The 57,671-nt window shown below is 68.3% G+C and carries 31 protein-coding genes and 5 pseudogenes (1 of these 36 running past the window's edge); 20 read left to right on the forward strand and 16 right to left on the reverse strand.

The genetic code is table 11. The annotated features are described in order from the left end of the window. Positions 1 to 839 (forward strand): CU044_5270 family protein (locus AB0L21_RS30810; protein ID WP_365787733.1); only part of this gene is annotated, 839 nt, incomplete at its 5' end. 423 nt (positions 840 to 1,262) lie between these two features. Next, positions 1,263 to 3,968 (forward strand): hypothetical protein, encoded by a 2,706-nt coding sequence (locus AB0L21_RS30815; RefSeq protein ID WP_365787735.1) that lies wholly within the window; start codon positions 1,263 to 1,265, stop codon positions 3,966 to 3,968. Positions 3,969 to 4,301: 333 nt separating this feature from the next. Here the strand turns inward: AB0L21_RS30815 and AB0L21_RS30820 are convergent, their stop codons facing one another. Beyond that, entirely contained in the window at positions 4,302 to 4,625 is a 324-nt protein-coding gene (locus AB0L21_RS30820; protein ID WP_365707586.1) for a hypothetical protein, read from the reverse strand. A gap of 234 nt (positions 4,626 to 4,859) precedes the next feature. On the opposite strand from AB0L21_RS30820, the pseudogene AB0L21_RS30825 reads away from it, so the two are divergent. After that, a pseudogene (locus AB0L21_RS30825) lies at positions 4,860 to 5,006 on the forward strand (IS3 family transposase); the annotation flags it as partial. 224 nt (positions 5,007 to 5,230) lie between these two features. Here AB0L21_RS30825 and AB0L21_RS30830 read toward each other — a convergent pair. Together AB0L21_RS30830 and AB0L21_RS30835 are read right to left on the reverse strand one after the other, a co-directional pair. Then, positions 5,231 to 5,659, reverse strand: coding sequence for a peptidase inhibitor family I36 protein (locus AB0L21_RS30830; RefSeq protein ID WP_365707584.1), 429 nt, complete (start codon positions 5,657 to 5,659; stop codon positions 5,231 to 5,233). A gap of 353 nt (positions 5,660 to 6,012) precedes the next feature. Further along, positions 6,013 to 6,787: pseudogene (locus AB0L21_RS30835) on the reverse strand (transposase family protein). On the opposite strand from AB0L21_RS30835, the pseudogene AB0L21_RS30840 reads away from it, so the two are divergent. Then, positions 6,778 to 7,588, forward strand: a pseudogene (locus AB0L21_RS30840) (IS5 family transposase). The pseudogenes AB0L21_RS30835 and AB0L21_RS30840 overlap by 10 nt on opposite strands. 6 nt (positions 7,589 to 7,594) lie before the next feature. Here the strand turns inward: AB0L21_RS30840 and AB0L21_RS30845 are convergent. Beyond that, positions 7,595 to 9,409, reverse strand: a complete 1,815-nt coding sequence (locus AB0L21_RS30845) for a BTAD domain-containing putative transcriptional regulator (RefSeq protein WP_365787737.1) — start codon at positions 9,407 to 9,409, stop codon at positions 7,595 to 7,597. Between the two features lie 387 nt (positions 9,410 to 9,796). Here AB0L21_RS30845 and AB0L21_RS30850 point away from each other — a divergent pair, with 387 nt between their 5' ends. Next, a complete protein-coding gene (locus AB0L21_RS30850; RefSeq protein WP_365707578.1) occupies positions 9,797 to 10,417 on the forward strand; it encodes a sigma-70 family RNA polymerase sigma factor in 621 nt (206 codons plus the stop codon). 246 nt (positions 10,418 to 10,663) lie between these two features. Here AB0L21_RS30850 and AB0L21_RS30855 read toward each other — a convergent pair whose 3' ends face one another. Continuing rightward, positions 10,664 to 10,942 (reverse strand): zf-HC2 domain-containing protein, encoded by a 279-nt coding sequence (locus tag AB0L21_RS30855; protein ID WP_365787739.1) that lies wholly within the window; start codon positions 10,940 to 10,942, stop codon positions 10,664 to 10,666. A 128-nt stretch (positions 10,943 to 11,070) separates the two neighbouring features. Further along, positions 11,071 to 11,535, reverse strand: a complete 465-nt coding sequence (locus tag AB0L21_RS30860; protein WP_365707574.1) for an acyl-CoA thioesterase — start codon at positions 11,533 to 11,535, stop codon at positions 11,071 to 11,073. Between the two features lie 50 nt (positions 11,536 to 11,585). Here AB0L21_RS30860 and AB0L21_RS30865 point away from each other — a divergent pair, with 50 nt between their 5' ends. From AB0L21_RS30865 to AB0L21_RS30875, 3 genes are all read left to right on the forward strand, one after another. Then, complete coding sequence (locus tag AB0L21_RS30865) at positions 11,586 to 12,194, forward strand: hypothetical protein (protein WP_365787741.1); 609 nt, start codon at positions 11,586 to 11,588, stop codon at positions 12,192 to 12,194. Between the two features lie 62 nt (positions 12,195 to 12,256). After that, a complete protein-coding gene (locus AB0L21_RS30870) occupies positions 12,257 to 13,252 on the forward strand; it encodes a YdcF family protein (RefSeq protein WP_365787743.1) in 996 nt (331 codons plus the stop codon). A gap of 405 nt (positions 13,253 to 13,657) precedes the next feature. Then, positions 13,658 to 14,242: a sigma-70 family RNA polymerase sigma factor gene (locus AB0L21_RS30875; RefSeq protein ID WP_365787745.1), complete on the forward strand. Its 585-nt coding sequence runs from the start codon at positions 13,658 to 13,660 to the stop codon at positions 14,240 to 14,242. Between the two features lie 77 nt (positions 14,243 to 14,319). Here AB0L21_RS30875 and AB0L21_RS30880 read toward each other — a convergent pair whose 3' ends face one another. Together AB0L21_RS30880 and AB0L21_RS30885 are read right to left on the reverse strand one after the other, a co-directional pair. Then, the gene (locus AB0L21_RS30880) at positions 14,320 to 15,375 is read right to left on the reverse strand and encodes a medium chain dehydrogenase/reductase family protein (protein ID WP_365707566.1); all 1,056 of its coding nucleotides are present in this window, start codon (positions 15,373 to 15,375) and stop codon (positions 14,320 to 14,322) included. A gap of 202 nt (positions 15,376 to 15,577) precedes the next feature. Further along, positions 15,578 to 16,141, reverse strand: coding sequence for a TetR/AcrR family transcriptional regulator (locus AB0L21_RS30885; RefSeq protein ID WP_365707564.1), 564 nt, complete (start codon positions 16,139 to 16,141; stop codon positions 15,578 to 15,580). Between the two features lie 1,008 nt (positions 16,142 to 17,149). Here AB0L21_RS30885 and AB0L21_RS30890 point away from each other — a divergent pair. The 6 genes from AB0L21_RS30890 (at position 17,150) to AB0L21_RS30915 (ending at position 23,138) form a co-directional block, all read left to right on the forward strand. Next, positions 17,150 to 17,707, forward strand: coding sequence for an ester cyclase (locus AB0L21_RS30890; protein ID WP_365787747.1), 558 nt, complete (start codon positions 17,150 to 17,152; stop codon positions 17,705 to 17,707). Between the two features lie 234 nt (positions 17,708 to 17,941). Further along, on the forward strand, positions 17,942 to 18,409 hold the full coding sequence (locus AB0L21_RS30895) for a ricin-type beta-trefoil lectin domain protein (RefSeq protein ID WP_365707560.1): 468 nt from the start codon (positions 17,942 to 17,944) through the stop codon (positions 18,407 to 18,409). A 1,124-nt stretch (positions 18,410 to 19,533) separates the two neighbouring features. Beyond that, a complete protein-coding gene (locus tag AB0L21_RS30900; RefSeq protein ID WP_365787749.1) occupies positions 19,534 to 20,256 on the forward strand; it encodes a hypothetical protein in 723 nt (240 codons plus the stop codon). A 387-nt stretch (positions 20,257 to 20,643) separates the two neighbouring features. Beyond that, positions 20,644 to 21,144, forward strand: a complete 501-nt coding sequence (locus AB0L21_RS30905) for a C40 family peptidase (protein WP_365787751.1) — start codon at positions 20,644 to 20,646, stop codon at positions 21,142 to 21,144. Positions 21,145 to 21,186: 42 nt separating this feature from the next. After that, positions 21,187 to 21,696 (forward strand): N-acetyltransferase family protein, encoded by a 510-nt coding sequence (locus AB0L21_RS30910; RefSeq protein ID WP_365787753.1) that lies wholly within the window; start codon positions 21,187 to 21,189, stop codon positions 21,694 to 21,696. Positions 21,697 to 21,896: 200 nt separating this feature from the next. After that, positions 21,897 to 23,138, forward strand: coding sequence for an alanine racemase (locus AB0L21_RS30915; RefSeq protein ID WP_365787755.1), 1,242 nt, complete (start codon positions 21,897 to 21,899; stop codon positions 23,136 to 23,138). Here the strand turns inward: AB0L21_RS30915 and AB0L21_RS30920 are convergent. Continuing rightward, entirely contained in the window at positions 23,080 to 24,555 is a 1,476-nt protein-coding gene (locus tag AB0L21_RS30920; RefSeq protein WP_365787757.1) for an amino acid permease, read from the reverse strand. The genes AB0L21_RS30915 and AB0L21_RS30920 overlap by 59 nt on opposite strands. A 506-nt stretch (positions 24,556 to 25,061) precedes the next feature. Here AB0L21_RS30920 and AB0L21_RS30925 point away from each other — a divergent pair. Further along, the gene (locus AB0L21_RS30925) at positions 25,062 to 26,753 is read left to right on the forward strand and encodes a prenyltransferase/squalene oxidase repeat-containing protein (RefSeq protein ID WP_365787759.1); all 1,692 of its coding nucleotides are present in this window, start codon (positions 25,062 to 25,064) and stop codon (positions 26,751 to 26,753) included. A 196-nt stretch (positions 26,754 to 26,949) separates the two neighbouring features. Here the strand turns inward: AB0L21_RS30925 and AB0L21_RS30930 are convergent, their stop codons facing one another. Further along, positions 26,950 to 27,855, reverse strand: a complete 906-nt coding sequence (locus AB0L21_RS30930) for a hypothetical protein (protein WP_365787761.1) — start codon at positions 27,853 to 27,855, stop codon at positions 26,950 to 26,952. Between the two features lie 429 nt (positions 27,856 to 28,284). Between AB0L21_RS30930 and AB0L21_RS30935 the strand changes: the two genes are divergently transcribed. From AB0L21_RS30935 to AB0L21_RS30945, 3 genes are all read left to right on the forward strand, one after another. Next, positions 28,285 to 28,524, forward strand: coding sequence for a hypothetical protein (locus AB0L21_RS30935; RefSeq protein WP_365787763.1), 240 nt, complete (start codon positions 28,285 to 28,287; stop codon positions 28,522 to 28,524). Positions 28,525 to 30,373: 1,849 nt separating this feature from the next. Next, complete coding sequence (locus AB0L21_RS30940; RefSeq protein ID WP_365787765.1) at positions 30,374 to 31,384, forward strand: hypothetical protein; 1,011 nt, start codon at positions 30,374 to 30,376, stop codon at positions 31,382 to 31,384. A 163-nt stretch (positions 31,385 to 31,547) separates the two neighbouring features. Further along, positions 31,548 to 31,880 carry a WhiB family transcriptional regulator gene (locus AB0L21_RS30945; RefSeq protein WP_365787767.1) on the forward strand — a complete coding sequence of 111 codons (333 nt, stop codon included), beginning with the start codon at positions 31,548 to 31,550 and terminating at the stop codon, positions 31,878 to 31,880. 101 nt (positions 31,881 to 31,981) lie between these two features. Here the strand turns inward: AB0L21_RS30945 and AB0L21_RS30950 are convergent, their stop codons facing one another. The 4 genes from AB0L21_RS30950 to AB0L21_RS30965 form a co-directional block, all read right to left on the reverse strand. Next, on the reverse strand, positions 31,982 to 34,072 hold the full coding sequence (locus AB0L21_RS30950; RefSeq protein ID WP_365787769.1) for an AAA family ATPase: 2,091 nt from the start codon (positions 34,070 to 34,072) through the stop codon (positions 31,982 to 31,984). Between the two features lie 229 nt (positions 34,073 to 34,301). Further along, positions 34,302 to 34,736, reverse strand: coding sequence for an SRPBCC family protein (locus AB0L21_RS30955; protein ID WP_365707536.1), 435 nt, complete (start codon positions 34,734 to 34,736; stop codon positions 34,302 to 34,304). Positions 34,737 to 34,802: 66 nt separating this feature from the next. Continuing rightward, positions 34,803 to 36,263: an MFS transporter gene (locus AB0L21_RS30960; RefSeq protein WP_365787771.1), complete on the reverse strand. Its 1,461-nt coding sequence runs from the start codon at positions 36,261 to 36,263 to the stop codon at positions 34,803 to 34,805. Positions 36,264 to 36,437: 174 nt separating this feature from the next. Then, positions 36,438 to 37,781 carry a carotenoid oxygenase family protein gene (locus tag AB0L21_RS30965; RefSeq protein ID WP_365787773.1) on the reverse strand — a complete coding sequence of 448 codons (1,344 nt, stop codon included), beginning with the start codon at positions 37,779 to 37,781 and terminating at the stop codon, positions 36,438 to 36,440. 485 nt (positions 37,782 to 38,266) lie between these two features. On the opposite strand from AB0L21_RS30965, the pseudogene AB0L21_RS30970 reads away from it, so the two are divergent. Further along, a pseudogene (locus tag AB0L21_RS30970) lies at positions 38,267 to 38,459 on the forward strand (hypothetical protein); the annotation flags it as partial. 1,030 nt (positions 38,460 to 39,489) lie between these two features. Continuing rightward, positions 39,490 to 39,927 (forward strand): annotated as a pseudogene (locus AB0L21_RS30975) (transposase family protein); the annotation flags it as partial. Between the two features lie 298 nt (positions 39,928 to 40,225). Here the strand turns inward: AB0L21_RS30975 and AB0L21_RS30980 are convergent. Then, on the reverse strand, positions 40,226 to 41,272 hold the full coding sequence (locus AB0L21_RS30980) for a type VII secretion system-associated protein (protein ID WP_365787775.1): 1,047 nt from the start codon (positions 41,270 to 41,272) through the stop codon (positions 40,226 to 40,228). Between the two features lie 757 nt (positions 41,273 to 42,029). After that, positions 42,030 to 57,671: the 3' portion of a hypothetical protein gene (locus tag AB0L21_RS30985; RefSeq protein WP_365787777.1), read on the reverse strand. It continues 7,872 nt past the right edge of the window; 15,642 of the gene's 23,514 nt are visible here — the last part of the coding sequence; the start codon falls outside the window, past its right edge — the gene reads right to left on this strand; its stop codon occupies positions 42,030 to 42,032.

Raw genomic sequence — 57,671 nt, forward strand, 5'->3', positions numbered from 1 at the left:
TGACCGGCACAGACGGAAACGGCAACCGACCCGCCCAGCTCGCCACCGGACCCGCCCTCACCACCCAGATCGGCACCACCAGCCCCCACGGAGTCACCCGACTGCTCGACCAGGCCTCCCTGACCACCGCACACGAGACCCACCCCGACCTCAAGCCCGGCCAGTACGTCTACATCGAGTCCAAGACCGCCGACACCTTCGTCAAGACCGTCAACGACAAGAGCACCCTCGCCAGCCACGCCCTCCACCAGCGCCAGGTCTGGTACTCCCCCGACGGAACCAAGGGCTGGCTCATCGACCCCGCCGTCAACGACGACCCCGAAGGAGAAACCCTCACCCTCCCCGACGAACAGGGCAACACCCCCGTCGCCGGCCTGAACCACCCCTCCTACGACTACCTCACCAAACTGCCCACCGACCCCGACACCCTCCTCGCCAAGATCTACAAGGAGACCAGGGGACACGGAAACTCACCCGACCAGGAAGCCTTCACCACCATCGGCGACCTCCTCGGCGAGAGCTACCCCCCGGCCACCCTCACCAAGGCCCTGTTCAAAGCCGCCGCGAAGATCCCCGGCGTCGTCACCGTCAACGACGCCGTCGACGCCACCGGCCGCCACGGCACCGCAATCGCCCGGCTCGACGAGAAGAGCGGCCAGCGCGAGGAATGGATCTTCGACAAGAACACCCACGTCTTCCTCGGCCAGCGAACCGTCCAGGTCAGCAAGACCACCGGCCCCGAACACCTCATCAAGCCCGGCACCGTCCTGTTCACCAGCGCCATCACCCAACGAGCCATCGTCAACGACATCAAGCAGACCCCCACACAAAACAGCTGACACACCAGCGGACCGCAGAACCGGCCGTGGCGGATGTGCTGTCCCGTGGGTGCCGCATACCCGGGTGCCCCGACCGCGCTGGGCAGCAGTTCGCCGTATGCGGTCGTGAGGGCATGGTCAGTCGGGCCGTTTCGGGGTCCCGCCCGAGTGTGACCACGACGCCCATCGGGGGCTACGAAGCTACGGCCTCGCGACCTCGTCATCGACACGTGCCGCAGACGATGTCCCGCTGTCCCGAAACACGGCACCAGTACCGAAACGGATACGTCGTCCACCCGAGGCCAAAACTGTGCGTCTTCCGAGACGTGAGGGCCCCCGGTACCGACGGGATGCTCGCGCACGCTGCGCAAGGAGAGACCATTGTCACCTGTCCGACTGCCTTTGGCCGGCCACCTGGGCATAGCCGCGACTGCGGTTCTCGCGATGACGGCGGCACCGTCACTGACCGCCCATGCCGCCCCACCCACACCACAGACGCACGAGACAACCCTTCCGCCCGGCTGGCGGATCACCTACGAGGGCACCGTCCGCCACCTCGTGTGGCGTTCCGCGTCCGCGATACCCATGGCCGACGCGCGCGTGGAATTCCACGCGGGAGGCCGGACGCTCGGTATACCCGAGCCCGGGCGCGACGGCCGCACCTTCCGGCTGAGACTGGACGCGACCGACGCCGCCCCTTTGACAAACCTTCAAGCGTGGGCCGCCGGTCGTCGACTGAACGCCTCCTCCGAAGACACCCGGCATCAACGCCGCGGCTCGCTCACCACCGCACGACCGCCGGCCCCGCTCCCCCCGGGTGCCGTCGATCCCGGTACGCCGGGCTCCTACCGCACCACCACCGGCGAGTACGACCTGCCGCCGGTGCGGCTGCCCGGCTTCAAGGTGCCGGTCGAGATGCGCGCCGTGGTCGTGGCACCCAAGACTGCCCGCGGTCCGCGTCCGCTGGCCCTGTTCCTGCACGGACGTCACGCCACCTGCTACAAGGACGAGGAGGCGACCGGTGCCTGGCCGTGCCCGGCCGACACCAAACCCATACCAAGCTATCGTGGCTATCTGCGCGACCAGCAACTGCTGGCCTCGCAGGGCTATGTGACGGTGTCGATCTCCGCGAACGGCATCAACAGTCAGGATTGGGCGGCAGAGGACGGTGGCGCTCAGGCCCGCTCCTCGTTGGTGCGGCAGCACCTCGCCCGCTGGGCCGGCTGGGCCGCCGACCCGGCCTCGGCCCCGGTGGCGGTCCGCAAGGCCCCGAAGGCCGACCTGTCGAGGGTTCTGCTCGTTGGGCACTCCCGTGGCGGTGAGGGCGTCAACCGTGCCGCGATGGACAGCCTCTACCCACCGCCGTCCACGCAGGACGGCTACCGAGGCCCGGTCCGCTGGCACGTGCGGGGCACGGTCCTGATTGGCCCGACAATCTTCGGCCAAAACCCGGTGCCTGATGTGCCCTCGGTCACGATCCTGCCGGGTTGCGACGGTGACGTCTCAGACCTTCAGGGCGAGATGTACGTCGACGGCACCCGCGGAGTCAGCCGCGGCAGTGCACTGCACAGCGCTGTCTACGTGGCGGGCGCCAATCACAACTTCTTCAATACCGAGTGGACACCGGGGAGGGCTCAAGCGCCTGCCGCAGACGACTTCCTGGACGATCCGGAACAGAAGGACCCAGTGTGCTCACCGGGCAGCCCCACTCGGCTGACGGCCGACCAGCAGCACCGGGCCGGCTCAACGTACGTCGCGGCCGCGGCGCGGCTGTTCGTCGCCGGGGACGACCGAGTGCGTGAGCTCCTTGACGGCACCGGCCGACGAGCGCCGTCCGCCGACCCCGCGCGGGTCCTGACCCATGCAGTGGGCGGACGGCGCGGCGCCGGATTCCTGCCCGACGGCAAGGTGTCTGTGACGGGAGCCCGGCTCTGCGCGGCGGTCGACCCGAGCCCCGCAGCGGCCTGCATGGGCGAGGACGCCCATGGTGTCTCACCCCACTTCGCCAAGTGGGAAACCGGCCGGGAGACCGGGCGCCGCGCGGTCGAGCTGCGCTGGTCGGCGCCTGGTAGCCCGGCCCGGATCCAAACTGCCAAGCCGCTGTCTCTCTCCGGTGCCTCATCGCTGGCGCTGCGCGTCATCGTGCCGCCGAACAGCAGGGGCACCCAGTTCGACGTCGCCGTCACCGACACCCGCGGTCGACGGGCCACCCTCGGCCGGGTCACCGCTGACGGACTGCCCGGCAGCGACCGCACCGCCTCCTACTGGGCGCGCGAACTGCGCGTCCCGATCACTGCCGCGCCCCGCGCCGGAGTCGACCTCCGGCAGGTCGAGTCCCTCGAGGTGACGCCGCGGTCGCGGGCCGGACAAGCCTGGCTGATGGACGCCTGGGCTTGGCGCCCGGGCACGCCCGTCCCGCAGGAGGCTCCGCTCGCCCGCGTGGACCTCGGGCGACTGTCGGTGAAGGAGGGCGACTCGGGCGTGCGCACCTACCGGGTGCCGGTAAGGGTGTCCGGGCACGGAAGCGGCCAGGTGCGGGTGTACGTCATGGATCCGGTCACCGGCGAGGCCAAGGACCGGCTGGTGACGGTACGCCCCGGTCGTGACGACATCGCCGTGAGCGCCCAAGTCAAGGGCAACAAGCGCTTCGGGTACGACGTAACGCACGACGTCCTGGTCAAGGCGGTCCACGGCACGGTCGTTGGATCGCACCGCGGCGGGGTCACCGCACGGAACGACGACCCGCTGCCGAAAATGTCGGTGACCCCGCTCGCGGATCGGGTGACCGAGGGACAGACGCTGCGTTGGAAAGTGAGCCTGTCCCAACCCGCGGACGCCGACATCGGCGCCCTGTTCGCGGTGGTGCCGGTGCCGGACGGCCCGGAACTGTCCACACAGGACGTCGCTCAGTCATGGCTGCTGGAATCAGGTGCCGAGCCCGCCCCGGAGCGGCCACTGTCCCAGGTCGAACGGCTCGGCGTATGGCCGTATGTGCCGGCGGGTGCGACGAGCACGGAGGTGTCCCTGCCCACCGTCAAGGACACGGTGGCCGAGCCCGCCGAGTCCGTGCGCCTGGCGCTCACGGACGACTCGGGTGCGCCGCTGCCCGGCGGCCCCATGATGAACGGGACGGTCTTGGACGCGTCGTAGCTGACAACAGATCCCCTGGCCGGCTGCGCCCGGCCAGGGGACTCGCAGTGCTGTGCCGAGGCGCGCACAGAGGATGGCAGGCCAGGCAGGCCGTCGAACGGGTTGGTCGAGCGGATGGTGCCGGACGGGCTGTCGGAGCTGCTTCAGCGGGTGGTGCCGCCGGCCCCGGTGAGACCGCGGGCTGGGAACTCTCCCGGCCCGCACGACGCTCGGCGCCGACCGTCGCAGGACACAGGCCCGGGCGGCGCTGAACACCACTGAACAGGTGCCCTGCCCGACCCAGGGCGGAACGACCAACGGGCTGGCGTTCCGCGCCACTTCACGGCCTCGGCGTCAGGCGAGGGCGTTGCGAAGGTAGGCGGGCAGTGCCTGACAGACGGCCGGGTCCGCTTCCCAGCCGGGGTCGGTGAGTTGGTCGGCCGTGATGACGACGTGGTGGCCGTGGTCGGTGCGGACGAGAACGCGGAACGTTTCGCCCCGGCTGTCCCGGCCCGCGAGGTAGGCGGCCAGGACGGCCCGGCCCAGCTCAGCGGGATCCGCCCCGGTCGTCGCTCGGCCGAGGTCTTTGCAGATCCACACATCGCTGAACCGCTCGTGCATCAGGATCTCCCACCGCACGCAAGCGGGCATGTCGTCGCGTAACACAACAGCGATCATGCCCCCACCAGCCGGCCTCCCGTACCGCTACCTGCGAGTACTGGCCAGAAAGCACGCCTCTCCCACCGGGGCGACGGCTGGCACCGGCCAATCTCGCCCCTCACCGGCACGGCCCGACCGAGGGCGTCAAATGCCTCACGACTGCTCGTGCTGCTCCAGACCCCGCCTTTGACCCCTGCCCCCGTCAGCCGGAGGTTGGAAAACGCTCACTGTCGACGACGCCTAGCGCAACGGGCTGTCGAACTTGCCACCGCGGAACAGGTCGACTGGTTCAACAACCAACGCCGCCACACAGCGATCGGTGGCATCCCGCCCCACGAGCGCGAGACCAGCTACTACGCTCCTTACCGGCCCCCACCGGCGGCTGAAGTCAACGCATAGGGCCTCCGCCGATCCCTGAGCGGTTCACCGGGCATGTCGTCGATTGCATCAAGGGCGATGAGAAAGAAACTCCGGAGTGCACCGAAGGGAGCGAGACGCGCGAGCAGCCGCTGGCCGCCTGGTGAAAGCCGGCGACCACCCGGTGCCCCGGTCGCCTCAGCCCTGCCCATAATCAGCCATGCAATGCGAAACGGTCCGCCGGGTTCTACATCGGCGGACCGAGTCTAGAAGATTTTCACTCCACCGTCGCTGCAGTGGGCGTTCACCCTGAAGGATGAAATAGCGTCGTTCATGTAGTTGTAACCTTGCGTTCCAATGTTATAAACGCCCGTCCCGGGCCTGACTTCGGCGCACCAGTGATAGTTGGCAAGGCCGGTCATCCCTTCCTGGTAGCTCGAATCCCGATAGATGGCGACGGTGTAGTCGGTGCGGTTCCAGAACGACGTCGTTCTGTCGTTCATGTTGCCGAGGTAGGACTGGTCATAACCGGAGTAACCGATCATGCCATCGTAATTCTGATTCTGCCAGACGCAGAACTTCTTGTCGGGACACTCGCTGTAGTGCGCGCTGGCAGGAGGACCACTGGCGACCATCAGCCCGAGGGCGCCGAACAGGGCGGCGGACACGGTGCCAATCTTATATCTGACGTTCATTCTCACTCCTTCGAGGGAACTACACATTAGGGATGAAACGTCGAGACGCGGGTTTGCTGAAATCCGACGCATGCATCGTCATGGCATACCTAGAGATTTCCTGAGAAACCTAAGGGCATGCCAAACCGTGCACTGTGCAGGAACGGACCGCGCGCAGCCAGCGCGCATCATGGGGCTTGAGCCGTGTCATGCCGTTCCTTTTAGCGAGAGGCACGCCCTCGGAGACGCTGCCCGCTCCCCACTCGCCTTTCACTGGACGTTCTCGACTCACTCAACGTGTGCTGGCTCGTTTCGGTTCACCACTTCTTGATCGCCTCTCACCGTCGTCGTCACAGACGGGCAGTGAGCCGTTCTCATCCTGAATATGAGCAGGTCAGCAGGGTGTGGACAGCTTGGACTGCCGTGCCGATGCGGCGGGTGGAACAGCGGGTTCGTCGCAGTAGCCGCCACGTCTTGAGTTGAGCGAAGGCACGTTCACCGGGGGCTCGGAGTCGTCCGTGGTCGCGGTTTAACTGCTGGTACTGCTCGGGTTGTTCGCTGTAGTGGTAGTACGGGGTGCGGAAGGTGGCGCCGGCACCCTGGTAGCCACGGTCCGCGAGCACGAGGATTTGCCGGGTGAGGCAGGCTTGGACGATACCGTGAGCGCGGGCCGCGGTCAGGTCCGTGCGTGCGGCCCGGCGTCGCGCGCGAGAACCACAGAAGGGTGCCGTCCGCACGCGCGACGACCTGGACGCTCATGCCGTGCTTCCGGTGTTTCTGGGAGTAGTACGGCTCGTCCGCGGCGATGCGGTCGATGGGGACGAGCGTGCCGTCGACGATGACGAAGTCTCCTTCACCCAAGCCGACGAGGGCCTCCTGCAGGCCGGGTGCCCAGGAGGCCAAGACATCGAGGGCCTCGTCCACGTACCGCCAGGCGGTAGCGGTGGAGATCCCGAACCCCGCCGCAAGCTGGGGCAGTGTCTCGTTCTTGCGTAGGTGCACCAACGCCAGCAGAGCCTGGTGGAAACAGCCCAGCTTGCGCCACCGCGTGCCGCGTTCACACCTTCGGGCATAGATCAGCCATGAGAGGGTGGTGCCGCCGGCCGTGTCCGTGCGGTGGGTTGGGCCGTTGCGGGTGCATGGGGGCATCACCGTGGGTCGTGTCGGATGAGCTGTGGGAGCGGATCGAGCCGCTGCTGGCGAGGCGGGAGCGCAGGTTCCGGTATCCGGGCCGGAAGCCGTTGCCGGACCGGCAGGTGTTGTGCGGGATCCTCTATGTGCTGCACACGGACATCCAGTGGGAGTACCTACCCGAGGAGCTGGGGTTCGGTTCGGGCATGACGTGCTGGCGGCGGCTGCGGGACTGGAACGAGGCCGGGGTCTGGCAGCGACTGCACGAGGTGCTGCTGGCCGAGCTGAACGCGGCCAGGATGCTCGACTGGTCTCGCTGCGTGGTCGACTCCTCGCACGTCAGAGCGTTGAAAGGGGGCTCGCGACGGGCCCGTCGCCGGTGGACCAGGGCCGGGCCGGTTCCAGACACCACCTGATCACCGACGGACACGGCACCCCGCTCGCCGTCATCCTGACCGGCGGTAACCGCAATGACGTCACCCAGCTCCTGCCCCTGCTGGACGCCGTCCCGCCCGTCCGCGGCCGGGTCGGCCGACCGCGTCGCAAAGCAGTGACGCTCTACGCCGACCGCGGCTACGACCACGACTGCTACCGCAAGCAGGTCCGTGCCCGCGGCATCATGCCCGCCATCGCGCGGCGCGGCACCGAGCACGGCTCCAGCCTCGGCATCCACCGTGGGTAGTCGAGCGGACCTTCGCCTGGCTCCACGGCTTCCGCCGACTGCGCGTGCGCTGGGAACGCCGAGCAGACATCCACGAAGCATTCCTCAGACTCGCCTGCTGCCTGATCACCCACCGACAACTCAAGTCATTCTGTTAGCCGCTGTTAGGCTGTGACGGCGTCGGCGTCAGCGTGCAGGGTCCGGCGGCGTGCCGGGCTCAGTTCACCGAGCACCGCACGCCGGAGCACGCCGGCCGGGAAGTGGTAGCCCTGGCCGTCGTACGGGGGCGACACCTCGGACCAGGCCAGCAGCCGTACCGCGACTGCCTGGTCCGCCAGTCTCAGCACCTCGTCCAGCGGCATCCGAGCCAGCCGGGCCACGAGGCGCATGTCAGGCCGGTCACCGATCACAGCCGCGCGATCGACGACCTGCCGCGCGGCAGGCGGCAGTTCGGCGAGTCGGGCCCTGACGACGCTGCGGACGGCCGGCGGCACGCGTGACCAGGACGAGTCGGAGTGCAGGGCTGCCCCGAGGTATCGGGAATGCGTGAGCACCTGGTGCAGCAGGAAGGGGTTCCCGCCGCTCAGTGCGTGCAGTCTGCGCGCTGTGTCCTCGGACACGGGGCCGTCCGTGGCCGCGGACACGACACGCCGCACCGCGTCCTCCGTCAGGGGAGCGAGTGGTATCACGTCAGCACCGCGTCCGGCCAGCTCGGCCAGGAACCGCTCGGTGGCGGGTCCCGATTCGTCCGCCACGGTGCACACCACCGCGAGCGGCGCCTCGCGCAGCGTCCGTGCGCACGTGACCAGCAGTCCCCGTACGTCATCCGAAGCCAGGTGGATGTCCTCGACGACACACAGCGTGGGCCCCGTGACGCAGGGGTTCTCGGCCAGCTTCCGCAACTGACCGTCGAGCCGGCGCAATTGTGGGTCGGGGACCCGGGCGCCTGGGTAGCTCTCCTCGGCGCACCAGATCCGCAACACCTGCCAGCCGGTACCGGACGCTTGCCGCGCCACCTCCTCGGCGATCCGGGTCTTACCCACGCCCGGCTCCCCGGACACCACGGCCCATCCCGCGCGGCCGGTCGCGGCTTGCCGCAACAGCTCGCACAGCCTTCCGAGTTCCCATTCCCGGCCCGGCAGATCCGGTCGGGCGCCGACCGGGCGCTCCGGGGGCACGCTGCGTGCGGCGACCTGACCGCGATGACGCGGCGGGCGCAGTGACACGGTGTCGTGACGCAGAACGGCCATGTGTGTCTCACGCAACTTGGGCCCGGGTTCGAGGCCGAGGTCACGGGCCAGAAGGACGCGTACCTCCTCGTAGCGGCGGAGCGCCTCCGCGGGTCGGCCCGCGAAATACAGGGCTCGCATGAGCACGACCCAGGACGCCTCGCGCAGGGGATCGCGTTCGACGAGCCGTTCGGCGCTGGTGATCGCCTCGATGATCCGGCTCTCCTGCAGCAGCAAGGCAGTACGCAGTTCCTCGGCCGACAGTTTCAAGTCCTGGAGCCGTCCGCTCTCGCCCTCCACGAAGTGGTGGTCGCGGGCGTCGACGAGCGGAGTGCCCCGCCACATGGCCAACGCGCGCTCGATCTCCTGAAGGGCTTCGCCCACGCGGCCGGCGTCGGCCAGCGTTTGCGCCTGTCGCACGGACCTTTCGAAGCGCACCGAGTCCAGCAGTTCGGGCGGGAAAGACAGGGCGTACCCGGTGGGGGTGCTGCGGAGCACTCGGGGCGGCTTCTGCCGCCCACGGCCGGGCTCCAAGGTGGCGCGCAGTCTGCTGATGTGCGCGTGGACCGAGGACACGGCGCTGGGAGGAGGACGGCCGTTCCACAGGTCGTCACAGAGCCGTTCGACTCCGACGGTGTGACCGTTCTCCAGAAGCAGACGCAGGAGCAGGGCGCGCCGCATGGGCGGCCCCAGGCCCAGTACCTCGCTGTCCCGCCGCACTTCGAGCGGGCCCAGCAAACGAAACTCCACGGTGGCACCTCTCTCGCATCGATGCCACCCTCACCCACTCATGTGCTCACTCGGCAGTCCGAAAGTTGCTCATTACCGGCCCGGAACTGCTCAGTGTCTCGTCACTTCCGCTCATCCCGGCGGCCGGCACCCCACCGGCTCTCCGGCCGGCATGCAGCGCGTGCACCTTCTCCACGAGAAGTCGCCGTCGTCGGTTCACCCGGCAGTAACCGAACCGGATGTCCCAGCCCCTCGTTGCGGCAGAACGAGGGACCCGCGGCCGTACGCAGGGCGGTTTCATGCGCCATGACACCCCGGCAAGAGCGCGACAAGAAGCCGCCAAGTCGGCCTCCCCACGCTGACGATGCCACCGACGACAGATCCGGTGGAAGTCAGTTGGGACAGGACATGGGGGCCACCAGCATCATGAGGCAAGTCGAGAAGACCCGGCAGGGCGCTTCCGTCTCAGGGACGAGCGAACCGCCGCACGAGCGACGGTGGACGCGTTCCGACGACGACACGGACTGCGAGCGCTTCGTCCGCCTGATCTACGACAAGCACGGCAGCGCGCTCATACGCTTCGCGGCGCGCCTGCTGGGCGGGGACTGGGTCCGGGCCGAGGACATACTCCAAGAGGCCGCGATCCGCGCCTGGCGGCACATCGGGCTGCTGGGGCAGCAAGGGGAGGACGGTGTTCGACCGTGGCTCTTCACCGTCGTGCGCAACCTGGTGATCGACGACCATCGGGCGCGGCTCATCCGTCCCGTCAGCACCTGCCCGGTCGACGACCTCGTCATTCCCGTCGATGATGACATCGAACGGACTCTCACGCGTCAGGTCGTTCACGATGCCTTGGACGATCTGACACCTCAGCAGCGGCAGATCCTGCACCACACGTATTTCCAGGGCCACAGCGTTGCCGAGACGGCGGAGGCGCTCGGAATCGTCCAGGGGACCGTCAAATCGCGTACGTACTACGCGGTGCAGGCACTCAAGCTGGCCCTGCACAACCGCGGTATCCGGTCGTGAAACGCCTGGGCGTTCCCTCGGAATAGCTGCACGCCAGGGGCGAGGGACCCCGTACGGCGACGAGGCCGGGCGTGCACTCCCTCGCCACCGCACCGACCGCCTGGACCGCGGGTGGATCAGCTCGCTCGCCCGTGGCGGCGAGCGATGGATGACGGGCTTTGCTGGTACCCGCGCCGGCCGGGTTGTCCAGCAGACCGGCCCCTGCTCGCGGTCGAGTCCCCGGCGTCCCACCGCTCATCCGTGAAATCAATCGGCCACGTGTGCCGTTCGGAGCCGTGCTGCCTCGGCGCGCACCGCTTCGACGGCGTGCTGTGGGTCCGGCACCGGCGGATACGGCAGGGGCGCTGCCGTCAGTTCCGAGGGCTGCACCAGCTCAAGCAACGGCAGCAACTCAGCGAGTTCCTCGTGCTCCGCACGGCAGGCCCGGCACCGCTCCAGGTGCTCTGCCAACGCCGACCGATCCGCGTCGTCCAGAGCGCCGAACAGCCCCGGCGCAATATCTTGACGAGCATCCACGCAGTCCACCCAGGACCTCCCGGAAACGGTGTGTCGACGCGCCGTCGCGCGACAGGACTACGGCGGCATCCTCATTGTGCCCCGAACGGCCGCCGCTCCCAAGGTGCCGTCGGACAGGGAGGGCGGCCGCGGGTGGCTCAGTCCTTCTGCGGCGCCATGATCGTGCGCGCGACGTCGCGGGCGCGGTCGGACCACGGCGTGGGCAGGAAGGTGGCCGGGTCGAGCCGGATGGCGGTGCGGGTGCCGTGCGCGTACGTCGTCCCGCCATCGGAGGAGCACACCCGGTAACCGGCCGTGGCCGAGGTGGTACCGAGACGGTCGATCCACAGGTTGACCGCGTAAGTTCCGGGCGCGGACACGGGGGCTTCGTAGGTGATGGTGAAGGCCTTGACGACGTTGAAGGCGTCGTTCTCCAGTCCGTTCGAGCCGCCGAATCCCTGTGCGTACCAGAACGCGGTCCAGGCACGTTCGACCAGCACCTGGTAGCGGCTGTTGTGCAGCAGTCCCATGGCGTCCAGCTCGTCGAAGTGCACCTCGGCCGGGACGAGCACTCCTACGGCGGCGGTCGACAAGGAGGCGGACGTGGCGGCAGTACTCATCATGGTTCTCCAGTTGTGTGCATGAGGCGGTGCCTGTGTCATCCGGGACAACGGTGACCGAGGACATGTCGTTCACCGAAGCGATGGCCAAGACGGAAGGCACTCGCCGGGTGAACCACCCAGGCCGGCCCACCGTTGAAGGCGGTGAAGAACCCCGAGACAGAGAGTTGGTTACCGTGCAGAAGAGGCTCAACACCCTGATGGGAACCGCTCTGGCCGGCGCCGCCTTCACCACTGTGCTGGCGGCGACGCCTGCGCACGCGGAGCAGCAGTACACCGTGCAGAGCGTAGCCACCGGCCGGTGCCTGTCCGGACATGCCGACCGCACCGTCCGCCAGGGCCCGTGCGACGCCAACGCCAAGTGGATGGAGGTCTACCGCCGCAGCAGCACAAACCCCGACGTAGCGGGCCAGATGCTGGTGCACGTGGCCACAGGCATGTGCCTCGACCACAACTATGACAAGACGGGCATCGAGCCCTACCTGTCCCCATGCAGCGTCGAAGACTACGGCCAGCTCATCGGCATGATCTCCAAGGGCGGCAACCGCATCAAGATCGGCGCCGCGGACGGGGAATGGAGGCTCACTGCCTGGAACACCGGGTCTGTCAGTTTCGAGTTGTACCAGAACTCCGGCGACAAGCAGCTCTGGGCGACCATCTGACAGCCCCGTCTCCCACCCCGCCGGGGGCTGGTAAGGCCTCCGGCCCACCGAGGAAGTCCACGGTGCTGATCGACATATTTGCGGCCATCAGTCTGCTGCTGTTCATCATCAGTGTCATCGCCGACGCCAGACGCTTCGCGAACGCCGTACTGCTCGGCATCTTCCTCACCCTGATGACGGTGGCCCACGGCCGGGAACTCCTGGTCATTCACCACGCTCTGGACGACACCTGGCTGGCCAGCCCTGTCCTGGAAGGGCTGGCCGTGCTGCTGGTCTGCGGCCTCCTGCTCGGCAACGGGGTGCGGATGGTACGCAAGGAGGGCAGCCGTCCGGGCAACCTTCTGACGCTTGTCGCGGGCCTTGGGCTCCTGTCCCTCCTGTTGCTGACAGTGGTGGCGTACGTGGCCGAGTTGCGTTCCCTGGCCGCAGCCGTCGTCATCGCGGCGCTCATCACGTACTACTTCGTCTCCCTCTTCGTCTGTTTCAGCCTGTACGGCTACACCTACAGCCGCCTGGCCGGACCGTCCGGCCTCGACTACATCGTCGTCCTCGGGTCCGGTCTGATCGGCGGTGACCGGGTGCCACCGTTGCTCGCCGGCAGACTGGACCGTGCGTATGCACTCTTCGAGGCCGAGGTGGCCCGGGGCAGTAAGCCCGTCCTGATCACGTCCGGCGGGCAAGGGCCGGACGAAGCCGTCCCTGAGGCGCATGCGATGGCGGACTATCTGGCCGCCCGCGGGGTACCGGCCGAGAACCTGCTGCGTGAGGCGCGGTCCGCCACCACCGAGGAGAACCTCCGCAACAGCAAGGCACTCATGGACGAGCGCGGCAGCGGCTACCGCTGCGCGGTCGTGACCAACGACTTCCATGCCTTCCGGACCGCGATCATCGCCCGGAGCATGGGCATCGACGCCCATGTCCTGGGCTCCCCCACGGCCTCTTACTTCCGGCCGAGCGCGACCATGCGGGAGTTCGCCGCCGTCGTTCTGCACCACCGGTGGATCCACCTCACGGTCTGTCTGTTCCTGGCCCTCACCTGCTGGCTGATCTTCTTGTAACGCCACTCCCCCCGATGCCGGCGCCCCACGGGCGGCTGCGGTGCCCCGCCACAACGCAGCCGCCCGTCGTCATGTCCTGCGCCATCGCTGCCCGCGCATCAGGCCCACCGGAACCGAACAGCCGGTTCCTCATCCCATGTCGGCGTCCCACGCCATTCGTGTTCCCGCAGGTGAGAGGCCGTTCCGGCGTTCCAGCCATCCCAGATGCGCGGTGAACGTCACAGGTGGGACAAGAGATGCCTCACGCTGATCACATCGCAGCCGCGGCGCCGCCGACTTCACGTTCACGGCGGACGGCCCCCGGCATCCACTTCCGACTCAGCCGGCGACGACTGCCACGAGCGTCCGCCGACGGGCGTCGTACGGCGCCGGCGAGCGGACGCCCACCCACCACGGGGAGAGATCATGAGCACCCAGCAGACGACTGTCCTGACCGCCGAGCGCACCGGCTCCACGCCCTCGCCGGCCACGCAGTACGCGGCCGCGGACCCCGAGCGATTCGTCCGCGAACTGTACGCCGAACACGGAACGGCCCTGCTAACCTACGCGGCCCGCCGTCTGGACAACGACTGGCACCGCGCCCAGGACCTGGTACAGGAAACCGCCGTCAGGGCCTGGCACCACGGTCCAGCGCTCACCCTTTCCGCGGACGGGATCCGGCCGTGGCTGTTCCGAGTCCTTCAGAACCTGGTGATCGACGACCACCGGGCGCGCTCCGTGCGCCCCAAGGCCCTCCATCAGTTGGACGACGTGGTCATCCCGGTCGCCGATGGCACGGACCGCGTTCTGGCCGTCCAGTTGGTGCGGGAGGCACTGGCGGACCTGACCGCACAGCAACGCGAGGTCCTGCACATCGTGTACTTCCGCGGTCTCAGCGTGAACCACGCGTCGGACCTCCTCGGCATCCCGCCGGGCACGGTGAAGTCGCGCACCTACTACGCGCTGCGTGCGCTCAAGCGCGCCCTGGTCGCACGCGGCGTCCTCGGCTGAACGACCCGTGCCCCCTTCCCCACGGGTGTCGTGGAGTCGGGGGCGGTGGGCTCGGGGCTCGTGTGTCCACGGTGGGTCTACGGCACCAGGACGACCTTGCCGACCACGGTGCCGGATTCGGCCAGCCGCACCGCCTCCCCGACCTCGGCGAGCGGGACGCGCGCGGCGACCTGGGGGACCAGTCGACCGTCGGCGAGGAGGGCGAAGACCTGGGCCAGATCGGCGTGCAGCTTGGCACGGAAGGTGTCGATCCGGCGCCGCCCGGCCCAGATGTTGTAGAAGTGGGCGCCCTTGCCGTTGGGCAGCGCGTTCCAGAGCATCAGGCGGGTGAAGAGCTTGAGGACCGGCGCCTTCGAGGAGCCCTGGACGTCACGGGTCGAGGCGGTGCCGTAGGAGACGAGGGTGCCCTTGGCGGCGAGCAGGCGGTAGGAGACGACGATTCCCTCACCGCCGACGTGGTCGAACACGGCGTCGTAGCCCTGCGGAGCGTGTCCGCGCAGCCGGCTCTCCAGGTCGGGGTCACGGTAGTCGACGGGGACCGCTCCCAGCGCCCGGACTGCGTCGTGGTGCTTGGCCGAGGCGGTGCCGACGACCCGGGCCCCGGCGATGCGGGCGAGCTGGACGAGCGTGGAGCCGACGCCGCCGTTCGCGCCGTGCACGAGGACCGTCTGTCCGGGTCGGACCTTCGCGAGGCGATGGAGCATCTGCCACGCGGTGATGCCGTTGACCACGAACGTCTCCGCCTCGGCGGAGTCGACGGACTCGGGTACCGCGCTCAGGTCGCCCGCGTCGACGGTGACATGGCTGGCCCACGCCCCGGTCTTGGTCAGGACGGCGAAGCGCCGGCCCAGCAGCTCACCGGGGACGCCCTCGCCCACGTCGACGGCCCGTCCGACGAGGTCGTAGCCGGGAACGAAGGGGAACGGCGGCTGGTCGTAGTACTTGCCGCGGCGCATCTGCTGCTCGGCGAAGGAGATACCGGCGGCTTCCATCGCCAGCACGACCTGTCCGGGGCCGGCCGGGCGGGCGGGCCGGGTGCGGACCTGGATGCCGTCCGGGTCGACGATGCCGGGCAGCACCGCTTCAGTGACCGTGGCAGTGCCGGCGGGGGTGCTGGTGCGGGGGTCGATCATGGAAGTACTCCTTGTCAGGTGCGAGTCCGTGCCGTTTGAGTCGATCCAGGGAGCCGTGCATCACTGCGAGGGCCGACGAAGAGGCCGATGGTGGGCGCCGAAACTCATACCGAAGTGGAATGAGTGATTGAACACTCACTCGATAGGGCGGAAAAAGGCGACCGCCGGGGGCATCCACTCGCGGACCGCCCGTCGGCGGGGGTCAGTAATGCGTGATTCCGGCGGTCAGGGTACGGGTCCAGGGTGCCGAGATCGCCTCGGCGTCGATGGAGACCAACAGGTGACAGAGCATCCCGACGGCGAAGAACTGCTGGACCTGCTCGTCGCTGCCGCCGGAGGCGCTTCGAACGTACTCGACGGTGCGGGCGTACCCCGTCCGCACCGCCTCCCTGATAGCGGGCTCCGAGACGGCGGCCGCCTGGGCGTGCAACTGGACCAACATCAGGTCGTTGTCGCTGATCAAGCGGGCATACGCGTCCCCCATCGAAGCGAGCACCGCCTCCGGGGTCACACTCCGGGCGCTCGACGCGCCGCCTTCAAGGGCGGCGCGGACGCGGACGAAGCAATGGTCGACGACGGCGGTGAACAGCGCCTCCTTGTTCGGGAAGAGGCGGTAGACGTACGCCTGCGAGATGCCCGCGGCCTTGGCTACGTCCGTAGTCGTGGTCCCGAAGTACCCTCGGGCCGCGAACGCCCCGATGGCCGTACGCAGCACCGTCTCCCTGCGCTCTTCTGCTGTTGACAGCTGGCGACGTTCCGTCTTCATGTGAGTACTCAACCACTCACTAAAGAAGGCGTCAAGCCGGGGAAGGCAGACAGAGGCTCAGGCTGCAGCCAACGGCCCAGTGTCAGGGGTGGTTGGCTACTCACACACCGGCAGACGGCCAGTGACGCGCTCCGCAGCTTGTTCCGGCACAGGAATGTCCATCCAACCCGCTCGCACCCACCCGGCAGGCGGCCGCCGCACGGCTGGGCCTGCCCTTCAGCACCTACCGCAGACACCTCACCGCAGACATCACCCGGCTGAGCGACGCGCGCGGCACGTTCACTGAACTGAGCAGCCCGTGGCCGCCAGTTACCCCGCGCTTCCCTACCCGGGTCCGGAAGACGGGGGGAAGATGCGCGAATCGCTCGCGCGCCTTCTCGGCATTGCCGTCGAGGGCCAGGTGCCAGGTGTGTGGTAACCGCAATGGACGGTCAGTCCGTCCGCCCCAGTCTCGGCCAGCCCCCCGCCCTTCGACAGCGGCACGGCGGAATTGCGGTGTGCGCCGGAATCACCCTGGACAGCTGTTCGCTCAGGGGGCGCATCATGGGGGACCGCGACTCCGCTTCCCTCCCCCCGCAAGACCGCGGCGACGCAGCACAGCGGGCCTGCTCCCCCTACAGCGCCTGCAACAGCGCGTCGAAGCTCTGCAAGTTCACGTAGAACGCCCCCGGCTGAAGTCGGCTTTGCGCAGATCCCGGACCTGATGCGCGTCCACTGGTGCCGGCCCCGATGCGAGCGGCCGGCCGTGATCCTGGCGGCGGCAACGCAGGGCGGTCGGCGCTCTGGTCAGGGGCGGACAGGCCGACGGGATCTCCTGGCGTCAGTCACGGCCGCACCTCCGGGCTGCGATGGAGCAGCCGTTCAGCACCCGCCTTAGTTAGAAGCTATTACGAACGCTCTTGACCATCACTCCGCGCATCAGTTATAACTTCTAACGAACACGCCAGCCACTAACAGGCGGAGGGCGGCACCACGCTCCTTCGCCAGACCGACTTGAGAGGCACCCTCATGAGCACCCACCGCATGCGTCTGCTCGTCCCCGCGGCCCTGGCCGCCCTGGCCGTCAGCGCCACGACCGCCGCAGCGTCCACCCCGTCCGCCGCACCCACCGCTCACTCGGTCACGGCACAGGAGCACCGGGCGGCGGCGAAGAACCCCAAGGCGATGCTCGATGCGTGGCTGCGCCTGTGGAACGGCGACTACACCCAGGCCCCGGGCATCATCTCGCCGGACTTCACCGTCCACGCCGCCCTCCTCGACGGAGGCGACGGCAGCAGCATCCGAGGCGCGGACGGCCTGGTCGCCTGGATCTCCCAGACCCGCGCCGCCTTCCCCGACCTGCGCTTCTCCCTGCAGATCGACCCCCTGGTCGCCAAAGACCACGCCTCCGTACGCTGGACCGCCACCGGCACCTACGCCGGCGGCTTCCCCGGAGCCAAGGCCCAGCCCGGCACAACCGTCACCTTCACCGGCACCGACACCCTGCGCATCAAGAACGGCAAGTTCGTCGAGTACTGGCTCAACTCCGACACCCTCCAACTCCTCACCCAGCTCCACGCCCTGTAAACACCCACCCCCTGCCACCCCGCCACCCCCACCAACGGTGAGGGCGGCGGACCGCACCCTGTGCCGCGTGCTCCAAGACGCCGACGTGCAGCCCGGAGCAATGTCCTTGGGGGCGCCGACAGCGCAGTACACGCCTCTTTCACAACACGCACTGAACCACGTCGGGTTGGCCGTCGTAGCAAGGATCAAACAGCCGCTGCCACCGACGCGATGCTGTTCCCTGAGGAGGATGTTGTGAACCACAAGCTGAAGACACTGGCTACGGCGGCCGTCGGCGCTCTTGCCCTCGTAGTCATGTCTGTCACTCCCAGTCAGGCTGCGACTGCCCATATCTACAAGAACCGCCACACAGGTCTGTGCCTGGCCGGAAAGGACCGCACAGTGAGTCAGTACGACTGCTCACTCGCCGGCACGTCAACGCCTCGGACCGGATGGACTACGTCAGTCGTGGACCCGAGGTACGGCTTCGCCCTGATCAGGCACGAGGCAACTGGTCTGTGTTTGGACACCAACGGAAGCAGTGTCTACCTGTCCGGTTGCTCCGCCCAGGACCTCGGCCAGGTCTGGATGTTCGGTAGCGATGGTGCGATTTCGCCTGTCGCCTTCGGCACGCAACTGACGGGGTGGAATGACGGTGGGGTGTCCATGAGGGCGGCCGGAGACGTGGACGTCATCAACAAGCAGAAGTGGGATGCGATCTGAGCCTTCTTCTCCTGCAGTTCGCGGGTGACGGTTCGGCTCCGTGACGCCGGGTCGCTGTGCTGGTGCCCTCACTCACCAACGTCTCAGGCCCTGCCTCCCAGGGCATGACGCCGTGGCGCTCCTCGGTCCGTACGCGTACGTGAGGAGACGGCGTAGACGTAAATCCGCACGCGGGCTGCATCCGTACCGGGCCGAGGGAGAGGGCCGGCTCAAGGCCCTCGTGAGGCGGCGCCGCAGGTCCAACTCGATCACGCGACCACCGCGTTCAACGCAGCGGAAGGGCTGCGGGTTCGACGGCGCCTTCGTCGCCGCCTTGGGGCCTGCCCGAGTCGGCCGCCGTAGCTGTTCTCACTCGTGGCCTTGGGCCACGGCATCGATATCCAGTGGTTCGAGCGCTATCGCGACAGCCACCTTCCGCGGCTGCGCGCTCCCCGGCCTATGCGCGCCGATCACCGGGTGCGCGTGGTACCCGCGGGAGCATTCCCGACGCTGCTTCACATCCAGCCGGCCGTGCGGCTTGCCCGCCGGACTTGTGACCGCCTGGACAGCACATGCCGTGACTCCGTGTTGTCCTGAGACGCCGTGCGCAAGTGGTGAACCGCCCCGTACGAACGGAGGCGATCGCTTGCCGTGACCTTGGTCGAAGCCAAGCGGCACTGCCACCAACAAGGACCGGATCATCCAAGGCTGCACACACACGTTGCTTCCGACCTGACCGAGTGCCGCAAGGACCTGAAGCGCCCCCACTCAATGACCTGTGAACCGACCCCTGCCCGTGCTCGTTGATCGAAGACGTTGAGCCCTCGCCGAACCCTTGTTGAAGGGACGAGCTGAATGATCAAAGCTTCCCGTCAAAAGCTGCTCAGGCACCAAGTGGGCGCCTCTCATGGGTTCCCCGCCTAACGAGGCAGCACCAAGCGAGCGGTTGATCGTCAGCTGGAGTCATACGGTCGATCCCATGGCTACCGTTTAGCTATTCAAGGAGATCATCAGTGAAGCCGCTACCCACAGGCGCGAGCGCTCTTCTTATCCGTACCCATTTCGCCTCGTCCCAGGTGTGGGAAGAGTTGCGTACCCTGATCCACCTGTACGCGACAGAAGGACTACTCCGTGATCTACGACTCGTGGACGATCCCGCGTTCGCCGACATGACGGCAGAACAGCTGCTCGACCTGGTCCCGGAGGACAGCGGCTGTGTCTACCTCGCCGTTATGGATGTGCAGACGGCGACGACAGGCTCCCGGGTTCAGGACCGGACGCTCCTGATGGTCAGCGCGGACCCGGCAGAGGAGGACCGAGGTCGCACCTTCAGAGCTCGGGTCTCCGACTTCGCCTCCATCGACGCCAACCTCTCCGTGGGTAATGCTACGTTTGGCGAGTATGTGGAAGTCGGTTTTGCAGCCAACGCCTACCCCCCTCCACACGGCGATGGCTCTCAGCGTCACTCTTTGAGACACAGGCTGCACGGCAAGCCGACGCTGACCGAGATGCTGCCTGGTACGTCTCTTAAATTGGGGTCAATGTCCTCTGGATGCGGAAAATATCTTCTCGTAAATCAAGACGACGGGGATGTAGTCATCTACCACACCCCGGACGGCACCCCTGTGTGGAGAACCGGAACGCAACTGGATGACGAGCTCCGCGGCCTGGCCAACCGCCTCGTCCTGCGAAGCAGCGGTGATCTGGTGGTGTTCGCGCCCACTGGCGTACAGCTGTGGAGCAGTGGCACGCAGGGACAGGACGTTCGACGCGCTGTGCTTGGGAACGACGGCAGACTCAGGCTGATCGGTGCCGACGGTGCCGCTATATGGTCGTCAGAGCCCGTGAACTACCCGCCGATCGACTGAGCGCTACCAGAGTGCGTACAAGGGATGGCGCGAGTACCCACAATGCAGCAGGCTGCCGATTCGTCGAGGGAGGCGTGGGAAGTCTCACCTACGAACCGATGAACAAAACGGTGCCGATAGACACCAACGCTCCACCGCCATCAAACCTGCACCCGGACCCGGTACCCCGCACTCCGCAGCCTGCGCTGCGCTTCGGCTGCCGTTGACGTCGCATGCCGGCGGTGGATACCAGAGCCGTAAGTCCGGCTACTGACGCGGGCCGGACCGGCCTCCCCCTGGTGCCTGACCGCCACGGTATCCGCTTGGCGGGGCAGTGAGCTCGGATCACCAACGTCGCCGACAGAGCCCGCGATCTTCACCGTGTAGATCCGAACCGACCGTCGCGAAATGCGTTGGCAGACCCCATTGCCTCGGCCTCACCATCTCCGCATCGATCCAGGCGCGTGCCGTGCGCTCCGGGTCCGTGTCACCTGGGGCGGAGGCACCCCCGAAGGGCCGAGCACCGGTTCCTGCGACGGAACGAACGGCTACGGTCCCGACGGGAAGTGCGCGGCGGCCGTCACCGCCGGTTTCGACTGCTCAAGCCTCGTGCAGTACGCCTACTGGCCGCTGATGCAGCTCCCGCGGGTCTCCGCGGACCAGCATGCCGCGACCGCGCAGCATCCCGTGGAACGCCATGCGCTGCGCCCGGGAGACCTCGTCTTCTGGCACAACGGGGAGCGCATCTACCACGTGGGTCTCTACGCCGGCGACAGTGAGGTGATCCACGCCCCTCGCACCGGCAAGGTCATCGCCCGGGTCCCGCTGGACGAGGCCATGCCCAAGGAGCACTACTACGGGGCCACCCGCCCCCTGGACGCGCGGCGGGAACCTACGGACGCCCTGTAGCACACCTCACCCCACCCCACCAGCACGGGAGGACGCAGCGCAGTGCCGCAGGAGATCGATGTCCGGCCGGCCGAGCGACGGGACCTGCCCGGAGTCCAAGCAATTCATCAGCACTATGTCAGCCTGGGTTCGGCGACCTTGGAAGAGGAGCCCCGGGCGGCACAGGCGTGGCAGGCTCTCCTCGATCGGCTGGCCGAGGGCAGCCTGCCCTTTCTGGTGACCGCGGCAGATGACACGGTCACCGGATTCATCTATGCCGCCCCGATGCACCCGGGACCCGCCCATCGCCACGTGGCTCAAGTCTCCGTCTACCTGGCCCCCGACGCGGTCGGAAGGGGCGTCGGCTCCCGGTTGATGAGCAGGTTCCTCCAAGAAGCGCGTGCCGCTGGACTCCGGGAGATCATCGCGCTGGTCAACGACATGGGCAGTGAGTCCACCGTGCGCTTTCTCAAGAGGCATGGATATACAGAGGCAGGGAGGCTGCGGGGAATGGGGATGAAGGACGGACAGGCCATCGACACCCTTCTCCTGCAACGCTCGCTCGGCCACTGATGCCGCCGGTCGAGGCCGGTGCGCTGCACCGGTGACCGTCACGGCAGTGCCCAAGACGCAGTCGCGGTCTGCCCCGGAGCCCGGGACGACGGACCACCTCGGCCATGGCATGCACGATCAGTCCGACCGGAGCGGTTGTCCCGACAGCGTGGGGTGGCTGCTTCGCCGTGCGGGAAACAGATGTACACGGAGGACGCCCTGTGCCGCTCACGCTCACCATCGACACCGTGCGGTGGCAGCGACACCAGCAGCGGGTCGCGGCGGAGTTCCCGGGGCTGGTCCCCGTCTGCAAGGGCGACGGGTACGGCTTCGGCCAGGACCTGCTCGTGCGCCGGGCGGCCGGACTGAATGTGCCGCTGCTGGCCGTCGGCACCGTCAAGGAGGCAGAGCAGGCCCTGCGTCTGTTCCGAGGTGATCTGATGGTGCTCATGCCTCACCAGGTCGGGGAGAGGTTCGGTCCCACCTCCGACCGGGTCATCCGGGTCGTGGCCTCACCTTTTGGGCACAGTGGGCTACGGGGCCGTCGAGTGATCGTGGAGCTGGCCTCGTCGATGCGCCGGCACGGTGTCACCCCGGACGAACTGCCGGCCGTACGGGCCGCCATGGGCGCCTGGGAGTTCGAAGGCTTCTCCCTGCACCTGCCGCTGCGACGTCACCCGGCTGCCAACGGGATCGAAGAGGTCAGCGCGTGGATGCGCCGTCTGGCCCGGGCCAGGGTGCCGGTCCGCACCATGTTCGTCAGCCACCTGTCGTCCCAGGAGATGGCCGCGCTGCACACGGCGTTCCCCGGGACCGCCTTCCGGCTGCGTGTGGGAACACGGCTGTGGCTGGGCGACCCGGAGGCAACTCGGTACAGCAGCGACGTCCTCGCTGTCACGCCCCTGGACGATCGCCGGCGGTCAGGCTGGTTCGGACGCCGGAGGACCACACGGCGGTTCCAGGTCACCGCGGCCGGCGGGATCTCGCACGGGGTGGGGCTCAAGGCACCCAGAACGCTGCAGGGCACACGAGAACGCCTCCGGCATGTCGCGGGCATCGGGTACGCGTCCTTGAACCTGCACCTGTCGCCCTTCCTGTGGGACGGACAGCGCTGCCGCTTCGCCGAACCTCCTCACCTCATGGAGTCCGTCCTGCTCCTGCACACCGAGGCGCCCCCGCAGATCGGCGACGAGATGCGGCTCAGTCTCCACCCGCCTGATGCCGTGAGGGAGTGTCCACCGAAGGATGCGGTGCCCTGGGATGCTGCCGGGCAGGAACGTGGTGTCCCCGCTCACCGCTCCGCCCACGGAAGCCGCCCTCATGGCACTCCTCATCGAGAAGTAGCCGAGAGCGAGGCGCCCCGGCCGGTCAGCCGGGACGCCGCACCTCATCGGTTACCCGTGCTCACACACGCTCACGATCCGCGTGGGCGGGCGACCGCACGACTCCCTCGCCCGCGGTGAGGGCGATCTGCGGGACTCGGGACTTCAGCACCGCCCAGCCGACCGTCAGACACACGGCCCAGCCCGCACCGACGTACAGGGAGATCCGGCCGTCCGGGTCCAGGGCGATGAAGACGGTCACCATCACAAGGAAGGCAAGGGCAATCCAACTGCACGCCGCGCCACCCGGCGCCGGGAAGGACGACGCGGACAATCGTCCCGCGCCCACTTGTCGGCGGTACAGGATTTGGCTGACGAGAATCATCACCCAGGTCCAGATGCCGGCTGCCGTCGCCACGGAGGTGACGTAACCGAACGCCTTCTCGGGAACGACGTAGTTGAGGACGACTCCGATGCCCATGAGGGCCACGGACAACGTGATGCCCACCGCCGGCGTCTTGCTGGCGCTCAGTTTTCCGAGGAACTGCGGGGCTTCCCCGTTGGAGGCCAGGTCTCGCAGCATGCGTCCGGTGGAGTACATGCCTGAGTTGCACGAAGACAGCGCCGCTGTGAGTACCACGAAGTTGACGATCCCCGCTCCAGCCGGGATGCCGATCTTCGCAAAAGCCGCAACGAACGGGCTGACGCCCGCCTGGAACTCGGTCCACTTGACGACCATCAGGATCACACTGAGCGCGCCGACGTAAAAGATGATGATCCGGACAGGCAGCGTGTTTATGGCCTTGGGAAGTGTCTTCTCAGGGTCTTCCGACTCTCCTGCGGTGACACCGACCAGCTCGACGGCAAGGTAGGCGAACATGACACCCTGCAGCGTCATCAGCGACGATCCCACGCCCTTCGGGAAAAAGCCGTCGTGAGCCCACAGATTTGACGCGCTCGCAGTGTCCCCGGCAGCGCTGAAACCGAAGGTGACGACTCCGAGGCCAATCACGATCATTCCGATGAGGGCCGTGACCTTCACCATCGAGAACCAGAACTCGATCTCGCCGAACAGCTTGACCGAGATCAGATTGGCGACGTAGAGGAGGACGAGGAAAGCGAACGCCGTGACCCACTGGGGTATGTCTGGAATCCAGTAGTTGACGTAGATCGCGGCTGCAGTGAGTTCTGCCATCCCGGTGACGACCCACAGCAACCAGTACGTCCATCCGGTGACGAAGCCCCAGAAGGGGCCGAGAAATTCACGCGCGTACTCTGCGAAGGATCCGGAAACCGGACGGTAAAGAAGTAGTTCGCCCAATGCGCGCATGATGAAGAAGACAACGACGCCGGCGAGTGCGTACATCAGGACGAGGCTGGGTCCGGCCTTCTCGATGTTGGCGCCTGCTCCGAGGAACAGGCCGACGCCGATCGCACCGCCAATGGCGATCATCTGCACCTGGCGGCTGCCCAGCCCTCGCTCGTAACCCTCCTCGGGCGTGGCTTCAGCGGCTGCACTGTGCGCGCTCTTCCTGTCATCGCCTCGTGTGGAGGCCATTGCACTATCCCTTTCTGCTCCACTCCGAGCCGCGCCGCGTCGGCGCTGGATCGGAGTTCGAATCTCCCCGGATGCCGATGGAGTGCGCGCCGACGGTCGGTCGGCGAGGGATCCCGGACAGGACAGGGATGGTGTCCGCCCAGGCGACGGAAGGTCTATCACGATCGGCACCATGGCCGAAATGGGGTGAAGCACGAGTTCCGCACCCTCTGAAGCGGGCAATCACGCCCTTAAGTGCATCGATCGATCCGACGCCCTGTTGTAATCGTTATGCGGATCTGAGCAACCGTTGAGCAATCTGGCGTTCCGCTTCAAGCTGTCCCGTGTTCAACAGTCAGTTGCAGTGGCCCCAACCCATGTCGGCGAGGTACCGCACGAGCAATCCCGTTCAAGCATCGAACCAAATGCGCCGACGCGACGTTGCTGCACAGCAGAGGACCTGCAACCAGTTCTGACGCATGCCGGCAGGTGCCGCAGAAACCGGTCGGGCACTTCGTGACGGTGAAGTGTCGACGCGCAAGGAGGCAGAGAGCACGTTGAACGCCATGTCCGTGTCCGCAGTGCACGATGTCTCCGGACTCGAAGCGTCTATCTCGGCCGCCGTCGAGGGGCTATTCGCACATCAAGGGGAGACGGGCGCCTTCGGCCCTGCCCACACCCGATACTCCCCCGCTCACAGCGCGCTCGCTCTCATCGCACTGCACTTGGCGGCGCCGACGGACACGGACGGCCTCATCTCTCGCGGTATCACCCAGCTGTGCCGCACCCAGCGTTTCGATGGAGGCTGGTCCTCACACCCCTACGGGTCCGAGCCTTTGGCCACTGCTTTGGCGTTCGATGCCCTGCGGCTGATCGCGCCCGAGCGAGCAGCACGGAACATCGCAGCCGCCGGCACCCTCGTGAACCGGATCGGCCACTCACAGGGAGCCACCACCGAGGCGTCGGCCGGTAGTCACGAACGCTTCCTCTTCGCTCCGACGGTCGCGCTCCAGCGGGAGGCGCCCCGGCTGCCCCTGAGCTGGGGCGCAGCACGAAAGCGGCTGAGCCTGCAATTGCCGGCTGTAGCGAGCCTCAACCTACGGGGCAGTCCGCGGGATCCCGGTCATCCGCTGAGCCGAGTGCTCACAGCTCGAACGCGTGCGTCTGCTCTGGCTCTGATCCGGCAGCTCCACGACCACGAGGGCGCCACCGGGGGGTTCGCGGCAGATCCCATGCTGACCAGTCACATCTGCATCGGGCTCATCCACTCGGGGCTCGGGGCGGACATCGTCCGTGCGTCCATCGAGTGGCTCAGGGCGGCCGGCAGTGGGACCGGGGAATGGTCCCAGGCCCCGTTGCATGTCAGATGGACGAGCCTCGCGTGTTCCGCGCTCGCGGAGGCCGGCCAGTCGTCCGATGTCAGGCTCACGGCCGCCGCAGCCGTGTTGAGACGGACGCAGCAGCAAGCGGCCTTCCCCACCCTCGGCTCCCCCGCCGGAGGCTGGAGCGCCTCGGGTGGCTCGGGCTGGCCGACTGCCCTGGACACGGCAGAGGCTGTTTCCGCCCTGTCAAAACTGGCTCTCGCCGATTGCTCTCCACAGATCCGGGACGGCGCCGACTGGTTGGTGGCCCAGCAGGACTCGGCAGGCTCGTGGAGTTACGCCGTGCGCAACACCGTGCCGGGAGCCTACGGACCATGTGCTCACCTGACGGCCAAGGCCGTATGCGCATTGATCGACGCGGGAGCTGCCGCCGATGACAGGTACGTCAAGAAGGCCCTGGCCTGGCTCGCCCGGCAGCAGGAACCGTCCGGACACTTCACGGCTATGTGGTATCGGGGCTACACCATCCCCACCGCCGCGGTCGTCGAAGCGTACTGCGGGACCGTCGGACGACGGCATCAGGTGACCAGACGCGCTTGTGAGTGGCTTCTTGGCACCCAGCGGGAGGACGGCTCCTGGAGCGCCGGACAGAGCGTCGGCGTCAGCACGGTCGAGGAGACCGCTTCCGCTCTGCGCGCGCTTCGGATGGCCGGCATGTCCTCCTACGCGCCACCGATCGTTCAGGGTGTGAAGTGGCTCATGTCCCGGCAGCGAACCAACGGCACGTGGCCCGCAGAGCCCGTGAACGAACACCTGCGGTTTCAACACCGATACGCGGACGACCTGGTGGCCACCTCCTTTGCTTTGCAGGCCCTCGCCACGATGCGCGGAAGCTGACGGCCGGGGTCGGCGGGCGCCGGAGAGGCACGCCAGAATGAGACAGCGGTGTATTCGTCCCGTGACGGCATCGGGTCCCTGCCGCCCAGGCCGGCACCACCAGGTCAGGCACCTCGCATCTTCCGGGCCGACGGCGTACTCCGGACGGTTCCGCGCCTGCTACTGCGGCCCATTGCGGTGTGTCTCCCCCACGTCGTCACCCCAAGGGTCCTGCACACCGCTCAGGCCAGCCACGGGCGGGATCCTCTCGGAATCCGTGTGTGTCGAGGGCTTGTTCCAGCCGCTCCAGCGCGGATCTGTCCTCCTCGCTGAGACCTCCCGTGGAGGACTCGCTGTCCGCCCCCGGGGCGATTTCGCGCAACAGGAGGATGCATCCGGCGGCGTTTTCACGTGCGGCGAGCATCCGCAGATGGGTACCGGGAGCGAAGACCAGTTCGCTCCGCTCGCCGGAGTTCTGTCCGAGGAGGGCACCGACACGGCGTGCGGTGGTGGACCAGATCGCGTACCGAATGCCGCGTGCCCGGGCGTGCGTCAGTGGCAGGGCACTGAACGGCGCCGGGTCGCGCAGCGCCTGCCCGATCTCCGGGATGACGGCCATGTCGGAGCCGCCCCGGACGGCCACGCCACGGTAGGTGGGAAGAGCACTCAGCCCAGACGTCAGGCACGCCGCGTACGACAACAGGTCGGGTTCCCCGGTGCGAAGGGACCTGACGAGTTCCTCGTGATGCAGTGGCCCGGGAGCGCCGGTCAGATAGATATGTACGGCCACGAGGTCGGCCCGAACGGTTTCCTGGTCAAGGCTGCGGAGCGTGGGCATCCGCAACAGCGCCCGGGTGACTGCCGCATCATGACTGACCCACTGCTGTTCGGCCAGGCGCCGGAAGGCCTCACGGTCGCCGGCGGTGCTGCGGCGGGCCGGGATGACGGTCCGCGGTCGTGCGGCGGCCACCGGGCGGGCACGTTCACGAGCTGTCGCGACGTCCGCGGAAGCGGGCGAGGAGGGGGTAGGCGGCAGCTCTTCGTGATCGGTGTTGTGTGATGAATCGGTGGGGCCCGGTCGCAATGGCGCCGCTTCGGGTCCGCGCGGCTTCGGGGCGGCCACGGCTCCAGCCGGGCTCGCGGACATTGCAGGGGGAGTCACCTCGGGCCGGGGACTTCCTGGCTGCTCCACGGCGGACTCCCCGGCCAGGACCGGCGGCCTCGCCGGCACGTGGGCCGGCGGTACAGGTCCCGCCTCCTGGTCGCGCGGCCGGGCGACGGTGCGGGGCATACCGGTCGGCGCGACAAGGGGTACCTTCTCGGCCTCGTGTGCTGCGAGCAACGCCCTCTCGGTTGTTTCCGACATCAGGCGGGGTCCGGCGGCGGAGACGGTCCTGGCGGACGGACGGGGCTCGACGTGACCGCGTCGGTCCGCGCGACCGGCTTCTGAGGCGTTTGCGTTGTCCTGGGATCGTGACGCCATTTCCGTGGCGCCCACGGTGGCAGGCCCTGTGCCGTGCCTGGAGCCCGCGCCCGGGACGAGGGCCACCCCATGGCGGACGGCGAACCGTCGCAGACGTCGTCCTCCGTCCGCGAAGACGCCACGCGCCCGCAGAACGGCCTGGGCGCGGGTGTCCGCGTCGAGTTCCATGAGCAGCCTGAACAGGGCGGGCATGACCGAGTCGTCCACCGGCTGGCCGGGCCGGCCTATGTCGATCGTCATCCTCATGGGGTCCGGCTGTTCGGCCGCCAGCGCGACGGAAGTGCCCAGTGGGACGACGGCAAGGCCTGACCGGGTCACGGTCGCCTGCCATCCATCGGAGAGGCGAATCGTGCCGGGCACGGATTCGTCGAGGTCTGGAACGGGGCTGTGCCAGCGACCCAGGAGCGGAGCCGGGGACAGCGTCGAGTGCGGCTCGGACGAGGGGCGACAGACCACGGATTCGACGAAGGGGTGCCAGGTAGGGGTCGCGCCGGAGCCGAGCAGGACCGGGCGTGGCGTCGTTCCGTCGGGGCCGTCAGCGGCCAGCGGTACTCCTGTCATCACTTCGACGGTGTCGCCCATGAGGTCGGCGACGTCCTGGGCGAGAGGCAGCAGATCCATGCTGTCGCACGAGGCGAGCCTGGTCGCGGTTCGGACCGGGCGGGGAAGTGTGGCCAGCAGAGTGGCCACGTCACCGGACGGCACGTGCGCACCAGTCTCGGCGATGGCGACGAGCAGGGTCGCCCGCTCCGGTTCCATGGGAACTGCGTAGCAAAGGTCGGCCGCCGCCGGCGGGCGGACTCTGGTCGGCCGGATCAGCACACCGGCGGGGATCTGCTCGACCAGGCACCCACTGGAGGTTTCCCTCGGCAGCTTCGCGATGTCGTTCTGCCACGACGGGGCGGGGGTGCGAAGTCCCAAGGGGCGGGCCTCCTCGCCGGGGGGAAAGCGCCACCAGCCTCCGTCACGTCGCGCTGAGCCCAAGGTGAACAGCGATCCGCCGGGGACGATGAGTACGGTTGCGTCGGACGCCATGACCTCGATGTTCCAGGCTTCCGCTATGAGTCGGGCCAGAGGAGGTCTCGCCGGGGTGCCTGCACCGGCCCCGGACATGACGAGGCGCAGAGCGGCCCTGCCACTGCCCTTCACGGAGTCGAGGGCCTCACTGAGGCACTTCCATGTTTCGGGGCTGTGGGGCGCGGTCACTACCAAGGTGGCGGTGTCCGGGTCCGAACCCGCCACCCCTTCCAGATCGGCCATCTCCCCGGTGCCGGGTGGACCGCCGGGCTCCCTGATGAGCAGTACGCCTTCGACCGTCTCGAACTGCGGTCCCGCACTCTCCGCGGATGCGCGCGCCGTCGGGCGGCCCAAGCCGGGGGGCGAGGGCTCCCTGCGGTGACGGGTGAGCCGGGAAGCGGCGGCGTCCCACCAGGTCATGCGTTGCCTACCAGGACGACCGGGACCTGACTGCCCACTGCCTGCCTCGCCGCTGGGTCGGCGCCGATGTCGCGGTTACTCGTCGCCCGCTGCGGCGGTTCTGGGCCGTCGCCCCTGTCGCCGACTACCTCGTAAGGTGCTTCGCCGGTGACCTCACTGCCGTGCAGGACATCGTGGCGGGGGTCCTGAGCCATGGCTCCTCTTCGGCGGGCAATTCACCCAGTCGCGCGAATCTCCTTCTTCACTACGCAACGGCTGTGTCGTGCCGGCGGTTCGGTCGGTCCGACGAACACGTCCCTGAGCCCCTCACGTGCTACAGCGGTCGATGTCTCAGCGCGCCGCGGTGGGTGAACCGGAACCGCTCGGAGCACGTTGTGCCAAGGAGCAGCAGCACGACATACGTTCTGCGCTGGTGTCCGGTTGCCCGAACCACCACACCCTGGGAGGAAACATGCCTGCGGCGGACGATGCGCTGGGTGGGACACGTACCGAGTCCTCGAGGTCTGAGGCCGGCACAGCGCCGGCAGTGCGTAGGGCGGTCGCCCTGCCGGAGACCCCGGGGGATCCGGGCGAGCACTTGTCGCCGGGTGATGCCGTACGAGCCGGCAACGGGGGCTCGGTTGCCCAGGTTGCCTCGGCCACGGATGACCGCGATGGGGATTCGGAGCGAGCGCCGACGCCGGCGGCCTCCCAGCCCGGTGGAGAAGTTGCACGGGATGTCATGGGTGCGCCTGCCCAGGAATTGCCGGACGCGGAGGCGGCTGCACGGGCAGAGGGCGGCGCTCCGGAAGCTGAGAGTGGCGCCGATGCCACCTCCGCGTTGTCATCCACAGCTACGCCCCCGCCCGCCGGTTCGTCGGGCGGGACATCGGACGAGTCGACGCCGTCGAACCGTCCCAAGAAGCCCATGCTGGCCGCAGCCGCACTGGCCGGAGTCGTCCTCCTGACGGTCCCGCTGCTGCTGGCAGGCGGCGACAAGGACAAGCCCGTCGCCAAGGGCAACGTCTCACAGGACACGGTGCTGACGGGTGGCGGCGCCACCCAGAACGCGGGTGTGTATGTTCCCGACCAGGCGGACGACGGCAAGAACAGGAACGCCTACGAGCGAGCGACTCCCTCGCCGACCAACCACGCAGATCCGGAACAGAACGACGCCCCCGACACTTCAGCGCGGGAGGTGACGCGTGGTGGCGGCGAGCGAGGCGGGACCACATCCTCCGGCGGCAGTCCGACGCACGGGTCGAGTGACGCCACCCCTTCTTCCGAAAAGAAGACGGCGAAGAAGGCCGATCAGCAGACGGCCAAGGCCCAGGAAGCGGCGCCGGCACCGAGCTGGGAGAAGACGGCCCGTCGGTTCACCAACGGACACAGCGGGATATGCCTGAGCCGCATAGAACCCGGCCGCTTCGTGGGGCAGAGTGCCTGCGGCTCCGACACCTGGACGCGGATGGTGCTGGGTACAGGTTATGTACTCATCAAGCACGCCGAGTCCAACATGTGCTTGGACACTGACGAGAACGAGCTGTATGTGTCCCCATGCACGGACAAGGATCCCGGCCAGCGCTGGCGGACGCCCTCGGCCGGTGGCTGCACGGTCTATCTGGAGAGCATCGGCAACCGTTATCTGACCGGATGGAACACCAACACAGCGTCGATGCGGTTGAAGGACGACGCGGACGACCCGGCGAAGCAGAAGTGGCGGGTGTCCCCGGCCCTTTCGAGCGGCTGCTGAGACCGGCCATGCCACCGCAACGCCCCGGGACAGGCAGTAACGACACGGTTATCGATGCGCCGGCACGGACACCTTTGCTCCTCCCATCGCGCTACTGCTGCGGCGGCATCCGTCCGCCCCAGCGCGGCGGCCGCGTACCTGCGGTGCCGCAGGAATGACATAGATGATTGTGAATAGCGTGCCCATGCCCTTTGTCACAGGCGCCGAGGCGTGCACCACGTACGACGGCTTCTTTCTCGACGAGTACCCCGTCGACAGCCACCAGGTGCAAGCGGCGACAGCGTTGTGTCGCCGCTGCCCGCTGGTCCGCGCCTGCCTCATCTGGGCACTCGACAACCCCACACTGGCCTACGACGGCATCTGGGGAGCGACGACCCCATCACAGCGCAAAGGGCTGCGACAACGCCTGCTCCGTCGACTGGGACGGGAGGGGACGTCCCGTACGTTGCGTGCCGAGTACGACAAAGCCATGGCCTCCTTACCGAGGGTGGCTTGAGTTGGGTCTTACGCCGTAACCGCCCTTCGCCGCCCTGCACGGGGACCCCCTGGAGACCGTCCACGGCGTGGCCGGCGGCGACAGCGCCGTCCACCTCCCGCTCACTGCGGCACGGCCGCGGTGTCGCCGCCAGGGGTGAGGACGTCACGCAGTCGTACGGCCGCTTCCGCGATTCCGTTGTCCAAGTGGCGCCGGTAAGTACTGAAGGGCATACCGAGACGCGCCGCCACCCCCCGTTGCGTGGTGGTTCGCCCGAAATAGGTGGCCGTCAGGGCTTGGTGGTACTTGGCCGTGGTGAGGTCCCCGCGCATCGACTCCACGACGTCCCGCAGTTTCTGCAGAAGAGCGACGGCCCGCTCCTGCGGCGTTCCCTCAGGGATGAATTGCAGCAGAGGGCTGGCGGCGACCACGTCCTTGTGGCTCCAGGCGCGAAACAACGTCCGCACGGCCTGGTTCCATTGCTCGCCGTCCAGCTCTTCCACACCACCGCGTCCGGCCCGGGGCGGCGGCGCGGGGGTCGGCGCCGCCGTTTTCGCCTCGGCGTTGGGCCCGAACAACATCCGCTGCGACAGCGTCTCCAGCCACAGGTCGACGGGCAGCGCCTTCCAGTCCATGACGAAGACCGTTTGCTGACGGCCGTCCGGCGTCTGGCCCCCCTCGACGCACTCGTGTCCGAGGAAGGCCATCTCCTTCTCCCAGAACTCTCGGTTCTCCAGCACACGCCCGGACCAGACCATGCCATCCGTACGCAGCCAGTCGGCGAGAATGGTGATGCGCATCAAGTCGAACGTGGGGCTGGGCTGTTCCTCACCGTCAGCCTGGACGAGATAGCGGGCCAGCCGCATGACTCCGCCACCCGGAAGCGCCATGCCGCCGTCGTAGTGGCGCATGAGCGCGGCGATCACCGGGTCGGCGGCTGCGTCCTGCGCGGTGAAGACGTCGCAGCGGAGGTGGGCGAGAAAACCCAGCGGGGTGTTGTCGACCGAGCTCCGGTAGAGCGTGAAGGCTTCCGGCTGCCTGTCGAACCAGTACTCCACGTCCTCGACACCGCCTCCGCGCCTGCTGCGCCCGGCCATACTGAGCACCGTTTCCCGGTCCTGAGCACCGCACGGTGTCCCGTACACCTCACCGTTTCCCCGCCACGAGTGGTACGCCATTTTGAAAGGCCCGTGAGTCAGGAGGAAGTTCGCCGCACGGGCGGCCATGAGCACCGCGGGCCCCGAGGCCGTTCTGATCTGCTCGATGGCGTAGTCACGGACCTCACCGTGCATCTTCCGGTATCCGGCGAAGTCCCGCCAGCGCAGATCGGCGTCAAGCGCTTCCCGCACCACGTCATGCGGATAGAGGCCGCCCGCTCCGGCCTCGATGAAGGGCAGGTTGCGCAGCCACTCGAACAGCTCGACGGCGCAGTCGTCGCCGAAAATGCTACGCAGAAGTGCCTCGGAGGTGGTCATGGCATGGGCACACACCTCCAGGGCGTGCCGGTGCATGGGGGTCGGGGTGCTGCCTACGAGGTGACGCAGCAGCATCTCGACGACGTTCGGGGTGGGCTGCCAGTCCATGGCCGGCGACGTGCTCCGCGAGACGACGGCGGCGGTCAGGCTCAGGGCGAGCGGATAGCGGCCGGCGAAAGAGGTCACGGCATCGTAGAGCGCCGGTGGCACCCCACGCGCCCGGATGAGACGCAAGGCGTCTTCCTGGGACAGGTCGCCCAGCGGAAGAACGTGGAGCGTCTCGTCCCATGCCGAATCGAGGTACCACTCGCTGGACGGCGCTTCCCTGCCTGCCACGACGACGGTGATGTCGTGCGGCAGCATCGGCAGGAAGCGTTCGCGGAGCCAGCCTTCCAGCCCCTGGCATCGCTCGAACGTGTCGATCAGGAGAACAGCCCCGTCGGGGACCGCGCCCACCGCCGCCTCGAAAGCAGCCGGTGATGGATCGGTCCACCTGCCGTCGACGTCTATGACGTGTCGCCCCAGGCGCGTGGCCTCTTCCGCGAAGCGCCTGAGCAGGGTGCTCTTACCGACGCCACCCGGCCCGTGGATGTACAGCACCGAGGCGAGGCCACGCTCCAGGAGAGTTCGGCGGAAGAGCGACAACTCCTCTTGGCGACCGACGAACACCTTCTGCCGGCTCTTGGCGAGATGACCCTCCAAGCTCTGCCCGTCGGTGATGTTCATGACGAACGACACAGCGGACACCTCCTTCATCAGCCCCTTTACGACCCGTCTGCCATCGGACGGTTCACTTGCCCAAAACGTCAGAATCGCCGAAGCGGTTCGAAACGTAGCCGGCGTGACTTTCGGGGCGGGCGGAGGAGGTGGCTGGCCCGCAAGGTCCAGCCGGCGAGCCTGCTGCTCGACCGGCTGGACCTTGCGAGGAAGGTACTGAGCGGATGTCTTCAGACAGTTGGTGAAGTCGTCACTGCTCGGCGCGCTGCTTGAGCGCTGCGAGCCACGCGGTCAGGGAGTCGTGCAGAGCCTGGCCGAGTTCTGCGGCGGCGGCTTCGACGACAGCGCCGCTCCAGGATTCCTCGGTGCTGACGGTGACCTGACCCCCGGACTGCTCGAAGGTCCACACATGAACGCCCTCGATCCCGTTGGCCGGGCCGCCCCACACGATCCGCTCCCCAGGAACGATCTCGCGGATGGTCGACGTGATGTCCAAGCCGTGGGTCTTCCAGTGGAAGGAGTTACCAGGGAGCAACGGACCGTTCAGCACGGCCTGGTCCACGTCCGCGTTCCACTCCGCCCAGGAGTCGACGTCGGTGTGCAGGGCCCACACTCTCTCGACGGGCGCGTCGATCACGGTCGACAGACGGACGATGACGGGAGCATCCTGATCGATAGTGAACATATCGGCATATTCCTTTCAAAGAGCACATGATGCAGTAATGGTGCGTGACACTCCGTGGTGTGTCGGTCATCCCTTGGGGGCGTTGACCGCAGGAGCGGACGTGGGCGCGGGAGTCGCCGTGGGGACGCTGGGGCGCCGGGTGAGCAGGACGGCGAGCAGGGCGGCTGTGGTCAGCACGGCGGCCGAGACGCCGAAGGCAACGCGATAGCCCGCTGCCAGCGCCTCCAGATATGACTGGTGAGCCGATACATGGTTCGTGACGGAGCCGGCGAGAGTGGCCAGGACTGCGAGACCGATCGCGCCGCCGACCTGACGGGAGGTGTTGACCAGGCCGCCGGCCAGACCGGCGTATTCCTTGGCAACGCCTTCCACGGACAGGGCCGTCAGCTGGACGAAGGCGACGCTCAGGCCCAGGCCCACCAGAATGCTCGGGCCGAGAATGTCCACGAGATAGCTGCCGTGTGCGCTGATTCGTGACAGCCACAGCAGTCCTGCCGCTTCGGACAGCAGCGCGGCGGCGACGGTCGCCGTGGCTCCGATGCGGCGCACGATGCGTGGCGCCAATGTGGACCCCAGCATGTTGGCCGCGGCGAGCGGGAGTTGACCAAAGCCGGTCATCAGTGGACTTGAACCAAGGACCTGCTGCTGGTAGAGCGGCAGGAAGAAGAACAGGGCGATCCATACCGAACCCAGCAGCGCCATCAAGAAGTTGCCTTTGGTGACGCGGCCGGCACGGAGCAGTTGCACCGGTAGCAGGGGGTGGGGATGACGAAGCTCGATCAGGACGAATGCGGCCATGAGCACAGTGGCCAGGCCGAAGGCTGCCAGGACTGATGCGTCCGTCCAGCCGGACCGGCGTGCGGTCGTCAACCCCCACACCAGGGCAGTCAGGGCGAGTGTCACAGCGGCGGTTCCCAGCAGGTCGAACCGCCCTGCGGCTGTACCGGTCCTCTGGTGCCGGACGAACGCTGCGACCGCGGCCAGCACCCCGAAGGCACCGATCCCGACGGCATAGAAGATCGATGACCAGCCCCACGTCTGTGTCAGGACACCCCCGAGCAGCACACCGGCCGCTCCACCGGCACCCGACACCGCGCCCCACACTGCCAGTGCCTTGCCGCGGTTCGGGCCGGGCGGGAAGACGTCCATCACCAGAGCCAGGGCCGCAGGTGCGATGGCCGCGGCACCCACTCCCTGGGCGGCGCGCGCGCCGATCAGGACGGCCGAAGTGTCGGCCAGCCCCGCCGCTACCGAGGCCGCGCCGAACAGCGCGAGGCCCGCAAGCAGGACGCTGCGTCGGCCCAGCAGGTCCGCCACACGGCCTCCGGCCAGCAGCAGCGCCCCGAAGGCCAGGCCGTACGCGTTGATCACCCAGGTCGTGCCGTTGTCCGACAGGCCCACGCCGGATCGGATCTGGGGCAGCGCCACATTCACGATCGAGGTGGCCAGCATGACAGTGAACTGGGCTCCGGCCAGGGCTGCGAGAGCGGCGCCCGGGCCGCTTGCGGTCCTGGATGACTTGAACATGGCAACTCCATGTGCGATTGACCACTCAGTGATGGCGAAGCGGGGGAAGCACATCCTTTACAGGCCCGGCGAAGGCAGCTCGGTGAGTGCTGCGAGTTTCGGCGGCGCGTCGCCTGCCGGTCGGCCCGTTGAGCGGGCCGACCCAATGGTGGCGCCGTCCCCCGAGGTAAGAGATCAGTCGCGGTCCGCGATCCAGGAACCGTGGATACCGGCTGCGACCCGGCGCGGCAGGTGAACGGTCGCCACCGGGCCGCCCTGGATGTCCGAGGCATCCAGGACCAGCAGGCTTGAGGCGTCGACGTGCAGATCACTGACCACCGTCAGCAGGTACCCGTCGTCCTCGGACGTGGCGCCCTCGGCCGGTACGAAGACCGCCTCGCTGGGGAGCTGTCCGTCGCCGACGTGCCGGACCTGCCGGCTACCGGTGATCCGGTCGTACTTGACCACGCCGAAGTTGCCGACGCCTCGCTCGTCGGGGAACGAGATCGCGTACTGGAAGCGGTGCTCGCGACCCATGAGGTCCTCATTGATCGTGGGGAACTCCACGACCAGGTCGTCGACGATCCGCTCACCCACGGTTCCCGTTGCCAGGTCGATCACCCACTGGCGGTTGAACGAACGCGAGTTGGGGACGGCACCTCTCTCCGGAGACCCGACCCACCAGTTCCACGACGTGCGGAACCCCTCCCGGTCCACAGTCGGACCCTCAAGGACGATCCTGCCCTGAGCGTCCTCATAGGCGTTGGCGGCGTGCAGCATCGACCCCGGCTCGATGTCGAACCAGCGGATCGCCGCCGCCCCGCCACGCCCGCGGGGCATCACGCCGATCCGGGCGGGCTGTTCGTCCCTCCAGGCGTAAGGGATGCCGGACGTCTCCGTGTGGTCGAAGGTCACCGTTCCCTCTACGAAGACGACGTACCGCTCGGTGATGGCGAAGTCGTGCTTGAGAGAGGCCGTGGCACCCGGCACCTCCTCGCTGTGGACCAACTCGCCCTTCTCCGAGGAGACGTGGTAGGTCAGGTAGGGCGGGAACGGCGACGAGCTGAAGAAGTGCAGCTCCCCCGAGACCGGGTCGTGCCGGGGGTGCGCCGTCATGACGTTGGTGAGCTTGCCGTCGAAGTCGTAGGCCCCCACGGTCGCGAGCTCGTCGGTCAGCTCGAACGGAAGGGCCGACTCGCACAGGGCCAGCAGCCTCCCGGCATGCTCGATGACGTGCGTACCCGCGGTGCTCGCCGTCAGATCGGGGCCGTTCTCGGTCATGTACGGCGCGCCCTCCAGCGCCGGCGTCCGCACCCAGCGGTTGCGGTACCACTCCGCCCGGCCGTCCCTTATGCGGATGCCGTGCACCATGCCGCTGCCCTTGAACCAGTGGGTGGGAGTGACGCCGGGCTTGGGGTTGTGGCCGTTGCGTATCAGCCGCCCGGACAGCTCAGGCGGCAGCTGCCCGTCGACGACGAGGTCGTGCGCCCTGATCTCATCCACGTGCGGGGTGTAGTGCCCCGAAAGGTACGGCTTCATGGAAGTTCCTTCCCTTCTTGACGCGTTGCGGTGAACCGCTGGGAGGTCACTGCGCAGCGGTAGCAGAGGCGTGTCGGGTTAAGACGTCGGAAAGCCGCGGCGTCCGACGCTGCACTGAGGTGCGTTCGCCTTGGCTCGTTCCATGATGTGCCTCCGTGCCCTTGCCGCCAGCCTGGACCGGTGCTCACTGGTGCTCACTGATGCCCATCACCGCGAAGATGCCGGTGACATGTATGCGGAAGATGGGCCGGCCCTGCCGCTGTGCCGCCGGACAGATGCCTCGCCCGGGTCCTGCCGTGTCCAAGCCAGCGAGCCCCCCAACCAGCCAGCCAGCCAACGCTGCCGGACCGGCGTGCGGGGAAGAGCGCGACACCCAATCCGACTGGGGTCTTTCAGCGTGGCCACTGGTGATTGCAGGTCCTGGGGCACTCGACCTGCCTCATGCCTTGTCGTCGACAGTAGGCCGACCATTCCCACGAGCACCTCACGGAGTGCACGTGCCCCCGGTGACCAACCAGACCGGGCGGCTGCTGTGGATCTCACCCACCCAGTGCGGCCGCGTCCACGACCTGATGGCGGTCCGCACCCACCAGCCACCCGCGACCGATTGAAGGCGACGTGGCACGACTGGTGTCCTGGCGCATCTTGCGCAGATCCCGGTGCGGCCCGAGTCGATTGCAGGTCAGCAGGGTGTGGACGGCTTGGACGGACGTGCCGATGCGGCGGTTGGAGCAGCCGGAAGCACCGTCCACGTACCGCCACGGGGCCGCAGTGGAAATCGCGAATCCCGCCGCGAGCTGGTGAACCGTTCCGCCCCTATGGCCGTTTCGCCAAGTGCCGGAACGACGCCTCCCCGGACTCCGGCACCAGCCCGGCGGCTTGACACAATCGACCGCCGGGCTGTTTCCGTGACGATCGCTCGATCGCAATCGGCGACTGGGACGACTACCTCTCGGTCTGCAGCCGCACCGCCCTGGAGTACGGCCTGTGCTTCTACGAGATGCGGCGGGAGTGAGCGGCCTGAGCGGCTGAGCAGCTGAAGGAGGGCTCACCGTCACCGCCGGCCGCAGCCGGGGGGAGCATCAGTGAGCAGGAACTGGGCTTCCGAGTGAGCACAGAAGGTCCGTACCGTCAGCGGCGCCGGCATACAGCGCACTGGCGCCGGTGACGCCCGGAACACCGTCCAGGCGGTCGAGCAGGCGAAAGACGAGGGTTGACATGAACAAGCACCGTATCGCTCTGGGGCTCGCGACAGCCGCGGCCGTGGTTGTGTCGGCAATGCCGGAGCAAACCAGTTGCTCATCGGCTGGAACGACGGCGGCGTTGCTGTGAAGTTCCCTGACAACGCGGATGAGCAAGCGAAGACCAAATGGAGCGTCACGGGCATCGGGTGCTGAGCTCCGTGGGCCGTACGCCAATGGTCACGGTCCGGGCCGCAGCACGGTCCGGACCGAACTGGGCAACCGCTGCGGCGACCGCCGGCCCAGAGCGCGAAGCGGTGACCCCATCTTCGAGATGGTCGTAAGCGGGGCTGGGCAGCAGACGACACGATGGTTCGAGGCGGCCCATAGGATGCGACATCGACGTGTTCTTCGGCTGCGCACTGCGCCCCGCCACCATCGTGGACGTCTCACCGCTTACCGTGCACGAGCTTGTACGTCCTGTCCCGTAATCGATCTTCGAGTGGTTGTCCCGTTGAGGCGGGCCTGTCGACGGCACCTTGATGCCTACCCTCGACCGCAAAGCGGCTGAGCAGTCGAAGAATGACGCTGCTCCACCAATCATCGGGTGGCCATCGACGCCGACATTCCCCTGGTCGTCGCGGCCGACCGGTGCCGGGCAACCACAACGAGTGCATAGCGTGGGACCGGTCAGGCGCGAAGGCTGTGGTCAGCGGCACCACGCTGATGACTGACGGCGGCTACCGCGGCACCGGTCTGATCATCCCCACCGGCGGCAAGGCGTCAGGCTCAACTCCCGGCCTGGAAGGAACAACGCCACCGTCCATACCGGCAAGTTCGCGCTCGTGTCGGGCACGTGTTCGCCCACCTGAAGTGCTGGAAGATCCTTCGTTACTGCCGGTTGAAGGGCGACGGTGTCCATCACTCCATACGCGGCGTCAGCCCGCCTCCCCAACCTCACTGTGACTCGGCTCAGTCGATCACTGCCGGACAACCGTCAGGAGCGGATGTGTGGACGCGCCAGCGACACCACCGTTCACCGGGCCACCCCGGCGGACGGTGGTGTCGCTGACCAGATGCCGATTGTCTGCGACGTCGGTACTTTGGTGTTCCACCCCGGCGATACGGCGTCGGCACGCTGACGGCCCTCGGTCGTCGAGGGGAGCCTCCCGCACCGGCCGAAGCCCTACTGTGCCTGCGTCGAGACCAACCACTGCCGCTCTTTTGCGCGTCCCCTCCACGGCACGTCAGAGCCCTAACGGCTCATCCGGTTGTCCTGCCTTTGTCGGTCAACTCCGCTCCCCCTGAGCCGGACAGCGCCTCGCTCACGTTGACAGTGGGTTCGGATGACGACCCTTCCCCCGGGTCGTCGAGGCTCACGGTGGTCACCGGGCGGGACCGGCTCGGGGTGGGTGCGTGCTGGTCGAATCGGGCTTCGGCCGGGGCTTCGACATCGCCGAAGTCCGCGACCGCATCCCGCGTCTCGCGGTCCTCGACTTCTTCGCGGAGGACGTCGGGGTCCACCGTCATGCTCACCGGACCGGACGGGTTCAGATAGAGGAGGTGGCCCTCGGGCACCAGGCCGAGAAGATCGGGCACCCTCGTCAACTCGAACGCCAGGCGACCCATGGCGTGCAGATAGACGGGCGAGGTGAACACCGGGACGACCGCGGTGTCGTCAGGGGTGGTGGCGGACAACGGGCCGCCACCAGGCTTCACCAACACGGCGACTTCGTGGTGTGCCAAGGCCTTGACGACATCTTCGCCAGGCCCGTATCCAGTCGCGGCAAGCTGGACGGCGGCGTCCACCTCATCGGCCGGCTCGGGCCAGCCGAGGGCCTTGGGGGAAGGCCGGTAGTCCTCGTTGTCCTGCCACTCCACGATCTCGCCGTCCAGACCCGAACGCCACCGGCCGACCATGGCCCATTCGGGAGGGGCGCCGTCACCTTTCCAGGCCGGGTCGACCATGCCCAGCCAGTGGTCCGGGGCGAGCCTTCCTGCTTCCCGGATCTCTTCGGGGATCGGCGGCATGGTCTCGTCCGCCCCGCTGACGCCTTCCTCCATGTCTTGGCCTGGGTCCGGCTCCGGTGCTTCGGCACTCGAAACGGCGGGCATCATGCCACCGGCCCCCGGGGTTTCGGAGACGCTGTCCGCGTCGGAGGCCGAGTCACCGTTCTTCTCGGGTTCGGCGCCGGCATGGACGAAGCCGCCGGACTCGCCTTCGCTCTCCGCAGAGGTCCTCGCGGGGGTGTTCTCGCTCATATTCTTCCTCATTTGGCACGTGAACAGACTGCAGACGGGAGATCTCACCAGCGGATTGCAGCGGCACTTTCAATGGTCGGAGCTGGAGCGGCCGAAAGGCTGGAAGGGAATACTTGCTTCGTGAATCCGTTCACCACTGTCGACTGACCGGGAAACGGATCGGCAAGGCACTCAAGAAGGAGGCTGAACTCCCTGAACCCGTCGTATCTGGCTCACCCGGACAGTCAGCTACCGAATACTCAGGGCGCGCTGCGGCAGCGTGTCCGCACTCCGCGCCCTCTACCTCGGCGACACTCACAGCCGCAAACGAAACCGGGCAGCACAACGCGGCGCTGGAAAGCACTGTTGATCTCAGGACCGGTGCGGCTCACGCATGGGCTCCGGAGTGCCGTCCGCAGCCATTTTCCGCCAAGCCGTACCTTGCCACCTCACTGGGCAGTACCTCGCCGAGTGAGGTAGGAAAACACAGGCGTCGAGCCCACACCGACACCCGCTGTCAGGCAGTCTAGCGACACGGACCGCCAACGTGCGAGCGAGGTCGTCAACTCGCCGCAGTTTTTGCCCATTCTCGCGTTCGCGCTGATATCGGTGGCGAACTGGCGCGGTGACCAGGCTCGGCCAACGGGTATTCGGTCGGCCGACGACCGCCGGGCGACCTTCCGGCTTTTACGGACGGCGGCAGCAGCGTCCTCCCCTCGTCGGCCGGCCCCGTCAGCCGGCACAGGGCCGGCCGACGAGCTCTTCCGACGTGGCACACACCACCGCAGCACTTCCATGCAGGCCCCACTTCGTGCGCGCGTCACCATCACCCGTCGTGCCGGCCCTGGATCCGGGGGCGATGGCGCACCGCAGGCCGGTAGTGGGTCCCTGCCAGCACGATCAGCACGGTCGGTGCCGTCACAGCCCCGAACTCTCTGAACCTCCCGTCCTCAGGTCCGGCGATCACGAGGCGTATCCCAAGCTCCCGAGCGACGACCAGAGCTGTCACTTCCACGAAGGACCCCGCGGGCAACCCGCCCCTCGCCGCGAGCAGCCGGTACCACTGGACCCGGCCGATCCCGGCACCGGCCCCCATCTCCTCAAGTGCCAGGGTGCCTCCCATCGGCTCGGCCTGCGTACGCAGCGCGCGGTCCACCGCGTATCCGGCGGCCACCAGCTCGTCCAGGGAGAAGCGCTCGCCGCTCGCCGGGCCCTGCAGGTCAGCGGGAATGTCAGCGTCCGTGAGACGCGAGTACACCCAGGTGCGCAGGAGATCGACGGCCCCGGCCGGCACCGGCGTCGACGCCTCCCCAGGCATGACGTCCTGCATCCCAGGCAGCGCCTGCAAAGCGAGCGGCGCCTCAAACCTCAGTGCCGTGAGAAGGACGGAATCGAAGCCCCCTTCGTCCGAGGACGGCTGCAACCGGAAACTCCGACCCTCGAACGACACCGTTTCCGGGCCCTCACGCCGGAAGCGGTGGGTTTCGGTGGCTTGGGGGCCCTCAGGCGCTGCCTCCAGCGTTTCACCGGCACGCGGGTCCGGTGACAGCTCGATGCGTGCGGATCCGTCCTCCGCCCCGGTCACCCGGTGCGGCGCCGCGGGTTCGATCACGGTCAGTCCGGTGGCCGTGGCGATCCGGCCGGCCACGGGGACCGAACCACCGGCCGCCATCTCAGTGGCGTCGGTACCGGTCCGCGAGGGCGTGGGATCCGCACTTGGCCAGGCGGCACCGACGACACCCGACTGACTGCTCATGGCCGTCAACTCGTCCGGCCCGGTCAACTCCGGGCCCGGCCCAGGCGGCGGGACGAGGGCCGGATGGCTGCCACTTGCAGCCTCGCCCAGCGTCTGGGCCGACTCGCTGATCGCCGGCAGCCCGAACCGCGATATCTCTTCCAGTCGCGGTATCCGGTCGATCGGGCGGGACTGCGGGTCCAGGACGGGGACAGTTGTGTCCGGGTCTGCTTCCCCGCGACGGTCCGCCATGGGCAGGGCGTTGGCCTGTCCCCCGGGGATCTGCCGGAAGCGGGGTCCGGACGCCTCCTCGTTGACGAGTTCCACGGGCGGCACGCCGAGCAGTTCGGACAGGCCCGGGAAGGGCCTGTCCTCGAAGTGCTGGCCGTCTTCCTGGAACGAGCCGCCGCCGGGTGCCATGTGCTCCACCGCGTGGGCCGCGCCGACCTCCATGAGGTACTTGCCCGGGGCGGTCCGACCGGTGCGGTCGTGCCTGACGACCTGCTCGGCGTACGTGTTCATCCTGGCCGCCCGCATGTACCTCAAGTGGACCGTGAACGCGTCCCTGCGACGGGCCGGCCGACCGTCGATCCCCCTCAGCCTCATCCCGTGCCGCTTTGCTGCCTCAAGAAGCGCTGTCAGGCCACGGCCGGTCGTCAGGTTATGCGTCCGGTCGTACTTCGCCGCGAAGACCAGGAGAGCTGCTGGATCCACCTGCCCGACCACCCCGGCCTTGGCCCGGCGGGCACCAGAAGCGGAAGAAACCCCGGGCGTCGGCGACAGGTACTCGTCCACGGCGGCCTGGAACGAGTCGTCCCGCAGGCTTTCCAGATAGATCGTGTCGACTCCCGCCGCACGGAGCGACGCCATGTTGTCGATGAGAAATCCCCATACCGGTGCCCCGCCGTGCGAACCGCCGATAATCACTCCCTCATGCCCCTGCAGGAGGGATTCGATCTGCCGCAGGGGGGACGCCGCGCGGGCGAGTACGGCGTCCACATACTGACGAGACGGCCGGGCGGACCCGTTGTCCGACAGGTACCGCTCCAGCCGCCTAGCCGTGTCACGGGTCAACTGCTCGTCGCGCCTGTCCTGCGCGAGCCAGTAGCCCTCTGTCACATTGTCGTTACGGCCCAATTGCTCCAGGTCCGCGTTCTTGGACGCACCTGGAGTGGATATCAGGTTCATCGCCGCGGACGCCAAGGCGTTGCGCAAGTCACCCTCCGTCTCGAACAGGGTGTTGGGGTCCCTGTGGATGTCGAGGCGCTCCTTGTACGCGCTGCGGTGCGGCTCCGAAATGCCTCCCCAAGCGTCTCGGTCGGTGATCTGGTTCGGTGTTCTGCCTTTCATTCGCGAGTTCCGCGGGCCCCGCACACGAAGAGCGGGTCCACCGGGGTGATTGTGCAACTGCTCGTAGGGAAGGCCGTTGTCACCACCGTCGGCCACGCCATGGAAGGCCGCGGTCGGCCTACCGGTCGCGGAGGAGGGCTCACTTTCATGGGGCGCCACGGTCTCGGTTCGGACCACGTGCTGTTGCCCGCGTTCGACCACGGTGGGCGGCAGTGACTCGTCCAAGGTGGGCACCGAAACCGGCGCTTCCGACACAGCGGGAGTGTCGTTCCGGGCGCCGCCACGCGCCCGGGGCGGCAAGCCGAGCGTGTGTCGCCGGCCGTCGGCGAGAGCAGTGGCGACCTCCAGGCTGCCGCCGGTCACCAGCACGTCGGCCACCTGACGCACGGCATCCCGGTACTCGTCCCCGGCATATCGGGAGTCAGCGAGCACGGGGTGCAGCTCAAGCGGCAGTACCAGACCCGCCGCGGTGTCCCAGGCCCGTTCCACGGTCTGCACGGGAACGTCAGGCGCCGCGTCCGAGAAGTCCCTGTACGACTGCTGCCACAGCCGCCGGGCGGCGTTGGCGGCCCCGACGTCGAGCGCGTTCGGCCACGGACCTCGCTGGAGCATCAGCACCTTGACCTGGTCGACCGGCGTCAACCCGCTCCCGGCCAACGGCAGCCGACCAGCATTCAGCACCGCCTGCGCCTGCTGCTCGGGGCTGAGCGAGACACCCGCGGCGGACAGTTCCGCTGACGTGACACCGCCATTGAGGTCCAGGCCGGACAGGTCACCCGGAAGGTCGTCAGCCGTTATCTGCTGGGCGATCCACTGACGCTGGGCATCGTCGCGGTGCACGACCGGCACCACGCCGGGGAACGGGTTCGCCTCGGGCGCGTACGGGTCGGCACCGAGCTCCCGCAGCCGGTCTTCCGTCCGCGCCAGATGCCGCTCCGCCTGCTCGGCCCTGGCGGTGGCCTCATGAAGCGCCTCGACGTCGCGACTTCCCCCTTCCCCGGTCACCACACGGTGCCTGAGCCCATCAACGGTACGGACGGCATCCGCCAGGTCATGCACTGCGGCGGCGTGGACACCCCGCAGGTCGTCGATCTCCTGCGGGTCGACGTGCGCGGTCGGATCGGGAGCCTTCCCCGAAACACCACCGTGGACGGCACTATGCGCCGTTTGGTTCTCGGTGTCGGTGCCGAACCCGCTGTCGGGGAAGTCCTGCCAGTTGGCGATCCGTCCTTTCTGGTCGTCGCGTTGCCACTGCACATAGCGCTTTTCGGTTTCCGGGCCTTCACGCCGGAAGCGGTGAGTTTCGGGGGGTTGGGGGCCCGCAGGCGCTGCCTCCAGCGTTTCACCGGCACCCCCGGGTTGCGTGGTGCTGCCCGGCACGGCCGGCTCCGGCTCGACGCGCGGTTCGACCGGGTATTCCTGCGGTTCGGGGTCTCCGGGGCGGAAGATCCACCAGCGCGCGGGGCCACGGCCCGGGCCCGGTGACAGCTCGATGCGTGCGGATCCGTCCTCCGCCCCGGTCACCCGGTGCGCCGCCGCGGGTTCGATCACGGTCAGTCCGGTGGCCGTGGCGATCCGGCGGGCCACGGGGATGGAACCACCGGCCGCCACGTCACTGTTCGCTGACGGCTCGGAGTGCTCCGCCGGTCCCGGGCCGTCCTTCAGCAGCACGATCACCGAACCGAGCGGAACGGTCGCCAGGTCGGCGTATATGTCACGCAGGGCCTGCCAGTTGTCGTCCAGGTCCCACGTGGTGCCGTCGGCCGTGGCGACCGTGTGCCGGTTCTCCGCGCCATACATGGCCAGCCAGTACCGGCTTCGTCCGGCGAGAGGGAGCGGCCGAGTGGTCGGCAGAGACTCGCCCGGCCCAGCTGAACGCTCGACGTACTCGGTGACCTCGTTCAGGCCCTGGTAGACGGCCTCGCGCCGCTTCCAGTCGGCCGGGGTGAAGGACGCCGTACCGATCGCCTTGCCATCCTTGTCGAGGATGGGGCGCTTCAGGACGGTCGACTGCCAAGGCGCCTTCGGGCCGGACAGGGGCGCCACTGCCTCCAGATGGCCCCCCGGGTCGGCTACGGTGCCGGCCGCCACCAGCTCCAGGGCACTTTCGAGGGGCATCCGGACAGCCGCCCGCCTGGGCAGGCGGAGTTCTGTGTCGTTCCGGCCCTTGGACAGGCCGTCAGCCCGGAGGCCGCCGTTGAGTGCCGCGATGAGCCGGAAATCCACGGCGAACGACACCAGGACGTAGGGCGTGCGCACGGAGACGGGTACGTCAGTTCCACTCGTCACCGACCCCGAGACGCCTGAATTCGCACCGCGGCTCGTGCCCGCGGTCATCCCATAGTCGTGGACGCTGTCGTGGCCGTATTTCAACCAGCTGCCGCCACCGGACGAGCCCGCCCCGTGGGCGCCGCCCGAACTGTTACTGCGGTCCGTGGACGCCAGGCGAGGCATACCCGGCGTGAGGCCGTCGCTGTATTCCCACTCCAGGCGTTCGCCGGTGCCGAGTACCTCGCCCTGGGTGAGCCTGGCGTGCAGCGACACCCTGAGCTCTTGCCCGCCGCGTGCACCCGCCAGGTACACGTCGGGCAGCCGGGCGCCCGTCTTGGTCAACACGGGCAGCGATGCCGTCAGCCACTCACTGGTCAAGGATTCGTGCATCACGTAGGACTGGGCAGTGCCTGTCCTCGTGAAGCCCTGGTGGACGCCCATCGTCCGGGCCATCTCGGCCAGCGCCGCCCGGATCAGCGGCACGCCCTCCAGACTGAAGACTTGGACCCCTGCCGGGAGGGCGACCCCCTGAGTCCGCCACGACTCCAGCGGCTCACGCCTGGACATGAGGTGCCAGTTCGGGGGGACGAGCGCTTCCTGCCGCGCGAGAGCCGCCATCGCCCGGGCATCCGACTCCAGGACGCGGTAGAGGACGTAGCGGTCGTCGCGGCCGGTCGCCGGTGCGTCGAGCGACACGGACAGCACGGGTGTGGCGCCCGCGCCCACATCCGCGCCCGGCTCGTACAGCTCAAGCCTGGCATCGGTCACCGGTACGCGGAAGCGGACGTAGTCGGCGCTCGCCGGCGCTACGGTCACCGCTGTGACGTCATGGCTGCGGCTGTACCCCTGCCCCGCGGTGTCTGCCCGGTCGAGCTCAGTGGTGAGTGGTGGAGCCACACCCCCGGCCGCGTCACCGAGCGACACCACAGGAAGGGCGACGGCGTTGACGCCTGAGCTCTTCGTCACGGACTGCGAAATCGTCTCGTTGGACGAAGCGCTCGTGGCATAGACCATGTCAGAGCGGTCCTCCGGCCGGTCCTCGAACGTACCTGTGCCCCGGGTGACGACGAACCGGGCGACATAGGCGTTTGCCGAGCCTGGCCGGAACAACTCGACCTGTACGCCTCCGTCCATGGCACTGCTGAGGAGACCGGCGGCACCAACCGGATCGAGCACGGCTGCCAGGCGCTGGGTGTTCCGCCACGTGTCACGCACCACGTGCAAGGGCAGCAGCTCCTCTGCCAGCTTCGCTCCGTGGACCTTGGCGATTTCCTCGCGGAGCCCGGGCAGCAAGCGGCCGAAGTCGGGCAACCGCTCGATGCCTCCGGGACCGAGCGGTCCCGTGCCGGGAAGTTCGAGGCCGGCCGCCGGGTCGACGATGGGGTCAGTGGCCGCACCGTCGGTCTGTACGGCAGTCTCCTCGGTCGAGGTCCCGTTGGCGACCTCGGCCTGCTCCGGCCGCCCTTGGATCTGCGGGCCGAGCCCCATGGACACCGCCTGCTGTTCGGTGACCCAGGCCATGACAGACCTGTCGAGCCTCACCCCCTGCGCCTCCACTCGCGGTTCACCGCCGCGGACGGATGCCTCGGCGACCATGAACACCTCGAGATCGGCCTGGACCAGTGCGACCCGACTGCCGCGCTCGCTGACTCCGATCCGTTCGACCGTGCCGGAAGTGCCGATCCGTCGGGCAGCCGACCAGCGTCTGCCGTGCGAGACACCCGGCCCACCGAGCAGCCAGACCTTCGGAGCCTGTGGAGGCACGTCTCCTGCCCCGGAAACACTCATGCCGACGCCCACCGCGACGGCGCGCTCGCCGGCACTGGTCGCGGAATGCCCGCCGCTGATCGAGGACTCGACCTCCGGTCCTTCGGCCACCTGGACCACGGACGGGTTCACGACATTGAACCGGATGCCGACGGCTCCTGTGACTCCGTTCCACCGCCGGTCATGTCGCAGCCCGTCCACGACCCACGCCCCCTTGAGGGCGCGTGGCAAGCCGGCGACGATCGACTCATCGCTCATCAGCTCCTCGATCGCCAGTGCCGCGTCGAGGCCGGGGACAGACAGGGCCGTGTCGCCTCCGGCCGCGCGTGCGAGCAGGGTGCGGGCGAGGCCCTGGAGCTGGCTCGGATCGGCCGCCGCCTCCATCACCAGCCATTCGGTCAACCGTCGCTGTCCGTCCTGCGGCGGCGCCCACTGCGGATCGAAGAGAGTACCGATGCCGGCAACCGGCGGTACGGGCACCGGATGAGGCAGGGCGTAGACGCGCGAGTCGGCACGCGGCGGCTCGCTGAATGTCATCGACGCGGGGGTGGTAAGACGCACGGGCGCGTCCGGTACATCCAGTTGCCGGACACCATGGCGGCCGGCGGGGTCGGTGCTCGCCAACACGGACAGCTCGGGTGCGTGCTGCCCAGGAAGCCCAGGCGTGGCGATGCGCCGCCATCGGCGAGGCAGTTGCACCGAGGTGACGGTCACCTCGAAGCGAAGGGTGCCGGCGAATGCGCTGGCGGTCTTTGTGCCTGCGCTGAGCAAACCCCGCGACGCGCTCGGACCGGCCTGCGCGCCCCGTGCCGTGTTTCTGGCGGCCGTCAAGGCGCCGGAGAGATACAGATGCCCTGGCACCGGTTTGGCGGAGAAGCCGAGGCGTATTGTCGCGCCCTGTTCGACGTCTCCCCCACTCCTGCCGCTCGCATTGACGCGTCGCCCGCTGATCACCGCCCAGTCGTCGATGTCCCCCAGGTAACGTGCGGCGTCGTCGACGAGCCTGCCCCCGACCCGGATGAGTACGGATTCGGTTGCATTCCAGTGCTTTCGTCGGAGCCTGACGGGGATCCCGGTGGTGAGGAGCATCCCCTTGCGAGTGCGCAGGCCTCTCGGGGACAGTGCCTGGGTCAGCGCTCGATGGTTGGCCAGCTGCCAGGCACGATCGTCCTCGGTTTCGAAGAAGGCGGGCGACTGGGTCACTTGTCCGAACCGGGGCAGGAACCCAGCCAGCCGTTCATCGGTCGCGAAGAGGTCTTCGATCCGCTGGATCAAGGGCTCGGTATCCACCATGCTGAGGACGGTTCCGGCCCCCCTCGCGCGTACAGGCAGGTGCCGGTCGACGCCAGGGCTGCGGAACAGCGGGGGTGAGTCCACGCCCGCCGGCAGCGGTAGGCCGAGCGTCTTGGCCTCCTCCAGCCGCAGGCTCAACCAGACGGTCATCTCGTGTTCGCCGGCTCGCGCGCCGGCCTTCGTACGGGCTCGTGGGGGTACCGGACCCGTTCCTTCCACGGTGACCCTCACCCGCGCCTTGTAGAGCACCTGGGTACCGCTGATCTCCGCACCCTGGGCCGTCTGTACCCCGGTGGACTGGGAAACCGCCCGGCTGCGCGCGGCCATCAGGCCCGGCTGGAGGAAGACCCGGGCCCTGGGGCCGCCTCCCATGAGACCCACTCCGAGCACGGGACCGGCAGCGACGTCGGCGCCGCTGGCCATGCCGGCCTGTGTGGCGTTGTCCTGGTTGAACTTCTGCTGGTTCTTCACCTTGGTGTCGTCGACCGTGGACACTGCGGCGAGAGCCGTGATCCGCGCACGCATCCGGTACCCGCCCCGCACGCTGCCCCCTCGTCCGAGCAGATCGGGCGAGTCCGTCCAGCCTTCGAACGCGGTGACCAGGGTCCTGGCCACGTTGTCGGGCGAGGTCTCTGCCATGACGGTCGAACGGCCTGGGGAGCCGGGCGCGGTGAGCGCGGGGTGAAGTACCGAGCTGACGGTGCGCAGAAGGCCTCCGGCCGGCTCGCTCTCGGACTCCTGATCGTAGGCGGCGATCAGCGACAACGACTCCGCGAGCTCGGCCCCCCGGGCCTTCTCGGCGTCGACGGGTTCCGGCCGGCGCGCGGCGGAGCGGTCGCCGCTCCTGACCAGATGCTCGACCGGTACCCGCACCACGGCTGAGCCGTCCCCATGGAACACCCGGCCCCGGGACACGCCGGCCTTACGAGCGGTGACCACCCACTGCACCCGACGGGGCACATCGACAGAGCCTGACGCGTGCGCACTCCTGCGACTGTCGGTGAAGCCCTGACTGCTCGTCGTGGAGACCGTACGCCGGCCGAAGGCAACGCCCGCCGCGCCGGTGGCTCCGGCGAGCAGGCCCGGGGTGGGCGTGGGGACCAGAAGTGTGCCGGCAGCGCGTGCGGAGTAGCCCTGCGAGACGGAAGCGGACCGCGAGCTCCCGAGGGACGTGCTCGTTCCTGGCTTCACGGTGGGCACTGCGCCGTCGAGGTGCGGGAGAGAAGTGATGAGCGGCCGACTCTCGTCGGGATGACGGACCATCGCGACGGTCACGTCGTACCAGCCGTCACCGCCTCGCATGTGGAACGACTTGCCCGAGCCCACGAAGCGTCCGGGCCAGGACCTCAGTTCCTCGGTGATCGGGCCGGGCGCGACAGCGCCGGTCAGCACACGGATCGTCTCTTCCACCCAGTCCAGGCCGACCAGGGAGTGGAACTCGGCCGGGCCCGCGGCCCGCATGCGTTCCAGGTAGCTGGGCAGCCGCCAACGGTCGCCCCCCGAAGGGGAGTCGCTGCCCAGGGCGGTGACAGGCGAAGTGCTCTCCTGCGTGACGTTGGCATGCTCCTCACCGGCACCATCCATCGGGACGAGGTCTTCGATGACGGTCCCGTCGGGGTCCGTGATCGTGATCCGTGGGGGCCGGACCCCTTCTCCGGTGTGCTGTGACGTCTGCGAAGAACTGTGGGTGGCCAAGTGCCGGAAGGGCTGCCAGGCGTCCTGCGGACCGTCTTGCGGCACGTCGGCCCGGTTCGCCGACGTGAGGCCCAACGCCCTGGCTTCCTGGTGTCGGGGAGCCTCAAGGTGTCCGCCACGGAACCAAGCTGCGTGCCGGTCGTCTTCAGCGGGGAGCACCGGATCGGTCTGCGCGCCTTGGGCGGGGGTGAAGTCCCTGGGAGGGGTGCTGCCGGCCGAAGGAGCGGCGTCCCTGCGGGGACCGGCGCCGCCGGCCGACGGATCCTGCGTCTGCGAGCCGCCGTTGTCCGGATGGCCGGGTCCCGCTGGGTCCGGAACCCGAGTACCGGGCTCCTCCCCACCTCGTGAGCCGTCTCCCGGGGAGGCAAGACCCGGACGGCCCCTCTCACGGACCCACAGGTGGCGGTAGTCCAATCCGGTGAGTCTGTCCCGCCGCACCTCGTGGCGGACGACGTCCAGCATCGCGTCGTTCGCGTACCGCGCCTCGCTCGGCCCGGTGAGGTCCGAGAACGCGGAGAGGTCCCTGGCCGATGAATCGATCACCTCCACGAGCACGGGGTGGTGGTTGCCCGATGCCGGCCGGGCGGCGGCCGTGCCGTCGAGCGCGCTGCGCAGATCGAGCGACACCCGGTGGAACCGGGGGACGCTGACCGTGTCAGGGGCCGCGTCAGAGTTCAGCGGGCCAGAGGCCCAGGTGCCCCACCACACCGGCGCGGACACGGACGGAAGCGCGCCCAACGCCCGCGCGGCCATCGCGAGGTGCGCGGGGAGCTGAGCCTGGACGCCGTCGATGAGCTCGGTGGCGCGTCGCAGCAAGGCCGTGACGGCGGGGTTGCTCTCGGTGAGCGATGCCTCGACGGACGGGGTGGCCTTGACCTGCTCGACCTGGCTATCGAAGGCGGCGTCCCGCATCAGCAGAGCGGGGAACCTACCGTCGGTGGCAATCGCTCTCAGAACAGCGGAGCGGGTCGCCTCGGCGAGTCGGTCCCGGCTGCGCGTACCTCCAATGAACGACGCGTCGAGCAGCGCGGAATCCGCGCCGGCCAGCAGTCGCAGGGCAGCCGCCTCGTAGCCTGGCAGGTTCTTTGCCTCAGTAGCCGAAGGGACAGCCGGAGCGGTCAGCATTTCGTAAGCCGCCAGGTGGGGCGGAGTCAACCGATCACGCAACTCGTCCGAGGCCGACGTCCTAGGGGCATAGGCCTTGTCCGCCCACTCGTACAGGTGAGCTGCGTCCGCCGCCACAGCCGCCGAGGTCTCCGTCTCCAGAAGATCGCCGAACACCCGCAGCGCGGTGTCCGTCACGGCGTACAGAGACGCCGTGTTGCCGGGCAGCAGCCATGCGGTGACCGCGCGCACGATCAGTGCCCTGCCCTGGGCGGGGGCGTGCCGAAGGCGCCGCCCGTAAGCCTGGAAGAGCCGACGGGAGAGGTTCTGGTCCTCAAAGATGAGCGCAAAGCCGCGCTCGTCGCGGTGTTCCATCACCACGTCAGGGCTGAGCTGATCACTTGCGCTGCGCAGCGTGGGGCTCGTTCCCAGTAGTCCGAAGGTCACCGCTGTCATCAGTTCGTGCAGCGTTGCACCCGAGTTCTCGTCAAGCAGACGGTCGAAGGCTGCTGAATAGTCGGTTTCGGCCTGGCTCTGGGGATCGAAGAACTGCTTCATCGCGTCGTCCGGCCCCAACGTGGCCCGGTGCGCGTCGAAGATCCAGCGGATGACATCCCTGGCGCCCGCCAGCGTACGCGGGTCGGTGGCGAGCACGCGGCCGAGCGCGTCCTCGTATCGCAGGGTCAGCCCCGCCCAGAGCGGGTCGGTGTACACCTCGGCCCACGTCAACTGCCCTGTCTGATACCCGGGTACCTGAGCGGACACGCGGGTTCGGTCTCCGGGGTGGCTGACCACCCAGGTCGGCTTCGGGTCGTAGGGGCTGTGGAGCAGCCGCATGACGGGGCCCAGTGTCATTACGCCGGGCGGTGCATAGGTGACGTGGTCGGCGCGGTGAGCTATCCGCTGGATGGCTTGCTTATGGCCTGCCGAACACGACTCGAGCACCAACTCCGTGCCGGGGGGCACCTGCTGATCACGTAGCAGGCGACCGAGAAAGGCCCCCACCTCATCGGCGCTGGTCGCTCTCAAGCCGGCGGGAGAGACGGTGATCAGATGTTCTGGCGTGCCGTGCGCGGAGAAGTGGTGAACGTTCTCGCCCCACGGCTGTGGCTCAGCCGGGTAGCCGCTCGGGTAAGAGCTGCCATCTGGCCGCAGCAGGGCGGTGGTGTACGTCCGCATGCCGGCGAGTCGCCGGAACGGATCCGCGAAACGAGCCGCTTCGCGCTCGGTGAAGCTGCTCTCGCCGATCGGGCGACCGTCGCTGACGATGGGCCGGACGACAATGTCTTGCTTCCACGCCTGCGGAGGCAACGGAGCCGCGACCTCGCGGACTCTTATGTAGGCGTACGACCGTCCACTCGCATCCAGGCGTTCCTCGCGTGCGACGACCTCGAAGGTGACCGGCCGTGCATAGCGGACGGTGCCCTCGCCGGGCATGCGGGAGAACGGGGAGATATCACGCCCTGTGGAATTCTCCGCCTCCCACACCACCGCGCGCACGTCAGCGCCGCGCCCGAACAGCTGGGCGCGCACGGTGCCGAAACGAGTGGTCGCCCCGTGAAAGCGCGGAAGGCTCAGACGTACCCCCTCAGCCGGGATGTCCGCCTGCTCGGTGATCCAGTACACGCTGGACGTCACGGGAGGCATCATGGCCAGCGCCTCGGTCGCCATCCCCCGGTGCTCGGCGAGCTCTTCCTGAAGCGTCTCGACAAGTTGCTCGGCGCGTTCGGTCAGCTCGTAGCGAAGCCGCGCCAGCCGCGTCTCCGGTCCCTCAGCGACCGGTCGGCCGACGAGCGTCTCAGCCTGACGGGCCAGTTCCCGGAACCGCTCGTCGCGCAGGAACAACAACGGCAGCGAAGATCGGAAGTCCGCGTCCGACGACCGGCCAGCCGATGTGAAGGCGTCCGCGACGATCTCACGTGCCCGCGCCTTCAGCGGCAGCACGGCTTCCCCGCCGGCGCCGAACCGCTCGTCGAGCAGCCGTGCGTCGGCGCCACTGATCAGGTACAGAGCGGGAACGTAAGCCGCCTTGGCGTTCTCAAGAAGTTGGATGCCGTCGTGGCGGAGCAACCAGTCGTGCAGCGCCTCGCGCCGCTCGCGCCAAAGAGGACGGTGCGGCGGCGGCACGGCGCCGCGGGAGGCGGTCGCCTGAATCTGCCGGAAGATGGCGTCCGCGCCGGCGCCTTCCCCGGTGACGTGTGACGTCAACCAGTTCGTGCGGGCTGAGTACAGCCGCTGGTGAGGCGGTGTCAACGCTGTTCTCCGCGCTCGTCTGGCGTCGGGGTTGATCCGCTCGCGCACGTCTGGCTCGTCGAGCAATCCGCGCGGGTCGAGGTGTCCGTCCGCCCAGCCGTACAGGCTCGCCGCGTCGATACGGGAGAGGTCTGGATCTGTCTCACCTGGCGAGCCGGCCTCGCGTGACGCCTCCAGGATGTCGAACAGGGAGTACTCACCTGACGGCAAAAGCCATCCCAAAAGGGCCTGACGGAACATCAGAGGGTCACTGTCGGGCACGTTCAGCCAATGGTGCACCTGGAGCAGCCACGCTGCGGAGTCGGCCGAGCTCTGCCCGACGCGAAGGCCCCGCCGGTCGCGTGATTCGGCGAGCCACGCGGCATCACGCGGGCTCGCCGGCCCGGGACCGGGCGGGAGTGCGGCCCCGGTGCGGACACGGAGTGGCCGGCCCAGCGAGGCCCACCAGCGGCGCATGGTGGACGGCAGCGCGCTGATGAGACGCTGCCATCGCATCCTCGGCCGGTTGCCGCGCCGGTTCAGCAGTCCGCTCAGCGTGTATTGGTCCGAGGGATTGGCATACGCGGCGTTCGCGAATGCGGTCATCATCTCGGACAGGCTCGCGTCCGAAGCGGGGTCACGCAGCCTGCGCATAGCCTTGCGCACGTCGCCGGGGTACTGGTGCTCCGGGAAGAACGCGCGACGCGCCTTGGCCGCGCCGTGGTGCATGGCCAGGTGTGTGTACAAGCGGCCCACGGCAGCGCGGGCCTGCTCGATGACCTGCGGGTCGGCGGCCAGGGTCCGGCCGATCGCCTTCTCGTGCTCCTCAGTGTGACGCTGCCATTCCGGCAAGCCGTAGTAGGCGGCGAAGCTCGACGTGAACGCCCCTTCCGAAGCGTCTGTGTGCCGCGCGGCTCCCTCGGACGACTGTCGGGAGACCAACCCCTGGAGGGCGGGGCCGCCTTCGGACGAAGGCGACTGGTACGGAGCGTCCTCGGCTGGACCGCGCACTACGGCGGACGGGTCCTCGCCCTCGGGTTTGTCCGCGGTTGTCTCCGGCCGTGCCGACGAGGTGCCGGGCGTCGTGCCGAGTAGCACGGCGGTGACCGAGTCCGCGGCGGTGAGCGGCTGCGGCGCACTCTGAGGGTCAGGGTTGGCAACACCGGTCAAGTCGGTACCGCCCGTGCCGCCCCCGCCCGCGGTTTCCGCGGGCACGTCCGTTTGCAGGTCAGGAGCGGCGTTCCAGGCGAACCGCGGAAACGTGTTGGGTGAAATGCCGCCCAGACCCTGTTCAGCCGGATGCGCGTCCCCGTCATCCAGGGGTCCGGCGTCCGGGACCTGCGGGACCGGCACGGCTTCTTCGGCCGTGTGCGCGTACCGCTGACTGGTTTCCGCGTCCTGGGGCTCCTGCCGCCCGGTGGGGCCGACCGGCTCGAGTGTGGTGTCGGAGAGTTCCGGCTCCCGCTCCGTGGTGTCCTTGAGACGGACGTGCAGGTACGCACGCCCTGCCGCGTCCCGGCGCCAGCTCCGGTCCAGGACCTCCAGATCGGTCCGCCTCGGGAACAGGGCTTCGGCGCGCGCCGGATCAGCCGACAGGGGCGCCACGTCACGGGCCGAGGAGTTCACCACCTCGTAGAGAACAGGATGTCCGCCGGACTGGCCCGAGACCGGCATCTGTGCCAGAGCGACGCGCTCGTTGAGCGAGCCCGCGTGGAACCGGGGCACGGTCACCACAGCGTGGTCCGCCGCGTCCCGGGCCATCCAGCCGGACCACCACACAGAGGCACCGACCCGGGGCAGGAAGGCCAGTGCCTCCGCCGCCATCGCCAGATGCTCCGGAGCATCCGTCCTCAGTCTGTGCACCAGTCGCTGCGCGCGCGCCTGGAGGGGGTCGTGGAGATCCGCTCGCCCGGTGGGGGCGACGGGCGAGGCAGCGGGCTTCTGCCGAGCGCGCTGTACGAGATCGCGGAACTCCTGGTCCTCCAGCAGCAGGCGGGGGAAATTCAAGGCCCCGTCGACGTGCATGTACTCGGCAGCTTCTCGCACGACGGCTCTGACTTCGTCCCGCAGGGCAGCAGTGACCCGGCGCCCCTCCGAACCGCCTGCCGCCGCCGTCAGCAGGCGCCGGTCCGCCCGGCCACTCAGCAGGTACAGCGCGGTGATGTGCGCAGGGGTCAGCAGCTCAGTGATCCCGGGTCCCGAGTGACGCCGTGCCCACACGCCCACCGCATTCCGGCGAACGGCACAGCTCAGCGCCGGGAGCTGGGGATCGTTCGCAGACGGCGGCACCGTGTCCGGGTCCAGAGTGCGTGCGATGCCCTCGGGCACCTGCCCGTCACCGGTGACCTCGGGCGTGAGCCACGTGTGCTTTGCGGCGTACACCGACTGATAGGGCGTCATGAGACCGTACGCACGGGTGTCGAAAGTGCGGTCGGCCCAGGCGTACAGATGCGCGGCATCGCCCAGCAGCAGGGACTTCTCCTCCGCCGGGAAACCTTCGGTCGTGTGTGAGTCGGCGAGGAGCTCGTACAGGCTGTCCCGCTCCTGCCGGAGCAGCCAGGCCATGAGCGCTGCCCGGGCCGCGGGGAGCCTCTGAGCCGGTACTTGGTCCGCATAGACACCCAGCAGCCGCACGGCTACGTCCGTACGCGACGAGGCGAGCCCGAAGCCCTGGAACTTGCCGAGTATCCGGCGCCAGCCATCGGCGAAGTCGCCCTGCGTGCGCTTCACCGGCAGGCCGGCGTGCAGGGAGGCCTGGGCCACCGTTTCCAGCAGCTCCCACACCTGGCCGTCGTTCACCGTACGGTCGGCGGCCTCACTTGCGGCCGTATCCTGCCGGAGCATCCCGAGCAAGCGCCGAGCGGAGCCGTCGGTGGTCATCCGGGTCCCGAGCACCGCCTCATACGTGCGCCCGAGAACGTCCACGAGGTGCCATGCGGCCCGCAGCACGTCGGGGTCCGCGGCCATGACCTCGCCGAGGTCCTTCTCGTACTGTTCGCTGATCGATTCCCATCGGCTGTC

The organism is Streptomyces sp. NPDC052721, from assembly GCF_040678315.1.
Lineage (GTDB): Bacteria > Actinomycetota > Actinomycetes > Streptomycetales > Streptomycetaceae > Streptomyces.

Excerpts from the sequence above, each read along its gene's own strand:
- AB0L21_RS30815 (WP_365787735.1), top strand. The coding sequence starts at position 1,263 with ATGACGGCGGCACCGTCACTGACCGCCCATGCCGCCCCACCCACACCA.
- AB0L21_RS30820 (WP_365707586.1), bottom strand. The coding sequence starts at position 4,625 with ATGATCGCTGTTGTGTTACGCGACGACATGCCCGCTTGCGTGCGGTGG.
- AB0L21_RS30830 (WP_365707584.1), bottom strand. The coding sequence starts at position 5,659 with ATGAACGTCAGATATAAGATTGGCACCGTGTCCGCCGCCCTGTTCGGC.
- AB0L21_RS30850 (WP_365707578.1), top strand. The coding sequence starts at position 9,797 with ATGGGGGCCACCAGCATCATGAGGCAAGTCGAGAAGACCCGGCAGGGC.
- AB0L21_RS30860 (WP_365707574.1), bottom strand. The coding sequence starts at position 11,535 with ATGATGAGTACTGCCGCCACGTCCGCCTCCTTGTCGACCGCCGCCGTA.
- AB0L21_RS30875 (WP_365787745.1), top strand. The coding sequence starts at position 13,658 with ATGAGCACCCAGCAGACGACTGTCCTGACCGCCGAGCGCACCGGCTCC.
- AB0L21_RS30880 (WP_365707566.1), bottom strand. The coding sequence starts at position 15,375 with ATGATCGACCCCCGCACCAGCACCCCCGCCGGCACTGCCACGGTCACT.
- AB0L21_RS30885 (WP_365707564.1), bottom strand. The coding sequence starts at position 16,141 with ATGAAGACGGAACGTCGCCAGCTGTCAACAGCAGAAGAGCGCAGGGAG.
- AB0L21_RS30890 (WP_365787747.1), top strand. The coding sequence starts at position 17,150 with ATGAGCACCCACCGCATGCGTCTGCTCGTCCCCGCGGCCCTGGCCGCC.
- AB0L21_RS30905 (WP_365787751.1), top strand. The coding sequence starts at position 20,644 with ATGCGTTGGCAGACCCCATTGCCTCGGCCTCACCATCTCCGCATCGAT.
- AB0L21_RS30920 (WP_365787757.1), bottom strand. The coding sequence starts at position 24,555 with ATGGCCTCCACACGAGGCGATGACAGGAAGAGCGCGCACAGTGCAGCC.
- AB0L21_RS30935 (WP_365787763.1), top strand. The coding sequence starts at position 28,285 with ATGGCGGACGGCGAACCGTCGCAGACGTCGTCCTCCGTCCGCGAAGAC.
- AB0L21_RS30940 (WP_365787765.1), top strand. The coding sequence starts at position 30,374 with ATGGGTGCGCCTGCCCAGGAATTGCCGGACGCGGAGGCGGCTGCACGG.
- AB0L21_RS30945 (WP_365787767.1), top strand. The coding sequence starts at position 31,548 with ATGATTGTGAATAGCGTGCCCATGCCCTTTGTCACAGGCGCCGAGGCG.
- AB0L21_RS30955 (WP_365707536.1), bottom strand. The coding sequence starts at position 34,736 with ATGTTCACTATCGATCAGGATGCTCCCGTCATCGTCCGTCTGTCGACC.
- AB0L21_RS30960 (WP_365787771.1), bottom strand. The coding sequence starts at position 36,263 with ATGTTCAAGTCATCCAGGACCGCAAGCGGCCCGGGCGCCGCTCTCGCA.
- AB0L21_RS30965 (WP_365787773.1), bottom strand. The coding sequence starts at position 37,781 with ATGAAGCCGTACCTTTCGGGGCACTACACCCCGCACGTGGATGAGATC.